The sequence below is a fragment of the Clostridium pacaense genome (genome assembly GCF_020709765.2).
GTDB classification, from domain to species: Bacteria; Bacillota; Clostridia; order Lachnospirales; family Lachnospiraceae; genus Enterocloster; species Enterocloster hominis.
In genome coordinates this window covers 56,328-100,403 of sequence record NZ_JAJFEB020000019.1, presented here as the reverse complement: position 1 = coordinate 100,403, position 44,076 = coordinate 56,328, and the positions used below count along the sequence as shown (strand labels likewise).

Sequence of the window (44,076 nt, the reverse complement as noted above, 5' to 3'; positions counted from 1 at the left end):
CTAAACATAAAAAGGGCCCTTTTCATAGAATTGGGGCGGGATTTTACAAATCCCACCCCAACTATTGACAAAGAGCCCAAAAAAAGACAATGCCGGAAACCCTTATACTAAGGATTACCCGGCATTGTCCAGCGTGTAGCAGATAAAGCAAAATCCGAACCCCTGTTAAAGAGTTCGGATTTAAGCTTATCGAGTGGAGCTGAGGGGAATCGAACCCCTGTCCGAAAACCAATTCCCTGTTCTTCTACTATCATAGTCCCTTATTTGACATTCCCTCTGCCATCAGAGAAAGGACACCCGGATGGTTTCAGTAGCTTCATCATACGCCCATATGCTCAAAGCTTTGCATAAGTCGTTTCCCACATAGTCGATGCCAGGGTCTTAAAGTGCGGGTGCTCTAAGTCTGACAGCTGCCATTAGGCAGCGATTGCTAATTCGTCGTTAGCGTTTATATTTATTTTTGCCATTTAACCCATCGCATGGGGATAGCTTCACCAGCTGCATGACCCCCGTCGAAACCAGTACAACCCCTGAATGATCAGTGTTCCATGTGTCTGGTATGCTAACGAATCCTGCGCTTTCTACATAATAGCAGTTTCCCCGTCCGTTGTCAAGGGTGGAGTTTGGAAGAAGGACGCATGGGCTGGAACCGGACAGGAACCTCATTCCCTGATTTAAATGCCTGCGCTTAGTCATACACCCCGGATTCAGCAAAAAAATAATGGCGTTCCGTTTCCCCAAAGAACTTATCATAAAACGCGCCCGCAAATAGTGAACAGACCCACTTTGTGCCCGCCAATTCCTGTTCCAGCCGTTTTGTCCCGGACTCAGGGGCATTTCCCGGCATCCACCATAACAGCTCCTTCTGAAATGCTTCCACGTCCTTATCCTTAATATGGAACCAGCGGTTTTTAAGCCCAAAATAGTCATCAATCCAATAACCGCGCAGCGCGGCAATCCACTCAGCATCCGGCATCCGCCTCACCACCTGCTGGTCCGGCGAGGTCCGCTCCTGCTCACTGCATATCCAGTCATTCTGGTAGTACAGGTCCAGAATGAAAAGCACGGAAAATGCTTCCTGCCAGCCTTCCACCAGCGGCTTTTCCACGCCAATAAAGGAAACTCCCAGCGGATATTGGAAAAAGTCATGGATTTCCGCATCATATTTCCTGATATCAATGGCTGCCGCATTTATAGCCAGCCTTTCTTTGTCCTGTGTTAACCGATCCAGCTGTTCAACCAGATTCCCCATTTTCCCACCTTATATTCCCTTAATATTTAAAAAACCCCCAGGCCCAGCAACTGCAGGACCAGCAGCCCCAGAAGAAAGGAAACGGCATTGGCCGCCGCCGTATACTTCAGTATGGACTGCCTTGGAAACCTTCCCCCCATGAAGCGCAGATAAATCCGGTATTCTGCCGCCAGCACAAGGATTTCAAACACACACATCACGGGAAAATAATATCCCCTGAGATACAGACGGAAGGTGAAATCCAGATACCCTAATAAAACATTCATAATCAGGTTGGTGCCAATATTCGTAAGGAATATCACCCGTTTTGGCCCAACACCCATGATGGCCCCGGCTGCTGTTTCAATCCCCGCATTAAAAAGCACGGTCAGAACCAGCATGATGGCTGTTCCTGCAAAATATTCCCTGTAATGAACAGGGGCCGGGGAATTGGCATACACCTGAATCATTCCAGCTTCCATGAAAAACATTGCCATAAGACAGGATTTTCCCGCACAGTCCTTCTTCAAATTCATTCCTCCCTGTACCTAGTATAATACTCCAACCCATTCTATTAATCATTACATGCCATACAGCCCCGGACATCTGCTCCAAATCACGGATCCGGCTGAAAATAATATCTTCATTGGGTCCATAATCCAACGTATCCCAGCCAATCTTCTCCCTCACGCCCTTCAGGACCTGTCATATCCCTCCCGGTATCCGGGGTATTAAATATCCTATTGGTAAAATGCACAAAACAAAATTTCATAATCGATAAAGTTTGTGCAGACTTTTTTCATACCATATGCTATTATAATTAATGTAAACTCCCCCAATACATTATATAGTTTTTGCTACACCCCATAAGAAACGAAATACCTTCTCCTAAAATGACCGGTTCCCCGACCGGTCATTTTTCATTGTGTTTAATCTGGTTTTAATGCTGCCCCTCCTGACTATAAAGAACATTTTATCACATCCGCTTTGATTTTCCTACCATATTCCATAATACAGGCTGGAATCCGGCGCCGGATATCCGGCTTATATTAATATGCTTCCGGCGGTTCCGTTACCACATCCTCCCCATATTCAAACTCTGCCTTATAAAACTCCCTGCCCTGGTCCATATCATATTCATTATGGTAGCACCATATGACCAGACGGTCCGGCGTGCCGTTCATTTGATTGTACTGGATTACAATCTTTTCAACGGTTTCCCCCACTCCCCATGGCCTGTTGATGATTACATACAGCTCTGTTTCCCTGTAATCCATACCTGAATAGGAAAATGACCGGCAGATCCTGTATTCCGGGCTCCAGGTTTTATATGCCAGGAAAATCAGGGCAGCCATTATTAATAACGCAGCGAGATATATTGTACACTTTTTCATTCCTAATTCCTCCAGTATTTATAGAACGGATGAACAGCGCAATAATCCCCCTCCTGTTTTTTTCTTCCATTGTTTTCACCGCGCGGATGTCGAAAATTGTCAATTGAGGTCTGATTCTTTACCTTCAAAATTAAAAATGGCCCGGCCGATATGGATATACCGGCCAGGTGCCTGATTTTAAATAATATATAAATGATTTGAGATAAAGAGAAATGACGGCTTTTTTCTTTTGCAGCCATGCGGCGGTATACGGGATTATTTCATCTTAGCCCTTCTTTTCCTCTATATATTTTAGGGCGGCATAATAGAGAATAATTAAGGCTGATGAGAGTAAAATGCCTGCCACGATGTCAGTAAACCAATGAACTCCCGATATAAGTCTTCCTACTACCGTTACTGCAACAATCAAAACAGAAGCTATATCCATTATCCATAGACAAACTTTCCTGTCACGTAAATAATAATGAAACTGCAACATTGCTGTGATCATAATACAGATTACAATCATTGCATGAGAGGACGGATAAGATGCTTCTAAACTTTGGGAGAGAATGACCGGTCTATAATTGATGATTACAACTTCAAAGAAAACATAAAATACAATGACAATAAAATATAATGCACCAAGCAATAGAATGCGTGGATCAACTTTCCAAATGCTTTTACGACGTATGAGTTGGATCAGTCCTAGGATTGCAAACCCCAAAGCAATTACTATGGCAACAACACCCAGCCAGTCAGTAATGCTATACCAAAGCAGGTTCACCCCAAAAAGGTTAAATACAAACTGATTAAGAGTAGCAAGTCCTATCATAGACTGCTCCGGTCCGACAGGCTGTACATCAAGTGTCTTAATCATAACAGTAAAAAGCATAAAAATCAGAAACAGAATTCCTGTCATGATGATACATTTTTTTGATTTCTTTTGCATAGTATACATTCCTTTCTTTTTGCCGTGATAAATTACGTGTAAGCTCTCTTTGATTATCCATCCATGCGGCCCAAAGTACAAGAAACCTGCCGTCACAACAGAAAAAAGCTCCGTCACTTATCGTGTCAGAGCCTGTTTTTAAGGAATTTATGACTATTTTTATTTTGTCCTGTTTTGCTGTAGCAATAAAAATATCTTTACTGCAAAAAACAAAAATAGCAGTATGGTTACATACGGTTCTCTTGCGGCAGCAAATAAACAGATTGCTGCCGCCCCTGTTGCCACAGAAACTTTTGAGATAATGCCACACAAATGCTCTTTATCAAAAGAAATAAAAGCAAGTCTGGCAATCCCAAGCCCAATTATAAGTAAATAGATAGCCCAATGTATTCCAATATCTATATTTGATAAATGAGTAATTGACAGAAGATTTACATGATAAAAATGGCTGCCTTGAAGTTCCCCATAGATTGGTAATACAATAAGCGCAACTGCCAATACATCTACTATTCCGCTGATAATGTCATAAATCCTTTTAACATTCGCGTTGTTTTCGGTTTCTGCAAGGGTAATTAGTTCTTCACCCGATAGCAGCTCATCTATGGTTATGGAAAAAAATTTGGAAATACACTTGAGTGACTCAATGTTAGGGTAGCCTTTGCCGCCTTCCCATTTTGAAATTGCTGTCCGTGATACATATAATTGCTCTGCAAGCTGTTCCTGCGTTAGATTTTTCCCAATCCTAAGCTGGCGCAGCTTTTCGTTAAACTCCATGATTGTCCTCCTTGCGTCCTGCCTTTTTCATTCCTCAATCCGCCTTCATCGGAATATTAAGGGTCATATCCCCGCTGTTCATCCTGCCGTATCCATCCGTCAGCAGCCGGACAATCCTTTTTGTGCTAATGGAATAGTCAGGATTCTTTATTCTGAATCCATTTCCATCCGTCAATATCTCTCCGCCAATGCTCAGGCTTTGAATTGTCTCCTCCACCGCAGTCCTGTAACGCGATAGGATGACCGTTTTATATTTACTGTCATATTGGCCCATATACCATCTGAAATCTACCAGGCATACTGCATATCCGCCCTGGGCAGCGCTTCCGGATATACGCTGCAATACGTTCAGGGCATCATCGAGGCGGCGGCCCTCTGCTTCCAGCGCTTCAAAGATGGGGTATACACGGTCACGGTCCTCCTCCGTCCCGCTGTCTTCGACATAGTATTCAAGGCTGTTTAAAAGGACGGATACATTTAACAGGTTCAAATAGGCGGAGTCCAGGTATTCCCTCTTTATTTCATTACGGCGCATATAACAGGTAATATTCATGAAAATGGATATCAGCAGGACAATAACCACTGCCAGCTGCAGTCTGTTCCTCTTCATAAGAACCCCCATTTGCTTATTCAATGCCACATATCATCACCGCTCATTCCCCTTACCTTCCATTTCCATTTTATCATGCCTCCCACGGTCCCGCCACCAGTTTCCCTCCTTAAATATATAAAGTCCGTTCAATAAACGCTTGACAGGAAAAAACTCCCATGCTATTATCAACTAAACCTATAGAAACAGTAGGAATGGAATGGAGGATAAATCATGGGAGAAAAACTTAGAAGAGAGAACAGACAGTTCAGGTTTGAGACAACACAGCTTCATGCAGGACAGGAACATCCGGATACGGCTACCGGTTCCAGGGCGGTTCCGATTTACCAGACATCTTCCTATGTGTTTGATGACTGCGACCATGCCCAGGCCCGCTTTAACCTCAGCGATGCAGGCAATATCTACAGCAGGCTGACCAATCCTACCCTGGATGTGTTTGAGGCCAGGATGGCTGCCCTGGAAGGCGGAGTGGCGGCCCTGGCAACCGCCTCGGGCGCAGCGGCCCTGGCCTATACCTTCCAGAACCTGACCCGCTCCGGCGACCATATTGTGGCATCCAGCCATATCTATGGCGGCACCTATAATTATCTGGCACATACATTTCCCGAATACGGGGTGGAAACCACATTTGTGGATCCGGCCGATCTGAAGGCATTGGAGGAGGCTGTCAAAGACAATACAAAAGCCATCTTCATAGAAACCCTTGGCAATCCCAACTCGGACATTGCGGATATAGAATCCATTGCGGACATTGCACACCGCCACCAGATCCCGCTGGTGATTGACAACACCTTCGCAACCCCTTATCTGGTCCGCCCCATTGAGTATGGCGCTGATATCGTGGTCCATTCTGCCACCAAATTCATCGGCGGACATGGAACCACGGTAGGCGGGGTGATTGTGGACGGAGGAAACTTTGACTGGGTTGCTTCCGGGAAATTCCCCGGGCTTACGCAGCCCAATGCAAGCTACCACGGCATCCGCTTTGCGCAGGATGTGGGCGCCGCTGCATTTGTCACCCGCATCAGGGCCATCCTTTTAAGGGACACAGGCGCAACCCTCTCCCCCTTCCACGGATTCATGTTCCTCCAGGGGCTGGAAACCCTGTCCCTCAGGGTTGAACGCCATGTGGAAAATGCACTGGAAGTGGTTGATTACCTGAAAAACCATCCCCTGGTGGAAGCAGTCCATCATCCGGCCGTGAGCCAGGATCCCGGACAGCAGGCGCTGTACCGGAAGTATTTCCCCAATGGAGGCGGCTCCATCTTCACCTTTGAAATCAAGGGCGGCGCTGGGCAGGCCAGGAAATTCATCGACAGCCTGGAGCTGTTTTCCCTGCTGGCCAATGTGGCTGACGTGAAGTCCCTGGTCATCCATCCTGCTTCCACCACACACTCCCAGTTAAATGAGGCCGAGCTTCTGGAACAGGGTATCCGGCCGGGAACCATCCGTCTGTCCATCGGTACCGAACACATTGACGATATCCTGGAGGACCTGGAGGAAGCGTTCAACTCCATCGTATGAATACTGCATGACGTACAACTGAATCCGCCGGACGGGCCGCAAAACCGGAAACAGTTTTGCGGCCCATATGCCGGATTTATCCGTATTTACAAATTAAATCAAAGGATCCTCTACCAATCATCACCGGCACCTTCCCACAACAATGACCTCATACTCACTCAATGCCTTTGTAATCCATCCTGCAAATCCAATGTAGAAATCAAACGCCGTGTCATCAAACCGTATATTACCCATGTCGCGTTCCATCTCCTGAATCAGGCTGTTCCACTGGTCCCTGTCCATCCGGTTATCCTGACAGGCATCAAACCCTGGACGCACATGCTCCAGATAGGGAAGCAGCAGCTTCACATAATCTGTCCGGAACACGGTCAGTGTATCTGCGCACGTATCATACCAGCCTTCCGGCCCGGTATCTGCATTACATGGATAAAATGTCAGTGTGGTGGTTTCGTCCGGCAATGAGAAACATTTTAGTACCATGCTGTATCCCCCTTTTCTTCCATCCCGATGATAATCAGGTCAATGGAAGGCATCTTCTCCTTCTATTATACTCCATCCCTTAACGCCGGACAATAAAAATCCCCTCCTCTACCCTTCTATTTTCCCACATTCTGTGATGGTTCCCATATCCGGGAACTTAAGTGCCCCCTTTTCATCTGTCTCAAGGCATACGCAGCCCTCAAACATGCTTCCGTCCTCTTTCAGGCGGTAAAGTTCATCTTTCCAGATAACCCACTGGTCCTTTGCCATGGCTCCATTTTCCTGAAGGTAATACCATTTTCCATCCGAGCCTGTCTTCCAGTCATTGTGCACCATCATGCCTGCAGCGTCAAACCAATACCAGTAATCCCCATCCTTATACCAGTCATTGGCCACATAGTCCCCGGTATTACCCAGATAGAACCTCCAGCCTCCGTTTTCTTCCACCCAGCCTGATTTCTTAACCGGTTCTGTTATGCCGTAATACAGGGCAATGGTATCGGCCTGGGCGCTGGCCAGACGTTCAAGGTTGGCATCATTTAACAGCCACTTCACAACCTCACCATTGGTATGGAAGGAATTCTCCAGGATCAGCCCCGGCGTCCCCACGGCCGTTGCCCCGCGCAGTACGCCATAGTAATCGCCATTGCTTCCCCTGCGGTGTTCAATGCGCGCAGGCTGGCCTGTTCCGATGACCGTCTCCACACACTGTGCCAGGGCCATCCCGATTCCATCCGCACTCCCGTTAATGGCACAGTATGCCGCAGGGTAATCCACTGCATTGTTAACAGAGTCCCCCACTGCATTGGTATGGTCCGATATAAACAGGTCGCATCCCCTGGAGGCGGCTCCCCTGTCATATAAACCTCTATCCGTGTCCTTGTCTTCCCTGGTAGTGATTACCTCGATTCCATAGGCTTCCAGGTATTTTTTCTGAAGCAGATGCAGCTTCCATACGATTTCCGACTCATAATAACGCTTGTCTGCCGGGCTTTGATTATATCTTCCATAATGGCCTGCGTCTAAACATATCTTCATACTATGATCACATCTCCTTTCTGCTATGGTATATAATACGCGGGAATTCCAGGATTGTCCCAAAGGGGAGGAGGAGTGCATGGGAATGACCGGGATACTGTATCCACAGGTCAGGGCAAAGGACGGACAGAACGCCGGGTTCTCTGTGCCGGGAACACACAAAGCGGAAGGCCGGGACGGAAACCTCTGCTCCGTCCCGGCCTTCACTGCCCGCTTACGCCTGCGGGTAAAAGAACCTGGTCTTCTGTACCGTGCCTATCGGCCTATGCTTTCCAAAGGCCGTGAAGATTACAGTATGCATAAACTGCCTCAACCCCGTCGCCCTGACAGACCATGAATTCTGCCTGGGGCTTCTGGCCCGGCTTCAGTTCCTTTCTCTGGTTGCCCTGTGTGGTGGCAAGGGCAATCCACTGGATATAGTGCTCAGGTGTCATGGGATGCTCTGCCGCCCCAACGGTAACCGTAACCTTCTGTCCGTCCACCGTAACCACCGGAACATGCTTTTCAACGGCTGCATCCGTTGTGTTGGCAACCAGCTCCTGCATCTTTTCACCGCAGCACATGACCGGTACCCCGCTGCTCTTTACGTACGCAATAATATTGCCGCAATGACTGCAAATATAAAATTTCATGTTTCTGCTCCTTCCTTTATGTATTTTATTATATATTCTAAGTCTATCACATTGATTACAATTTACAATGCCATATGTACATATTTATGATAAATGTCATGTTTTTTACTGCTTCATGTCCATTTCCAGGCACTGGAACGGCAGACGGTTTCCCTCATGTCCACCCATTTTGCAGATCTGGCGGTTTGCCTCCAGACAGTGTATGGGCTGGAAGAGCCGGTCTTTACTGATGAGGGCCGGAAGGCTCCACAGATAATCATCCATCCGGTTCAGACTGGCCACTGACCGGCGCCCATGGGTCCTTGTCAGGGTGACTGGCCCGGCCTTGTCCAGATATTCCTGTATCTGAAGCCCGGAATACCCCTCTGCTTCCAACATCATCCTCACGCCTTCCACAAACAGCGCTGTAAAATCCCTCCACCCGGCAGCATCCATGCCGCACAGGACCACGGCTGCACGGTTACTGGCATTGACCGCAACCAGGGTATCTTCTGCCTGCAGACGGATACGGTGGATCTCCCAGCAGTAAAACAGCTTCTGTTCCGTCCCGTATTCCAGGTTCCTTATATTCAAATGCTTCTGTAAAGGTATGGTAATCCCCAGCTTCATGGCCCTATCCTCCTGTTCCTGCGATGAATTTCCCTTATTCACAAACTCCTTACACTCTGTTCATAATTTTGTTACAGAATGATAAAATTCTCCTCATATTTTACCGATATACTAAATATTGTAAAGAGTTAATGCTAATAAAACTTTTTTTCATAATACTCGGCCGGTAAAGATGATTTACCGGCCTCCTCCTTTATCTACGGCTTTTCCGATTCTTTTCCCGGATGCACCAGTGCCCCTTTCCCCCGTATCAGCATATGATAAACAAAAAAGGATTTTTCCTTATGAATTATGAACATCTTACCCCTGTCATGGGGACCATCACCGACATTACCGCTTACAATGATGACTGCTGCAGCCAGTTCGTCACCCTCAGCGTGGACGGACAGCAGATTAATATCATCATGACCCATGATACCTTTGTTGTGGATACCATGCGCCTGTTCCCGGGAATGCGCATCGCTGCTTTCTATGACAGCACCCAGCCTGTTCCCCTCATCTATCCGCCCCAGTACCGCGCTGACCTGATTGCAGTGCTGCGGCCTGAAGAGGATGTGGCCATCGGTTACTTTGATGACAGCCTTACTGCCATTGATAATTCCTTAAGGCTGAACCTGTACCAGTCCACCATTATTTCCACCATGAACGGCCAGGCCTACCTGTGTTCGCCTGCCAACCATTACCTTCTGGTTTATTACACGGCCACCACAAGAAGCATTCCCCCGCAGACAGCCCCTGGACGCATCATCGTGCTGTGCCAGGCCACTTGAGGCATATCCCGATGTTACTTTGCAGGTCCTGATGCCCAGTATATATAGATTATGGAAATGAACAGCGGGATACACCACGTTGAAAATGATGAGGCTTACCAGACACTTCCGGTAAGTCTCACATATAAATGTCGGAAAATGAGTATACGGCTGGCACATTTCCCATGTCACTGTAATAATGCATATAAACTTTTTTTGAAATAGTAAATCTTTGTGCACACTTTTTTTATCACCTATGCTATTATAATTAACGTAAACCCCCCCAATACATTATATAGTTTTTGCTACACCCCATAAGAAACGAAATACCTTCTCCTGAAAAGACCAGTTCCCCGACTGGTCTTTTCACTTTCCAGGATTGGCAAATTCCATCGGATAATTCCGTTGGAAAACTCCATCAGATAATTTTTTAATTTTTTTCAAAAAATACTGGACAAATTAAAAACTCTATGGTATTATAAACAAGCTGTCGCTGATGAGTACAGCAGACAACCTAAGGCCTGATGGTCAAGCGGCTAAGACGACGCCCTCTCACGGCGTAAACCCGGGTTCGATTCCCGGTCAGGTCATAAGAAAAGCAAGCAGATGATGCTTGCTTTTTTCTTATCCAAAACCGTCCGGAAAACGGATCCATAACATCCTTAGGGTTCCTTCATCCGTTCCCTTGTCTCCTTGTCAACCAGCTCCCGAAGCTTTGTCAGCCTGCCGTCCTGCCCGTAATATTCCTTTCCGTAAGAAAGGTTAAAGCCATAGTCAAAATCCGGCGGATTCTCTCCCTGGCTGTGCTGCAGGATGGTTTCCGCCTTGTCCATGGCCTTTACGAACCTGGCTTCCGGCGTCCTTGCCTGGTTATACTCCTCACACAGGCTAATGATTTCCTCTGCGCAGGCCCCTGGAAGGCCGGCAACCGCTTTTGCCACATCCCTCTGTTCCTGGTCATGCTTTTTCCCTGCATCCGGCCGGAGCGCCGCGGAAACATCCCCGCTGTACAGTTCCCCAAGGTCATGGACCAGACACATGAGCATCACCTTTTCCCTGTCAAGTTCAGGAAATTCATGGCAGAGCACCGCCGCGCCAAGGGCCAGGCGCCAGGAGTGCTCTGCCGTGCTCTCCTGGCGTCCTGAAACAGTCCATGCTGTCCTCAGCGTGGATTTAAGCCCTTCCACTTCTTTTATGAAATCCAGATATTCCTTCATGTTTTGCCGTCCCTGTCCTAATAAAGGTTTTTCACCTTAAAATCCTTTTCCAGTTCCCTTCTCTGGTCCTTCTTGGCAATATCCGCCCTCTTGTCATAAAGCTTTTTACCGCGGGCCAGCCCGATCTGGACCTTAACCAGGCTTCCCTTAAAATACACCTGAAGGGGAACCAGGGTATAACCCTTCTGTGCAATCTTGCCGCCCAGCTTCATGATCTCATACTTGTGAAGCAGGAGCCTGCGGGTACGCAGCGGGTCCTTATTGAATATATTGCCCTTCTCATAGGGGCTGATGTGCATGCCGCAGACATACACCTCTCCCTTGTCAATCTTGACAAATGCTTCCTTGACGCTGCATTTGCCCATACGGATGGACTTTACCTCGGTGCCGAAAAGTTCGATTCCGGCCTCGTATTTCTCATCAATGAAATAATCATAGTATGCCTTCTTATTATTGGCTACCAGCTTAATACTTTCCTTCCCCATGCGTCTATTCCCCTTTCTCGTCCGCCGGATGCTTCTCCCAGTCCTTTGCCAGGATAAAGTCAACGGTTCTTAAAAGCCTGTCCGTGGAGGACACGGTCACCCTTATGGGCTGTCCCAGCTTATAGGTCTTTTTCGTCATCTCCCCTATGAGTTCATAGTGCTGTTCATCAAATATATAATAATCGTCATCCAGGTCGCTCATGCGCACCAGGCCCTCCACGGTGTTGGGAAGCTCCACATACAGCCCCCAGTTGGTAACGCCGGATATGGCTCCGTCAAAATCCTGTCCGATGAACCGTGACATGTATTCGCATTTCTTCAGTTTATCCGTCTCCCGCTCCGCTTCATCCGCCCTGCGTTCCAGGGCAGAGGTCTGCACCGCCACTTCCGGCAGGATTTTCTCATAATGTCCTGCCCTCTTATCGCTTAATCCTCCCTTCAGCGTCTCCTTGATGATCCTGTGGATCTGAAGGTCAGGATAGCGCCTGATAGGAGAGGTGAAATGTGTATAGTACCTGGTAGCCAGGCCAAAATGCCCGGAACACTGGGTGGTGTACTTTGCCTGTTTCATGGAACGCAGGGTCAGTCTGGAGAGCAGCGCCTCCTCCGGCGTGCCTTCTATCTTATCCAGCAGCTTCTGAAGCTCCTTGGGGTGGATTTCCCCGTGCTGCATCTTAATGAAGTAGCCGAAATTGTTGATGAATGTCCCCAGCTGTTTCATCTTTTCCGGATCCGGGTTGTCATGGCTCCTGTAAAGGAACGGGATGGACTGCCAGTAATAATCCTCGGCCACGGTTTCATTGGCTAACAGCATGAAGTCCTCGATGATCCTGGTGGCCGCGTTGCGCTCATAGGGTTTAATCTCCAGGGGCTTTCCCTGTCCATCCAGAACAATCTTGCTCTCCGGGAAATCAAAGTCAATGGCTCCCCGCTTCCTGCGGCTCTCCCTGAGTATATCCGCCAGCTCCTTCATGCAGTCAAACATGGGGACGAAATCCTCATATTCCGCCATCACAGCCTCATCCCGGTCCGTCACAATGGCATTGACCGCGGTATAGGTCATGCGCCGGTCCACATGGATCACTGTCTCGGCAATCCGGTGGTCCAGCACGGTCCCCTGGCCATCCACCTCCATGATGCAGCTTAAGGCCAGCCGGTCCGTGCCTGCGTTCAGGGAGCATATGCCGTTGGACAGCTTGTGCGGCAGCATGGGTATGACCCGGTCCACCAGATAGACGCTGGTGCTGCGCTTGAACGCTTCCCGGTCAAGAGGGCTTCCTTCCTTCACATAATGGCTCACATCTGCAATATGGACCCCCAGGATATAATGTCCCTGATTGTCCCTGCATATGGTCACCGCGTCATCCAGATCCTTGGCATCCTCGCCGTCAATGGTCACGGTCTGAAGCCCCCGCAGGTCAAGGCGGCCCGAAAGCTCCCCGCCCCATCCATCGTGGGACGAAAGGTCACTGATGCCATAAGGGCTGCCCGGCTTTGCCGGCTGGCCTGGAACATCTGGCTGGCCCGGAACATCCGGCTGGCCTGGAACATCCGGCTGGCCTGGAACATCCGGCTGGCCCGGAACCGTCACGTCCTCCGGGATATCCTCTATCTCCTCCATCACCTCCTGGGGAAATGTCTCAGGCAGCCCATAGGCCCTGACAATGGACAGGATATCCGTGCCCGGGTCGTTGACATGTCCTATGATTTCCGTGACACGTCCCTCCGGCTTATGTTTCTCACTGCCAAAGTCCGTAATCTTCACAACCACCTTGTGTCCGGTCACTGCTCCCATATCGCAGCCCTGGGGGATGAAGATATCCTTTGCCAGCTTCTGGTTGTCCGGTATGACAAAACCAAAGTTCTTATTCTTCTGGTAATAGCCCACTATCTCCTGGTTGGCATGTTCCAAGACCCGGATGACAGCGCCCTCTGCCCTGCGTCCGCCCGAACCCATGCCGGAACGGCTGCCGGACATCCTGCTGTCATGTTCCACCACAATCTGCACCCGGTCCCCATGAAGGGCTGCCCCTGTCTTATCCTCCGGTATGAACACATCCTGTTCCATCCCCTCCACTGTCACAAACCCAAAGCCCTTGGGATGCCCGGAAAATATACCATTTACGGAAAATGTCTCAGCCTTTCCATATTTCCCTTTCTTGGAAACACCAATCCTGCCTTCCGCCACCAGGGCATTAAGGACCTCCATCAGATCCTCCCTCTGTGATTTGGGAATGTTCAAAAGGATGGCCAGTTCCTTGGCCTTCATGGGCACATAGGCCTTGTCATCCATTAATTCCGTCAATATCTGCTTGCGCTGTTCCAATAATTCTTTTTCCATATACCCTCTTTTCCGCCTAAAGAAATAAAACACCCTTATATGAATACAAGGGTGTTTTGGTCACGTTCACTTCTTTTCTCTTATTATCCCGCAATCTTCAGTAGAATATTCAGGATAATGGTAATAATCATAAATACAATCGCACCGTATCTGGTAAAATGCTCCAGGGCGCCTTCCATGGAACGTCCTCTGTTCTTGCTCCAGTAACTGTCTGTGGAGATACCGCCGATTGCACTTCCAAGTCCGTTGGACTTACCTTCCTGCATCAGGATAACGATTGATATGGCAACACCAAGGATTACATATATGATTGATAATATAACCTGTATAACTGACATCCGCCTGCACCTCTTCATTTTCTTATAGTCAAACACAGATATCTTATCACACTTTGTCCGAAAAAACAACCTGTTTTCCCATTTTTACACAGCTTTTATGCCCTTTCATGCCGTGTCACTGATATATGGAAATAGTGTGTGACAGCCGACCGGCCGTCTTCCCCAAGGCTACATGGCCTGGGATGTGATAAAGGACAGATTCCCCTGGAACCTGACGGTCCCGTATCCGGCAGGTACAATGAAATGGCATCCCTTTTTCACTGCGGTGCCGTCCACCGTGCCTTCGCCTTCCAGGATGCTCACATTGGCAAACCTGTCCCCGAAGTCCTCCTCCCACTCACCTGCCATATCCACCTTGTCAGCGGTATAATAGCAGCAGGTAATCAGGTGGTACTTCTTACCGTTGTCCGTTTCCTTCACAAGCACTGGCTGCTCATCCTCACGCTGCACAAAGGGCGCTTCTATCACGTCAATGCTCTGCTGCACATGCAGCTGCCTTGGCCTGCCCTCAGAAAGCCTGTCATAGTCATAGACCCGGTATGTAATGTCACTGCTCTGCTGTGTCTCCAGGATTAAAGTCCCTCCCTTGATTGCATGGACGCACCCGGGGTTAATCTGGAAGAAATCACCTTTCTTAATGGGTACCTCCCGGATGAACTCCGTCCACCTGCCCTGTTCAATCATGGACCTCAGTTCTTCCTTATCCTTTGCATGGTGGCCGATGACAATGGTCCCGTCCTCATCACAGTCCAGGATATACCAGCATTCCATCTTCCCAAGGGAACCGTTCTCATGTTCCGCCGCATATGCATTGTCCGGGTGGACCTGGATGCTTAAATCATCCCTTGCATCGATGATCTTCACCAGCAGCGGGAATTCCCCGCAGGAATCAGCCACGGTCCCAAACAGTTCCTTATGCTCCCTCCATAACGAACTTAAGGTATGTCCAGCATATGTACCGGATGACACCCTGCAGTCACCGCTTCTGTGTGCGCTGATAGCCCAGCACTCCCCTGTGTGCCCGCTTGGGATATCATAGCCATACACTTCCTTCAGGCGGCTTCCGCCCCAGATTGCTTCCTTAAATACCGGTTCCATCATTAACAGTTCTTTCATTCCCTTATCTCCCATCCTTACTGCATTATTTATATTTCAATATTGCCTTATTTCATCATACATAAAAATGGGGGGTTGTCAAGATTTACCGTTGAAGTAGCTGAAAATAAACAGCATATACCCGGCTGTCCCTGGAAAGGACAGCCGGATGCTGCATATCCGTATTTATTCAGCAGACAGGCTGAGGTTCTCCTCAATGCGGAGCAGCTGGTTGTATTTAGCCACACGGTCTGAGCGGCAGGGCGCCCCTGTCTTAATCTGTCCCGCGTTCACAGCTACCGCGATATCGGCAATGATGGAATCCTCTGTTTCACCGGAGCGGTGGGAAATAATGGTCCCGAATCCGGCCCGCTTTGCCATCTCAATGGCTTCAAAGCTTTCCGTCAGCGTGCCGATCTGGTTGACCTTTACAAGGATTGCATTGCCCGCCTCCAGGTCAATGCCCTTTTTCAGCCGTTTCGTGTTGGTCACGAACAGATCGTCCCCCACCAGCTGGATGCGGTTTCCCAGCTGTTCTGTGAGCATTTTCCAACCATCCCAGTCTTCTTCCTCAAGTCCGTCCTCAATGGAGCAGATGGGGAAACGGTCCACCAGCCCCCTGTAATATTCCACCATCTCCCCGGCGCTGCGCTGCACCTGTCTGCCCGCCATCCGGCTCTCGCCCGGGAACAGGTACAGGCCGGTGGCTTCATCGTAAAGCTCACTGGACGCCGCATCAATGGCAATCTTCATATCTGAACCAGGCTTCAGGCCATTCTTCTCCATGGCCTTAACAAGATACTCCAGTACCTCCTCTGAGTTCTTAAGGTCAGGGGCAAAACCGCCTTCATCGCCCACCCCCGTGCTGTATCCGTCTTCCTTTAAAAGCTTTTTCAGGGTATGGTATACCTCCGCGCACATCCTTAATCCTTCTGAAAAACAGCATGCTCCGTATGGCATGATCATGAATTCCTGAAGGTCCACCGTATTGTCCGCGTGCTTTCCTCCGTTTAGGATGTTCATCATGGGGATGGGAAGCTTTGAGGCGTGAATCCCGCCCAGGTACCGGTATAAAGGCATATGAAGCCCATTGGCCGCTGCCCTGGCCACTGCCATGGACACCCCAAGGATTGCGTTGGCTCCCAGCTTTGCCTTATTCTCAGTCCCGTCCGCCTCTATCAGCAGATGGTCAATATACCTCTGGTCCAGGGCGCTTTCAAAAAGCACTGCCTCGCTGAGCACTGAATTCACATGCTCCACTGCCTTTTTCACACCCTGCCCATTATAGCGCTCCCCGCCGTCCCTTAATTCCACGGCCTCAAACTTACCAGTGGACGCGCCTGACGGAACGGCAGCGCGTCCGCTTGCCCCGCCCGTAAGGCAGACCTCCACCTCCACGGTCGGATTCCCTCTGGAATCCAGTATCTCACGGCCCGTGACCGCCTCTATCTCCAACTCATTCAACATAAAAAATGACCTCCTCATATCAATCTCTCAATGATATAAGGATAGCCATTTTTTAGCATTTTATGTATGAAAATCTTAATTGAGCCGCGCCCCGTCCGCACCTACCATATATCCGTCCGGCGTGACCGTGCCCGCCAGCATGGCCCCGCTGTCATCGCAGTAATAAAACTTATCATTCCACTGGATCCAGCCGGTCTCCATATAGCCTTCCCCGTCAAAAAAGTACCACTTCCCGCGGATAGACTGCCAGCCATCCTTCGTATAGCTTCCGTCCGGATTCACATACCACCATCCCCTGTCATCCCGCATCCACTGTCCGTTCAGCCTGGCAAGGTCTTCCTCCGTCACATCCATATAGGTGGATTCCTGCCAGTCCCCTGCATTGCTGCGGCTGTCAACGGCCCTTACCTTAAAGTAATAGGTTCCGGTCCTGGGGAACCTGCCTGAAAAGTCAAAGCTGTTCTCCTTCACCGTATACACGTTTCCAATCCCGTCATCCGAGGTTGTGGAATTATTGCCATAGCGGCACAGACGCACCTTGTAGTTCTTAGCCAGGCTGTTATGGTCCCAGTGTGCAATGCCGTTGTACTCATCCCAGGTAAGCCCGCTGACATCCAGGTCCTCATCATCCTCGTCCAGCTTTTCCAGGGTAACGGTAAGCACCATCTCAGACTTGTCAGACTTGGTGGAGCTTGTCACATACTTCACCTTGTCCCCGCTGAAGGAAAATGCACTCTTGCCTGACTTTGCAAAGTAATAATCGGAATCAGCAGACAGCCACACCTCCACCTTCGGCTTGTCCCCGCCCACCCAGAAATCCTTTTCATTAACAATATCCACACTCTCAACGGAGCAGTTGCCGCTGCCCAGAGTAACATCCACATCGCCTCCGGACTCTCCTGCCTGGATATCATAAGAAAACGACAGTTCAATGGTGCCGACCTTCTCACGCTCCTCTTTTGCCAGGCTTACCATGGATATGGATGCAGCAACGGCCAGGGACAGCCCCAGCGTGATGACCCATTCCCGCTTTCTTCCCATAAGAAACTCCTCCTTTGAATTATTCTCACTTCATCATATCACAAAACCATGATAATTTGAATCTCATTTCCAGACCTTGGGTCTTATTTTTCCTGGGTCTTATTTTGCCCTGCACCTTATTTTGTCCGGATTCCTGCCATAAGACAGAGGACGGAAATGAATTTAAATACTGCCCCTGTACAGCGCTGGTGCCGCATACACCAAACTTGTTCTATTTTCATATAGTACTAATAAGCCGGCAAGCCCCATGGCCCCGGCCACTAAAACAGTTTGACGCAGGGGGATTACCGCTTGATTACATTAAGTCTATGCATGATTGTGAAAAATGAAGAGGCAGTGCTAGAACGTATCCTGAAACCCATGTCCCTGGCCGCAGACCAGATCATCATCATGGACACCGGCTCCACGGACAGGACCAGGGAGATTGCCAGACGTTATACACAAGAGGTCTATGATTATCCCTGGAAGGATGATTTTTCCGCTGCCAGGAATGCTGCCTGCGAAAAGGCTGTCATGGATTACTGGATGTGGCTGGATGCAGATGATACCGTCAGCCCTGAAACAGTAAGGGAGCTTATAAAACTGAAGGAAGAACTGGATCCATCCACGGATGTGGTAATGATGAAGTATGCCACTGGCTTTGATTCCAAGGGCAGGACAACATTTTCCTACTACAGGGAAAGGCTTTTAAAAAATCATCATGGTTTCACCTGGCGGGGACGTGTCCATGAGGCCGTTACCCCAACGGGGCAGATTATATACACGGATATTGAAATCCGGCATAAAAAGGAGGGAGAAGGGGACAAAGACCGCAACCTCAGGATTTATGAGGCCATGCTTAAGGACGGGGAAGCGCTGGAACCCAGGCATCAGTTCTACTATGCCAGGGAACTCTACTACCATGGGCGCTATGAGGATGCCATCCAGGCGCTGGAGGGCTTTTTGAAAGAGCCGGAAGCATGGATTGAGAATAAGATTGATGCCTGTCTGCATCTGGCCTACTGTCATGAAAAACTGGGCAGGCAAGAAGACGCCATGAAGGCCCTGACTGAAAGTTTTGCCTATGACAAGCCCCGCGGGGAAGCCTGCTGTGAGCTTGGAAAACTAAAAATGGACACCGGGAAACTATCAGAAGCAGTTTACTGGTACGAACAGGCCCTCTCTTTGGATCCGGATGAACAATCCGGGGCCTTTGTCCAGAAAGACTGCTATGGGTACCTTCCTTCCATCCAGCTGTGCGTATGCCATGACAGGCTGGGGGACCATAGACGGGCATACTATTATCACCAGAAATCACAGAAATTCAAGCCGGACAGCGAGGCAGTAAAGCTGAACCAGGCATATTTTGAACGGATATTGAAACAAAAAGTGGAGGCAGTGCCTCCCAAACAGTAAACAAGGAGATGTTGCTATGTATTTTAATTTTCCAAATGGAATGAATCAATATAATGACGGCGATATGGACGGCCGCGGAGAATCCATGAACATGGGCCAGCGCCGGCCAGGCTGCGGAGGCGGGTTTCCCTCTGTTTCCTGTCCTCCCCCGGGGTCAGGGTGCGGATGCTGCGGAAGAGGACCCACCGGGCCAATGGGACCAGCAGGACCGGCAGGACCAATGGGGCCGCGGGGATGCCCCGGAGTACAGGGACCAACCGGTGCAACAGGCGCCATGGGGCCACAGGGATATGTAGGACCTACCGGAGCCACCGGAGCCAGGGGACCACAGGGATATACGGGTGCGACAGGGCCAGCAGGTCCTCAAGGACTTCAAGGTATCCAGGGCCCCGCCGGACCACGCGGTGCTACGGGAGCCACTGGACTTCAGGGACTTCAAGGTATCCAGGGACCAACCGGTGTGACCGGTATACAGGGAATCCAAGGACCACAGGGTATCCAGGGGCCTGCCGGAGCCAGAGGAGCGACTGGTGCTACGGGAGCAACCGGTGTACAAGGTCTTCGCGGCCCCACCGGAATTACTGGCGCCACCGGTACAACTGGCGCCAGCCCTGTCATCACTGTAGCAGGAACCGTCACAGGCAATCCCGGCTCACAGGCGGCTGTGGATGAAACCTTTACCCCCAACGGGGCACAGCTCCTGTTCACCATACCGGCAGGAGCTACCGGCCCCCAGGGGCCTACCGGCCCTACCGGCCCTGCAGGAACACAAGGCCCCACCGGAGTCGCAGAAACCATCACAATTCGCAATACTGCCACAAGTACGCCTGGATCAGCTGCCGCAGTCGTGGATGTGACCGGAAGCCCTGACCATGTACTGGATTTTACCATTCCCGCTGGGCCTACCGGCGCTACGGGCGCGGCTGGCGTTACCGGGCCAACTGGGCCTGCTGGGGCCGATGGTGTGACCGGACCCACTGGCCCTGCCGGCACTGATGGTGTGACTGGTCCTACTGGCCCTACTGGGTCCGATGGTGTGACTGGTCCTACCGGCCCTACTGGCGCTGACGGTGTGACTGGTCCTACTGGCCCTACTGGGGCCGATGGTGTGACCGGGCCAACTGGCCCTGCCGGTGCTGATGGTGTGACTGGTCCTACCGGCCCTGCCGGCGCTGACGGTGTGACTGGTCCTACTGGCCCTACTGGGGCCGATGGTGTGACTGGTCCTACTGGCCCTACTGGCGCTGATGGTGTGACTGGTCCTACTGGCCCTACTGGTGCTGATGGTGTGACTGGCCCTACTGGCCCTGCTGGCGCTAATGGTGTGACTGGTCCTACTGGCCCTACTGGCGCCGACGGTGTCACCGGACCCACTGGCCCTGCTGGTGCCAACGGTATGACTGGACCCACTGGACCTACTGGCGCCGACGGTGTCACCGGACCCACTGGACCTACCGGCGCCGACGGTGTGACCGGACCCACTGGACCTACCGGCGCTGACGGTGCGACTGGACCCACTGGGCCTACCGGACCCACTGGCCCTGCTGGTGCCGACGGTATGACAGGACCCACTGGACCTACCGGCGTCGACGGTGCGACAGGACCTACCGGCGCCGACGGTGTCACCGGATCCACTGGACCTACCGGCCCTACTGGCGCCGATGGTGTCACCGGACCCACTGGCCCTGCTGGTGCCGACGGTACGACTGGACCCACTGGACCTACTGGTGCCGACGGTGTGACCGGACCCACCGGACCTACCGGCGCCGATGGTGCAACCGGACCCACTGGCCCTACTGGCGCCGATGGTGCGACAGGCCCTACTGGACCTACTGGCGCCGACGGTGTCACCGGACCCACTGGCCCCACCGGGGTAGGTGTCATATCACTTGCTCTTACCGTAGATGCAGGAACCGATACAATCACAGGCGGAATCGTCACGTTAGACAACGGGACTAACGTTCCTATTACCGTAACAACAGCATAAACAGTCCCCTTAAAACCACTGTAACCGCCAAAATCCATGGGATGTCTTGTAATATAAGCAGGAATCAAAGTCATTTCCGCCCAAGGAACCGCTGTATGTGTTTGTAAAGCTTTCTCTTTAGCGATAATACCACTCCATGCCCATCCAATGGAAGGATAAGTTACAGAATAAGGCAATATGACATGCGGCCCAATAATGCCGCAGTCCAGCCGCAGTTTATAAAAACCCCTGTTCCAGCTTCGTGCCAGAACAGGGGTTTTTAATTTCTTACACGCGAAATCAATAAAAAATCACAAGCCTTTTAGCAGGATTCAGATTGATTTTATAACTAACCAGCCACTTACAGAGCGAACTTTGACAGGCTGTCCACGCTGGATTCATCCACAATAACCAATATAAAACCGTATCCAGGAAAAACATATCCTATCCCAAAACCGCCGCTTTACACATTTTAAATATATAAAGCCAGTTGTCAATATGGAGGGGTTATAATACATCCATCTGATAAAACCCCATCTTTGAGTCAGCCGCTTTAGGTCATAAAGGCCTGGCGGGCTTTATTGAACGCTGGACACATGTACTATTATAGGGACTTTATCCCATCTGTGACAGGAGGAGGATTACCATGGCGGAACAGGAGGACATGTTCGTTCACAGAGTATGCCAGTCCGTGCCGTGTCCAGTCCTGTAGATTGCCCGCTCCACCATGCAGGCATTATTGCCCCTCGTTCTACGGATGTGACCTCTGCTGCTGTCCATGCAGGCCACAGCAAAATCCCTGCTACAGATAAGTGACATGCCTGATTCTGTATCTCCATTCCCCCTCAGGACAACGTGGACTGAAAAGGGCCGCAGACAGGTATCCGAACCCAGTCTGCGGCCCCTTATATCATCCTGACCCGGCCCTCTGCATTCTCTAACGGACCGTAAAATAATTGTGGTACATCTGGAAAAAGTTATCCGTGGTACATCCTTCCCCTTTGGAGAAATCCACGATTTCATCCAGATTATCCTTAAGTTTTACGGTGTGTTCCTTCACAAACGGTTCATAGATGGCCAGGAATGCCCTGGTCTTTTTCTCCTGGGCCAGCATGCTCTTTCTCGCCGCGGTGGCTTCCTCATCATAAGCATTGGTACATTTAAGGATGTAATATTTCCCATCCAGTTCCAGGATATCGCTGATTTCATTCTGCTCCAGGGAAAATGCAACCTCCTCCCTGGTATCCATTTGGCTGCTCCATTCCAGGGTATGGTTAATCTGCACATCCCTGGAACTCCTGGATGCAATATTGGCAAAGTCGGCATTGGCCTGCTGTACCTGGGACAGTATATCTTCAGCCCGTTCCCTGGAGTCCAGCACAATCTGCTGTACCTGGATTACTTTTGCCTCTGCATCGCTCACCTCCAGATTCTCATCCTTTGTAAGTTCTGCCACCAGCTTATCCGCCCTGTAATATTCACAGTACAGGTCATAGACCTCATGCTCAGTCACATCCATATAATCCCGGTCCTGCTCCGACAGCCCACGGTAATATTCTTTTGCCAGTGACTTCAGACTGTCCTTTTCCTGCCCGGTCAGTTCTATCTCCTGTTCATCCGCCATAAGATTGGTGGTCCCCAGTTCAATGAGGAACTGCTCAATCTGGCCCAGCAGCTTTTCCTCAAATGTGGCGCCGCTGTCATCCGCCTTTACAGACCACAGCTGGCTGGTATATATGTTCTGATACCGGTTGCGTTCCGTGGCTGCGACCACCATGATCTGTCCCTTTGTGTAATCCTTTTCAACTGTCCTCACACCTTCAGATGATACCGTCTTTTTGGAACAGCCGGTAACCGACAGCCCAAATACCAGGCACATGGCCAGCCCCATATAAACAGCCCGCTTTTTCATCCCCCGTACTCTTATTATTTTACTTATGTCCAATACGGAACTCCTTTCAAAGCAGGTGTTTCAGGATTTTAAGCACACCGTCATTCTCATTACTGTCTGCCTGGAACCTGGCCGCCTTCCTCACCTCATCCCTTGCATTGGCCACCGCGAAACTATAGTAAGCCTGTTCCAGCATTTCCAGGTCATTTAACTGGTCCCCGAATGCCATGGTCTCTTCAGGCTTTATGTCCAGGCTTTCCTGAATCGTGCGGATTGCCCTGCCTTTATTCACACCTTTGGCCATACAGTCCATCCACATATCACCTGCACAGGACATCTTCAGTTCGTCCTTAAACTCCTCATAAATGTCCCTGCTGGCAGCCTCAATGCCTTCCGGCTTATAAATCGATACCTTCACACACGGCTCATCCAATTCAAGGAGGTCATTTACCCGTGTCAGATTGAACTTATAACTCTCTATGAGCCAGTTCATCAGTTCCTCATTGGAGGATTCCAGATAATCCCCATTGGCTCCTGCATAAACAATCTCCAGGTCCGGATATTGGCGGACCTTTCTTATCATGCGGTGGACCAGTTCCTTCTCTATCGAATACACATAAAGGCTCCTGCCGCAGCAGCCCACATATGCCCCATTGTTGGCGACATAGAATATCTTCCTCTTAACCGGTTCAAATGCATGTTCCACGCTGGCCCAGGGCCTTCCGCTGGCAATGGCAAACTGAATCCCTTTTTCGCGCAGCTTTAAAATGGTCTCAAATACTTCCGGATTAATCTTTGACGAACCGTCCGGCACAAGGGTCCCATCCACATCCGATACAATCAGCTTAATCATCTTCCCTGTCCTCCAAAAGTACTTTTATCTCCTGGTTCAGCCGCCCCAGAGGCAGGCCCACCACATTGGCATAATCCCCGTCAATCCCCTTTATATAGGCTGCAAACCGGCCCTGTATCCCGTATGCGCCGGCCTTATCAAGAGGTTCGCCGCATCCTGCGTAGTCACTCATTTCCTCAGGCGTCATGGGATATACATGTACATCGGTCTTCTCAGCAAAGGTAACTCCATGGGTCCTTCCCTCTCCCAGGCAGAGAAGCACGGTCACCCCGGTATATACCTGATGGGTTCTGCCCTGAATTTTCCCAATCATCTCATATGCCCTCATAGGTGTTCCCGGCTTTCCAAGGATCTCACTTCCCACAGCCACCACCGTATCTGCCCCGATTACCATGGTACCTGCCCCGCATCCGGCTGCTATGTCCTCCGCCTTCTGCCTGGACAGTTCCATGACCACCTGCTCCGGCCTTCTTTCGCCGGTCTCTTCCTCCAACTGACTGGGCCTGATTTCCGGTTCAATGCCAATCTGGCCCAGAAGTTCCTTTCTCCTGGGAGAGGCGGACGCCAGCACAACATGGTATCCGCCCCATTGTTCACCTCTATTCATGTCTTACTCCTATCATAATCTTCAGCCGCGCACAGCCTGAAGGATGTGCGGCCAGCATACCTGCCATACCACAGCGGTACGCCATGTCAATAAACCTTCAGCCGTCCTATAACCGGCTCCTCTTCCTCCATACCGCCCATGCGCAGCCTCAGGCAGTGTATGAAATCCACCAGGTAGAATACCGTCAGCCCCACTGCCAGCATATTGCCAACATTGCCGGGGATGCGGATTACCAGGGTACGGACCCTGCTGTCCAGCACGTAGAAGAAAAACAGGCCCAAAAGCCCCCAGGCCAGGCTGCTCTCCAGGCATACCATTCCTCTATAATTAAATGCCTTGTGGCTGTAATCCCACCAAAATGCGCCAAACAGGCGCACCATGATATTGGCAGTCACCAGTTCCAGGGTGGTGGCCATTGCCATGGATGCAGTATAAAGCTCAATCGGCCTTCCTGAAACCGGGCTTAGAAGCATACATGCCCCCAATGCCCCAAATCCATATATGATGCAAAAGGGGCCATGGCCAAAGCCACGGTCCACCACCGGCCGCTTATATTCAACACTGAGAACGACACATTCCAGTAAATATCCAAGGAAACTATACATAAAAAACCAGTTGATGAAGCTATAAATATCCATTCTATCTTCTGTCCTTCCTGTCTAATGTGACGCTATCCCCCAACACACTAAAAGTAAGGATTCATTCCCAGGGCCAGCAGGATTCCAAGAATCGCACCAGCCATGACCTGAAGCGGCGTATGTCCCACATATTCCTTAAGCTTCTCCTGAAGCACCTCCGCGTTCAGCTTCAGTTTCAGCGGATTCTCACTAAGGATGGAATTGAGAAGCTTGGCCTGCTTACCGGTCTCGCGTCTCACCCCGATGGCGTCATACATAACAACCATGGACACCACGAATGACACCGCAAATTCAAAGGAGCCAACCCCGTATTTAAGCATGGCGGCCGTGGTCATGCCGCAAACAGTGGCTGAGTGGGAACTGGGCATGCCGCCTGAACCCACCAAACGCTCCGCATTAAAGCTTTTATTGAGAGCAAAGTCAATCAGTGTCTTAAGGAACTGGGCAACCACCCATCCCATGACCGCACTGACAAGAACCTGATTGCCAAGCATTTCTGTCCAAACATTCATATTGTTTTTCTCTTTCCCCTTTCGCTAACGTCTGGCCGGCTGTGCAAAAAAGCACATCATCAGCCAGCGCTTAAACCGGGCCGTTGTTTCCAATGTACTGCATAGCTTATCCGCACAGGTCACGGCATATCCAGCCTTGGTCACAGGCGGTATGGGCGTCAGGGGCCACATATGGCGGAGGATGATAACCTCCTCTTCCCCTGTCAGTTCAAAATACTTCCCTGCGTTGCGGAGCGCTTCCTTGGGATGGGTAAACCCATGAAAATGCTTCCCTGTTTCCCTGGCATGTGTATGCCAGTCGTATAAAAACAAATCATGGAGAAGCCCTGCTCTCGCAGCGCTTCTCCAATTTCCTCCAAACCTTTTACATAACTTATATCCTAAATATGAAACCTGTATACAGTGGGCTTTACATGTGGTAGTCCCGTGCTGTATATACTGATCCATAGACTGGAATACAGGATGCTCTAAAATGTCCCTGACACAATCCATATATTCCTGATTCCCCGTGTAGTCATATAATCCGGACGGCTCCATGGGCATCACACCTTTCTTCTTTTATCAGATTCATTATCTGACATTTCAGGTCCGCTGTCAATATCCAATCAGCCAATCATAAAGTTCCTGATACTTGGCGGCAGAGGTTGACCAGGAATAATCCTTTGCCATGGCCCTGTCTATGATCTTGTTCCATTCACGGCGCTTATTGTAGTAAATATACATTGCATACCGCACGCTGCCCAACATCTCATGGGCATTGTAGTTGGCAAATGAAAATCCGGTGCCGGCACCCTCATATTCATTATATGGTTCAACCGTATCCTTTAATCCGCCTGTCTCCCTTACAATGGGAACCGTTCCATAACGGAGGGACATGAGCTGGCTCAAACCGCACGGCTCAAACAGGGACGGCATAAGGAATGCATCACACGCCGCGTAAATCTTATGTGACATTGGCTCAGAATAATAAATCTGAGCGGACACCTTATCATGGTACTTCCAGTCATAATGACGGAACATGTTCTCATATCTCTCGTCGCCGGTTCCCAGGACTACCAGCTGCATGTTATCATTACACAGTTCATCCATGACGCCCTGAATCAGATCCAGGCCCTTCTGGTCCGTGAGACGTGAGACAATTCCCACCATGAACTTCTTCTCATCCACAGGCAGTCCCAGTTCCTCCTGGAGCGCCTTCTTATTCTTTGCTTTTTCCTTGCGGAAATTCCTGGCATTGTACTTCTGGACAATATATGGGTCTGTCTCAGGATTGAATTCATCGTAGTCAATACCATTGACAATACCTCTCAGGCTGTTTGCCCGGGATCTCATAAGTCCATCCAGGCCTTCGCCATAGAACGGCATCTTAATCTCTTCCGCATAGGTATCGCTTACCGTGGTAATGGCATCTGCAAATACAATTCCGCCCTTTAACAGATTACCGTCCTTATAAGCTTCCAGCTTATCCGGAGTAAAGTAATAGCTGGGCAGTTCTGTAAAGCGCTGGATTGTCTTAACGTCCCATACGCCCTGGAACTTAAGGTTATGGATAGTGATGACAGACTTCATATCACGGAAGAAATCACCCTCATGGAACTTATCCTTAAGAAGCACGGGTATCAGTCCTGTCTGCCAGTCATGGCAGTGTACCACATCAGGCTGGAATCCGATAACAGGCAGTGCGGACAAGGCCGCCCTGCAGAAGAAACAGAACTTCTCCAGATCCCAGTACCAGTCTCCATATGGCTTGGGACCGTTAAAATAGCTTTCATTATCAATGAAATAAAAAGTAATGCCTTCATGTACATACTTGAGGATGCCTACGTAGCGGCTCTGTCCCAGGAAGTCCATATAAAAATGGTCCACATATTCCATCTTGGAACGCCACTGTTCCTTGATGCACAGGTACTTCGGTATCATGACCCTTACATCGAAATACTCCTTGTCAAAGCATTTGGGCAGAGAGCCAACCACGTCTGCCAGTCCTCCTGTTTTGATAAACGGCACTGCTTCTGAAGCTGCAAATAATATTTTCTTCATCCAAACCTCCCTCTCCTGACGAACAGGTTCCTTATGCCTTTCCATATAGTATACCGTATTTTACCGAAATTAGGAAGTTTTTTCTGACGAAATTGTTTTAAATTTTTTTGTATTCTAACAATATTTTATCTGAAATCAGCGCAATAAACTCGGAGTTGGTAGGTTTACCTTTGCCTGTGCTGATTGTATACCCGAACACCTCGTCAATGGTCTCCATTTTCCCTCTTCCCCATGCAACCTCAATCGCATGACGGATGGCTCTTTCCACACGGCTTGCAGTTGTCTGGTTCCGTTTGGCGATGGCGGGATAGAGGATTTTTGTGACGGAACTCATCATCTCCTGGTCCTCCACGGACATTGCGATTGCATCCCTTAAGTACTGGTAACCCTTGATATGGGCTGGTATCCCAAGTTCATGAAGCATTTTCGTAATATCCGTCTCCAGATGTTCCTTCATGTACTCTTCCCTGGTGATGTGTGACTCCTCTCCAGGTTCAAATGGAGCAGATACCACCTTCCCAGTCATCTGTTTCTCAGGCAGTTTTCCAATATGACGAATTTTATTCACCAGGATTTCTTTGTCAAAAGGCTTCATCAAATAGTAGTTGGCGCCTGCTTTAAACGCATCTTCTGTCATCTGTTCCCCGCCTACTGCACTTAAAATGATAAACGCAGGGTTTTTCATAAATGTATGTTCGCTCTTGACCTTTTCCACAACAGATATACCGTCAATTTTCGGCATAACTAAATCCAACAGCACAATATCCGGCGTTGTATCTACAATCATATCAATGGCATCTGCGCCATTGTCAGCCTTTCCAATCACGGATAATCCATCTTCAGCGTTAATCAGCTCATCCAGAGTATTCAGAATCAGCGGATTGTCATCAACAATCGCAACATTCAGCTTTTCCACTTCCTTTTACCTCCTAAAATTGTTTGCCTATGCTAAACTGCCTGCTAAAATATGTGTTAGTTGATTTTCGACCTTATGGTTTACAAAAATCCATATCATTCGTCCTGAGCTCCTGGCGAATCTTATTATATATGCTCCCCATAGCATATATCAACGATTCGTGGTCGCAATTTTAGACACGTGTCGAATTATCATTGTATCATTGAGGGTGACATTTTGCAATATATTGTTTTATCTATTAACAAATTTGTAATTAATATCCAGTACATTTTTGGAAATATTACACAATTCGACACATTTTTTATCATTTCCCTCTTTTTTCGACCATTATGTCCATATTTCTACAGGCAATATATAGAACGCACAGTCCCTTCATTTCTCCCTGTCTTTTGATTCAGAAAATTTTAAAATCCTGTCGGAACAGGATACCTGTAAACCGCAGATTCTTTGTGGAATGCGTATAGAATAGCCCCCCTGCCGCCGTCTATATGAGACACCGTTCCCCGGCAGATACCATACCGTTCCTGGATGTCCTTGGTATATTATCAAAATAATCCCGGGCTTTGCAGCATTAAATTGTTATTTAATCCACTGGATTGCAGGTAAAAAGAAGGAAAAGCCATTTCATGTGCCATAAAATAGAGTTATATGGCCGTGATTAAACAAGCTGGTTATATGACACAGAATTATGTCTGTCTCCTGTTTTGGTATCTATAACAATAATTCATACAATCCAGCAGCTGGCGCCTTTTCTCTTTCAGGAACATCTAATTCCGTTACTCAACAGGAATACGGTTTACTGTGCATTATCCGACATCAGGTGCATCCAGTCCTGGTTCTCATAACAGATAACAGATGAAAAAGACGGCCCGCTCATAAGAACCGGCCGTCCATTGACATGTCTGCATCAGACAGACATTATCTCGTCATCTGTGTTTTTTCTTTTCATTCTCATAGATTTCCAGAAACTCCACTGGATTTTTAGTAAAGATTTTTTCCAATTCATAAGACAGGGAAAATGGATCATACTCACTAAAAACATTGGGTATGTACTGATAAAGCTTATCCGCTATGCCCTGGACATGCTCTATATCAGTCCCGGTCAGGCTGTAAATTTTATTTTCAGTGAAAATGAGAAGCTTCACAATAAACGGGCCTCCCTTAATCCCAACTTGGGCGCATATCCAATATACCTTATGGCGTGGGATAGCCGTTACCTTTGAAGTACCTTTGGGGCCGCCCTTTACCCCGCATAGAAGCAAATAAGAAGGCATCAAAACAATCTTCTCTCCAGATGCCTTCGCAGGATCTGAAAATTTATCTATGTATTCCTCTACCAGGATTTTACCCTCAAGCGCTTCCCCGTCAATAATCCTTCCAGCCGCTTCCTGTGTATTATCCTTATAAGGGAGAAATAAATTATCGCCGTTCCTGGCGGTCCGTCCCGTTGCAATCAATTTAATCACTGTGCAAACCAGCACAAGACCTATTATGATGATTAAGTAAAAAGATATACTGCCATAGGAAATATTGTTGAAATTGATGGAATCCTTTCCAAGAAAATAAATGACTGCGAGGGCACAGGCAAACACAATCAATAATTTGTAAAACATTTTCCTCGTTGCCCTATTAACACGTTCTGATTCCTGTGCCAAGTATCCATGATCCATATTGGCTTTCTCCTTATAAGTTTATTCCGTACTGTTTACTTACGTATAACTGCATGGTTTATTTTTCAATTCATTATACTGTTTTTTCTTTCTGAGCACAAATCAATTCAGATGGGAAGATGCTGGATTGTAGGTTACCAGGATTGAGGTAACCAAGGCCTTGAAGCAGCCACTCCTGGGGATACAATCCTTTAACCTCCTCTGAAGCAGTTACCTGGAATGTTATTGATATTGATAGGAGGTTACGTTTCTGCCGTTATCATAAAAAAGGCCCCTGTATATTCAGCTATGGCGGAGCCGTTTAATTATGATTAATTTTTTAAGCTGTTAGTGTGGAATTGCTGGGATTGTAATTGGATGTACCATCACGCAGGTGGTGACTATAAAGCGGACGAATGAAGATCTACTTTATAAAATTTCAATCCACACCACCACGCAGGTGGTGACATCTAACTGCTTTTTCCTTATAGCATCTTCTAAGATTTCAATCCACACCACCACGCAGGTGGTGACAACAGAAACGTATCACGGATGCAATTAATGGATTATTTCAATCCACACCACCACGCAGGTGGTGACATGTTTCCTATAAATAGGAACAAAGTTTCTATAATTTCAATCCACACCACCACGCAGGTGGTGACATTTCCGCCAGCTCCGATGCAGATGCCACCTTGATATTTCAATCCACACCACCACGCAGGTGGTGACGCAGAGCAACCGGCAGACAGCGGATAAGCTGATAATTTCAATCCACACCACCACGCAGGTGGTGACCCCGAAACGAGTACCAGGATTTAAAAGCGAAATATATTTCAATCCACACCACCACGCAGGTGGTGACCTGCTGCAAGGCTGCTATTTTTTCGCTGTCCCGTTATTTCAATCCACACCACCACGCAGGTGGTGACCGTTGACTACAGCGCGGACAAGACACTGTACAGATTTCAATCCATACCACCACGCAGGTGGTGACAATTCAAAGGTACCCAAAACAGAAGCGGATAAAAATTTCAATCCACACCACCACGCAGGTGGTGACTTTTCAGTCGATACGGCAAAGAGCCTGGTTAAAATATTTCAATCCACACCACCACGCAGGTGGTGACGAAGGAGTGGAAGAGACAGGTAAATGATTTGTTATTTCAATCCACACCACCACGCAGGTGGTGACTGATGATTGCGATGGGGTATGGGTTGATTATCTATTTCAATCCACACCACCACGCAGGTGGTGACCATAACCTTCGGGGACAGCACGGATTACGTCCTGATTTCAATCCACACCACCACGCAGGTGGTGACGTAAATTTTTAGAGGACATGGGCCTGACCAAGATTTCAATCCACACCACCACGCAGGTGGTGACTGACTTAAAGGACAAAACCTCCCTGGACGAACTATTTCAATCCACACCACCACGCAGGTGGTGACTCTGCGGGATATCCTCATCCTTTCCTTTTCTGAGATTTCAATCCACACCACCACGCAGGTGGTGACAGCAACATAATATGTCCGGTATGAGACATCAAGGATTTCAATCCACACCACCACGCAGGTGGTGACTCGTCTGCCAGAAGGAACCAAGCCAGATACAGGCAATTTCAATCCACACCACCACGCAGGTGGTGACTATCTGCAAATGTTGGACGTTCCCTCCTTACATCATTTCAATCCACACCACCACGCAGGTGGTGACGTATGTTCGCCTTAAGTTCCGATATGTCAACCTTATTTCAATCCACACCACCACGCAGGTGGTGACGAGGATTGATATATATTCATACTATATTGCTAGATTTCAATCCACACCACCACGCAGGTGGTGACCAGAATGGAAGTGAAAATATATACCTTGCCAGACGATTTCAATCCACACCACCACGCAGGTGGTGACTGACAAGTCCGGGGAAGTAATAGCGTATCACATAGCATTTCAATCCACACCACCACGCAGGTGGTGACAAGCGAACGCAATCGGAATTTCTGCGGCAGCAGCAGATTTCAATCCACACCACCACGCAGGTGGTGACAGCAATTCTACACAACCAATCATACCTACCCCCATCAATCTCCACAAAAATTTCCTACATCAACCGCGTATCGCCTCCCCAACCACTCGTACCATCCAAAATAACGCCCTCTATTCCCAATTTTCCAGGTGCGAACCTCCCAGGATTTTCATGTACGCTTCCCATTCGCACCAGGGCCTGCTTGAAAATTCATTCCCGCCATCTGCCATCTGGGCGCCCCGCTTCGCGGTATATTTTCCCCAAAGGGGGACACCCTGCTGACGTGAAAGCAATTTTCAAACATACCCTAAAAAATCAAAGGCTCATCAACCTTAATTCCTTTACCGACGCCTATCTGCTCCACCTTTGCCTTATTTTGATTCCCAAGATAATAAAACCTCAGGCTGTCCACGCTTTCATCTATGATATCCGTCAGTATCGACTTCAGCATCAGGCACTGGCCAGGATCCAATATACATTCAAATACGGAATTCTGGACCCGGGTTCCGTAGTTAACACATTGTTTTGCCACTTTCCGCAGTCTGGTCTTTCCTGCTGCTGTTTCCGTATTTACGTCATAGGTAATCAGGACCAGCATATGCCCTCCTACTTCCAGAAAAATGGCGGATATTCATCGATGTCACCTCTCAAGAACCTGGCCAGCAGCATGGCCTGGACAAATGGTATCATCCCCCACTCCACCTTTTCCCCCAGATAAGGATGGGTGATGACGTCTTTTTTCCTATTCTGCCACTCTGTCAGAAGATTCTTTCTTGCCTTATCGCTCATCAACACCGCGCCATCTTCTTTTTTGGTAAAATCCTTCCCAGTAACCATCTTCCGGTTAATCAATGCCAGCACGAAACGGTCAGCCAAAACCGGTCTTAATTCCTCAATCAGGTCCAATGCCAGCGAGACACGCCCTGGTCTGTCCGTATGCATGAATCCCACATACGGATCCAGGCCAACGGTCTCCAGCGCAGAGGCAACCATACCGGTCAGCAACGTGTAAACAAATGATAACATTGCATTCACATTATCCAACGGCGGCCGTTTATTCCTGCCTGAAAATATAAAATCCTTTTTCTGTTGCAGAATCAGCTGATTGAACACGCCAAAATAGACGCTGGCCGCCTCTCCCTCATACCCTCTCAATTGCGCCATGTCCGTACATGCTTCAATGTATCCCAACGAATCCTTTAAAAATCCGGAGGCCCGTTTCATCTGTTCAACGTCCACCTGAAAGCCATGATCCCTGGTTGCCCGTTCCAGTACCCAACGTGAGTTATATACCTTGCCCAGTATGTAGTTCCTGGCTATCCCAAGGGCTATATCAGAATCATTGGACGCTTCATACTGGCGTTTCCTAAGGATTACATTCCCCTTAACGCTTCCCGTAACCCTTGCCAGGAATTTCCCCTGTGGCGTTAAAAAGCACAGGGAAATATTCCGGCTGGCACATCCGCCCATAAGCGCCGGGCTGGCTCCCCGATATCCAAAAGACACGATTGCTTCCAGATTATGCAGCGGTATCCGCCCCATTTCCTGGGACTGGTTGAAAATTACCACGTTTTCTCCATCCAGTGAAAGATAACTGTCCTCGGACGTCACATACAAGGTGTTCAGCAATTTCTTCATCCGCAATCCTCCGTTATGGTCTTATGGATATATCCTTTAACAGAAGGTGTCTTTCCCAGTTTAGGCAGGCAGATATCCTTCAAGGAGCAGGCATTGCAGCTTTTGGACCATCTTACCTTGGGCGTATACCGCCTGTCATACATCTCATGCATTTCGGCGAAACTTGAACTTACCTGCTCTTTAAGTTCCTCTGAAAAGACAACAATCTGTCTGCGCCGTGTTTCTCCGTAAAAAACAGCACCTACCTGAATATGGGTTGAAAGCATCTCCTCCAGGCACATGGCCTGTGCGGTCAGCTGCAATATGTCAATCTCCGTATCTTTAGGACTGCCCTTCTTATACTCAATTGGATAGACATCATAAAGTCCCCTATGCCCATGGATGGAAATCCCGTCATCCGACTTCCTGAATTCCACAATATCACACTCACCGCTTACCCCCATGGTTCTGGAAAATACAGGCATTGACCTGCTGACTATGACATCCTTTCTCTTTTCATTGAAATATGGGTCGTGGGCATTTTTATGAAGCAGTTCCCCTGCCACGGTATATTCATTTTCCTGCCATTGCTGCTCAATATGGATTAATGCCCACTGTCTTCTACAGAATGCAAAATGCTGGATTCCAGAAAGCATCAGAAAATCTTCTTCCCTATACTCCATCATATTTTCCTTGATATCTCCACGGATTCCGGAATCTGCCCTTCATGAATGGTTACGGAATAATCCCTGTACTGTCTTGGATAGAGGACGTCAGCCTGTTTTTTCACCTCAACCGCGTCAAACAGTTTATAAGCCGGGCAGTCTCCCAGTTCCTTGCTGTGCTTGAACACAATCAGTTCCCTTACTGCCATCTTGCCCCTTGCCGCCGAATGGTCAATTTCGAACATATTAATGATGGCCTCCCAAAGCAGATCCAGATCTTCCTCAGAAAAACCAGTAACTTTTCTTGCCAGATTGGCGGAAATATAACCTTCCGCACGGTAAAGGGCATAGGGGACAATGTTCTTCCTTCCCATCTCCGTGCTTTTATTCTCCGCATCCTTCTCTGTCGTGATTGCCACACGGGTGATGGTCACTTCCTGGCTCACGATTGGGTCAATACTTCTGGCAAATCCCAACTGTACCGGTCCCCGAACCTGGCCGCAGTTCAGCGCCGCCTTTACAAACGTGGTCATGACGGCCCCAAAAGTCCTGATGTCAAAGAAATTCCGGCACATGAAGTCCCTGATTTTCCGGTCCACATCAGGGTCTTTTTTCTTTAATTCCTTGATATCCTTATCATTGGTATGCAAGTCTTCATACGCCAGGTTGTCGCTCCGGTTTAATGGCACATCTTCTTTTATGTAAATTTTGTATCCAGTTTCATCTTCTTTCACAGTCTCCACATAATTGCGGATTTTGCGTTTTAAGCATACATCGGTCACAATTCCATATCCGCTTTCCGGGTCAATCCTTGGCAGGTTTCCTGCGTCCGGATCCCCGTTGGGATTTCCGTTTTCCACATCGAACAATATAACAAATTCATACCTGTTTTTAATTGCTTCTCCCATCTTATTCTTCCTCCTTCGCTTTCTTCTCATACCGCTTCTGTGTCTGGAAATAATAACCCAGGTTGAAAATCCCCTGGTCCTCTAAAGATAACCGCTTAGGATAACTTGGAACGCCTTCACATGACTCTACGATTATATTCTGAAGTTCAACAAGGATTTTTTCATAGTAAATCTCCTTACCCTTGTTATTCATTTTCCTGATATGGCTGTTCTTCAATTTAAACAGAATAGGAAAAATCGATGCCGGCGTGGCACAGGCGGCATTAAAATAACGGTCCTTAATTGTTGCATTAATTCCTGGATTAGCCTCCTGTTGAACCGCTTCCAGCACGGCAAATTCCCGCCCCAGAGTATAAGCTACATTCTTACTGTTTTCGTTCAGTTCCACTGTCAATACCTCCTTATCGCAAGTTCCGTTCCTCAATAAAAATGCCTTGATAATCGCCGCCCTGCCTCTTGTTATCTTATATATCCCATTGTCGCTGTCATCCTGTTCCGCCCTTATCCGCCCCATGACCGCCATGTACAGGGAGTTAGGATACCTGTCACCGGATATGATGGAACGGTACACAGCCCCTGCCATATTGGATGCCGGCTTCTTGTCCCTGGACTTCTTATTCACCGTCTCCATCAGCATACGCCATACCCCCAGATACTGGATGCTATCTTTGGCAGGCCGGACTATTTCCATCCGGTCGTAATGCTCTTTTAAATGTCTTAGGATATTTCCAAAACTATCCTGATAAAAGAAACGGACCGCAATCCTGGCCGCATTTGGCGCCAGGCCTAAGATATAAAACCGTTGTTCCAGGGAAATGCTTTCCTCAACCCCCTGTATATGGATTGCTTTCCCGGCTTCCAGATTCTTAAAGACCCCGTCCACAATCTCAAAGTTCTCAATGGTTGGCTCCGCTACCCCTGAAAAAACATTCTGGCATACTTCATTTCCATCCTCAGACCAATAGACAACCGTAACATCCCCAATGGTTGTCACATGCTTCTTATCTGCCAGCAGATGGTTCAAGGCAGTGGTATAGGCATAAGCCGCATACTCTCCCACAGGAGCATTGTAACTCTGTTCCTTTCCATAAGACTCAAATGCCGGTGCGTTAAATGATACCAGGGCTGCTCCGCTTGACTGCGCCCCCTGCACGCCTTTAATGGTTCCATGGATCCGGGAAATCCCGGTTCTTTTGCCCGTGACCAGGCAAATGCCTTCTGGTCCAGCCGATGCTCCGGCCCGGTAAGCCTCCCACGCCGATATTATGGAACCGTCCAACTGCGCATACTCATCATCCACATAAAATACAAGGTTAGCCCCTGCCATTATCTCTTCCAATGCATCTGACAACACAGGATCATCCTGCGCTTTTTCAGGATCCCAGGTATCAAAGTACCGGAGAATAGCTTTTCCTGCGCGGGATTCTACGTCCTGAAGTATTTTGATGTGCTTTTCTTTTGCACATTGGAAACATTCCTTTGAACGTTCCGGTTTTCCTTTATTATCCATGCCCAAAAGATAGCTGGAATTATCACATAAAAAATTGGAGGCAATACCGGAGGAACGGGTAACCATCTGAGGAACCTTCATGGATTGAGGCTCTAAGACCATTTTCTTTCCTCTCTCTTTTTCCACTTTCAGAGGAATGACCCGCTTCAGTTTTCCATCACCGGACAATTCAAGCGCAAATGACACTTTTGCCGTGCACCAACCCGGGCTGCTGATTTTCCCCTTCTGTTCCAGAGTCTCATAATATTGAACCAGTGACTGCAAAATCATCGAATCACCTCGCAATCCCGCACATCCAATATACCATTTGTCAACACAGCCCTGAAAAACATGGGCTGGATGTCTTCCGGATCTGAATAATCAAAGTCATACAGCATATATCCCAAGTCCCTTTCTTCCCCTTCATATGCCGTATCTACATTTTCCTGCTCAAACAATTCAAAGTTTGCCGGGAATTCCCGGCACCCAAAATACGGCATATGATAACACTCCCCACGCCGTAACCGCCGCATGACTATGTCCTTAAATTTTCCCGGATTATCACATGGGCTGGCCTTTTCCGTCATCTCAAAATGTGCCTCAATCACATAGTCCACGTCCCGCAGCAAAATAGCGGCACGCTGGACAATATCCTCCTTGCTGCTGATAAATAATGGCTTGTCCCCTCCATTCATGACCGACAGCACATTGTTTGCCGATATCTTGCTCTTTACTTCGTTCCTTCGGATGCTGGTAAACTGAACTGGTTTTCTTACATAAATCCGATCCACAACCCACCGCATTCCTGGATGCCAGTAAACAGCTTCCAAAATCCCTCTGGCCGCCGATGGCGTCATCATGTCATAGCTGCATCGTTCTACCTTCATCTCCGGTCTGGAAAAAAGGGCCAAATCACCCCAAACCCGGACCTTTACGCCTTTTCCCATGAATCAGGATCCCTCCTTCCTGCTACAATATATTTATGGTTAATATCTCTTACAGATAATCAGAAAAATACTGCTTCGCCTCTTTCCACCTGAATCTCCAGGCCAGTTTCCTCTGTATACTGCTCCCTGTTTCTTAAAATATAAAGTTCCATTGGGATTGCCTCCAGCCTCCCGGCTCCATTTAACGTTTCAAAATCCGCCTCATAAATATTGACACAATATTGTCCTGCATCCCGCATCAACTGACGGGAATGCTCTCCTCTGCGGATTCTCTCCACTATTTCTTTTGCTTCCGGCTCTTTGTCAATCAGAACCGTCCTTGTATCATTTTCAATCAATCTAAACTGTTTTGCAACAGTTGCAAAAGGAAAAAGATAGGTACGCCGCCCGTCTTCCAGCTGTCCGACAATATTCTTAGCATCAAGGCCTTCCCCTTTGAAATGATAAAGCCTTGAAAAATAAGAATCGATTGCTTCCAAGGAGGTGATATCTTCATATTCCTCAACAACCTGCTCCGCTACCTTTATAGGCAATTTTAACGTTGAAGGATTATGAATCCCATCATTCTTTTCCAGTGTGAAAATAATTGTACTGCAATCCTCCCGCGGCCGCTTCCCCTCCCTGTTACAACGCCCGGCAGCCTGGATGACAGAATCCACCCCCGCCAGTTCCCGGTATACTGTCTGAAAATCAAAGTCTACCCCCGCCTCGACCAAACTTGTAGATACAAGCCTGCAGGGCATTCCATTCTTCAGCAATTCCCTTACGGTTTTTAGCAAACGTTTCCGATGCTTTGGATACATAAAAGTAGAGAGATGGATTGCTGCCCCCTCGTCCTTTAATGCCTGATACACTTGTTGAACCCGCCTTCTGCTGTTCAGGATACAAAGCACCTGTTTCTCTTTCTTTAATCTTTGTACTAATTGCCCTTCTGATAACTCCCCTGCATTTTTCAGAACCGTGCGTTTGAAAAATTCATATTGCCCTTTCACATCGGGACATACTTCTTTTATCATAATATGCTTGGGAAATAATGGTTTCAGGGAAGGCTGGGTTGCTGTACAGAGGACAGCCGTACTCTGGTAGTTATAAACTAATTCACTAATTGCTTTTATACATGGTTTAAGATAATTGACCGGAAGCATCTGCGCTTCGTCAAATATGATAACGCTATTGGCAATGTTATGCAGCTTCCGGCATTTTGAGGTTTTACTGGCAAACAGGGACTCAAAAAACTGGACATTGGTAGTCACAACAATAGGGCAATCCCAGTTTTCAGATGCTAATTGTACCGGTTTCAATTCCTCCGAATCGTTAAAAACCACATTACAATGGTCTTCCAAAACATTTGCCTCTCCCAAAATATCTTTAAATACCTGAGCGTTCTGTTCGATGATGGATGTGTATGGAATCACATAGATAATACGGTCCATGTTATGGGTTTTTGCATGTAGAAGTCCAAATGCAAGTGAAGATATGGTCTTTCCGCCGCCAGTAGGAACCGTCAGTTGATAGAGTCCGCGACTCCACGTTCCGGCCTCAAGGCATGCCCTTAAGATTGCAGTTCTTCTTCCGTTCACTGTATCGGTATCTTCATTTTCCAACCACGGTTCCACGTGACAGAACAGACGTTCATACAACGTATGGATAGAATCGAAACCACCTCTCTTTTTGGAACTTCCAAGCATGAATTGTTCCGTGTTAAGATAATCTGCATCTACCAGACACGAAAAAAGCATCCGGATAAAAAATGACAGGCTAAATCCCCCATCGCCTAATGGTCTCAAAGGAATTGCCGGAAACTCAGGAATCCCGATTTCTGACCGAAAGGCCTGATAGTCTTCAAGCCTTTTCTTCATGCGCCCTTTAAGGGTAGGCTCTCCTCCAGTATCAGCGGTACTTCCCCCATCCAAAAGCCCGGAGTGATGTCCCGATATGCAATATGCGCCAATATAATTCTTCCTGTCATATAATTCCCGTGCCCCCGCCGTGGCATGGTCCGTAATGGCCCCGCCCCGAAGACGCTGCTGGAACTTATCCGAATACTTGCCAATGTCATGAAGATATCCGCATCCATATCCCCATTCCCTGCACCCAAAGGCCTGTGCAAAATCCCCTGCTAATCCGGCGGTTTCGATGAGATGGGACGCGATACTCTGCTCCGTTGTTTTATCTTCTGATATGTGCGCTAGATAGATAATATAGGCCTCCTCCTTTCTGCATTTTATTGTGGGTATTTATTACGTATGATAATGATGGTATTTAAGAGAACTGAATTAAGGCTATTTGTATGCAGATTTTACGCTGGGGGCAATCGTGGTAGTGGTCTATAGCGCTTTCTGTTTGATTATGGTGGTAATTAGTTCTCTTATGGATAATTATATTTTGGGGGGTATAGCCTTTGCAGAGACTGACGCGGTTAAAATCTGTAAAACATATAGTCCTATGATTTCAATCCACAGCCTCATCACAGAGGCCGACTTAACCGGTTCAATGTGGCAGGACAGGCAATGGCTATTTCAATCCACAGCCTCATCACAGAGGCCGACAAAATATGGGCATGTATCAAACATATCCGAGCAATTTCAATCCACAGCCTCATCACAGAGGCCGACGCAGGACTTAAGATAATCCCTTGCGCCCGTGGTGATTTCAATCCACAGCCTCATCACAGAGGCCGACATATACCATATCGCCATCCCATTGCAGATGAAGGATTTCAATCCACAGCCTCATCACAGAGGCCGACGGTATGGTGGAAAGGAATCCGATGTCATCATTAATATTTCAATCCACAGCCTCATCACAGAGGCCGACGACTAGACCATCCTTGCGCCGAAACATGTATTTTATTTCAATCCACAGCCTCATCACAGAGGCCGACATTGAAAGCAAAATAAAAATTCCTATTATAATAATTTCAATCCACAGCCTCATCACAGAGGCCGACTCTTTAATCCTGACAAAGTATGGGTAGTCAAAAATTTCAATCCACAGCCTCATCACAGAGGCCGACCTACTTTTGTAAAGTTCATAGAATCTTTCTATGATGATTTCAATCCACAGCCTCATCACAGAGGCCGACGGGTATCTTAACAGCTATTATTGCCCGGTATGCGATTTCAATCCACAGCCTCATCACAGAGGCCGACGATAACGCACTTGCTACGCTGTCACAGAGGTTTGAAAAATTTCAATCCACAGCCTCATCACAGAGGCCGACAGCAAATATGCCTATTTTTATAACGCAATCATCATCTTTTTTGTTAAATTATACCATTTTCTCTTACCATATACAAGCCATCATCCTATTTTTTCAATATTCCTCAAAACGCTGCTAAAATTATCTGGTGCGAATCTCCTGACTTTTTATGTGCACTTGACATTCGCACCAAAGCAAAATTGGTTCAAAAAGACAATACTTCCTTTAATCACCATCGCCCTCACACTGTAAGATATATCTAATACTAAAAAGACTCGATAAAGTAATACAGACCAAAACCACAGCAATCTCTCAAGATTGTGATTATGAACCATACATATGTATGGCGATTTATCCATAACTTATTTTTTAAAAATTTCCTATATATGCTGTTAGATATCTCTCCAAATATTGTTTCAGGGTTTTCTTTTACCCGTTCCCTGGAGGCAATTGGCTGCCATCCCATTCCCGTTCGTATTCAACCGTTTCATCTGAATCTTTTCCGGCCCATATTCTTCAACAGCCTTTGGAAGGACTTGGAGAAATTCTGTCTGACTGCCAAACCCAATCCGGTTCTTCCCAAACCATCGAAACGATTGTTTTCCTTGGCCATTATCAACTTCCGGATAGCCCACATCTAACGGCCGATTTTGATAATCAGCCATAAGTTTGAGTGTCTTTATCGGATTCCCTGCCTCATCTATATGGACCCCCAACTTATCATAATCCCCAGAAACCAGTTTTAATTCTCCAGTTTCCTTATCCAAAGTCTGAATCTTAAGGTTATCAATGCGAATCTTTACACTACCAAATCCCAACGATTTTCCCCTTCCGATTTTATGGGCGCAACTGCTGTCGGCAAAATCCAACGCCCACCTCAATTGTTCCAGTTCCGTTTGATTCAGTCTGTCAAAGTACACCCGGAAGCAGAATAAACGCTCCTCAGTCTCAAGATTACTCTCCTTTAAAGGACGAATCCGTTGTTTCATTAAATGATCCAACTTATTATCATTTGCATAGTTCTGCCAATTACTGCTATGCCAGTAAAATTTACGTCCCCTGATTTTAGGCAGATTCTCCTCCAAATCCTTACGTCTGGCTTTTCCTTTTTCTATTACACACATATAATCATAGGTCCAATACCCGTTTGCCGTCCACCCCGCTGTTTTCGCATCCTCATCCTTATAAGGTGGAATAGTATAGAATTCCACAGCCCCTGGCCGTGGTTCTCCTGATTCAGGTAGCACTAATTCATCCATATAGTTAGAGCGCACATCCTTTTGAAATGGAGTCTTAAGAACTGCATCGGCAAAGCGCACCCTTGAACCAACTGCATCATGGCAACCTTCCTTCCCAGATACCATACCAAATATACTGCAAGCAGGGCACAATTCATCCCTCTTGTTGCAAGGTTGGAATCCTCCATTTTTTTCCAGTATATCCCGCAAAGTCTTTGTATATACCTCTTTTCCTATACAAGCCGGTGACATATAAGAAGGTACGCCTTCATCATCACAATAGTAGACCAAAATCTGATTGCGATGCAAATCAAACTCCTGATAGCAGGATTTACTATTGTCATGTCTTCGCTTTGGATTCCAGTACTCTTCCATTACAGTCTGCAGCATATTTATTTCTTCTTCACTTACCGCCTTTACCTTAGATTTACCGCCTTTTCTATTTCCGTCAATATAAAATACGGATTCATGATGTTTCTTTTTACCAAATGGTTCCCCCTTATGCAGATACCCAACCAGGTAATCCTTAGGACGTTCTTTGCCCGCCAAAGGAATTTTATAATCCCGGACCACCTTGGCTCCTATATTCCTACCTCCCTTTTTAAACCCTTCATCTGCCAGCTTAATCCATATTTCCTGACCTTCTTTCAGGGTATTATATTCATTTTTCGGCATCAGCTGTCCCATTTTTTCAGAAGAAAATGTGCCTATACTAATATTAGGCCTTTCCACAAACAGCATGGCCCGCTCACACGGAATAATCTCATATTCATTGCCACCATTTCCCTTCTTCCTCAGTATTCCGGGTTTCTTAACTGATGGTGTCCTTCTTCCTAATGTGGCATCGGCCGCTATTGTAGACATACAGCCGCCAAAGGCCGCTTCAAACACGCTCCTTACGCTTCCGCGTATCTCTGAACCGCTGATTATCGGTTCCTTTGGAGGTGTCTGTCCCCGCCTATCCTGCCTTACGGTTCCTGAAAGATTTTCATAGGAATTAAATTCATAGCCGGAATATCCCGCCTCAGCTTCTTTCAAATCACATAATGCCTGGGAACATGAGGTGTTTGGTATGAATAATGGGGTCAACAATTCAATGGTACAATCAAAATATCCTGTCAGGCACTCATCTTTTCCCAGAGCATGACTGCTCCTATGACATCGGCCTTCCAGCGGTACAAAATTATATGGATTGGTAAAGTATTTCATCCGTTTCTCCATCTCCTTTCCAGGGCCATGGGCATATTCCAAGGAACCTTTCATCTTTTTTCAGGAACAAGCCCTTTCGTTCTGAAGCCAAAGGAAAATCCATGTATGTCCTAACCTTAATCCCCATCTGTTTCTGGATCCGGCCCGGGCCGTCAGATATTACCGGTACCCATAACCGGCTTCCCCTGAAGGAAGTTAAAAGACAATATCCGTCTTCTTCCAGTTCTACATTACCCCACAATTTCTGAACCTCATCCATGAAATAAGTCTCTGATTCCCCATCATCCTCATCTGCACAATACCTTCCGCAGAATCGATTCTGAACATACCTAAGCCTAAGTTCCT

At 47.9% G+C, this 44,076-nt stretch carries 39 protein-coding genes, 1 tRNA gene, 1 other RNA gene and 2 CRISPR repeat arrays (1 of these 43 cut by a window edge); of the genes, 5 read left to right on the top strand and 36 right to left on the bottom strand.

What is annotated here, in order from left to right:
• Positions 1–191 precede the first annotated feature (191 nt).
• The 7 genes from ssrA to LK536_RS52650 all read right to left on the bottom strand — a co-directional run bounded on the left by ssrA (position 192) and on the right by LK536_RS52650 (position 4,940).
• Positions 192–531: a transfer-messenger RNA gene (gene ssrA, locus LK536_RS52680) on the bottom strand.
• A 157-nt stretch (positions 532–688) separates the two neighbouring features.
• Positions 689–1,252: a hypothetical protein gene (locus LK536_RS52675; RefSeq protein WP_227796853.1), complete on the bottom strand. Its 564-nt coding sequence runs from the start codon at positions 1,250–1,252 to the stop codon at positions 689–691.
• Between the two features lie 26 nt (positions 1,253–1,278).
• On the bottom strand, positions 1,279–1,761 hold the full coding sequence (locus LK536_RS52670) for a hypothetical protein (protein ID WP_227796854.1): 483 nt from the start codon (positions 1,759–1,761) through the stop codon (positions 1,279–1,281).
• 519 nt (positions 1,762–2,280) lie between these two features.
• Positions 2,281–2,625 (bottom strand): hypothetical protein, encoded by a 345-nt coding sequence (locus tag LK536_RS52665; protein ID WP_227796855.1) that lies wholly within the window; start codon positions 2,623–2,625, stop codon positions 2,281–2,283.
• A gap of 265 nt (positions 2,626–2,890) precedes the next feature.
• Complete coding sequence (locus LK536_RS52660; RefSeq protein WP_506092227.1) at positions 2,891–3,484, bottom strand: phosphatase PAP2 family protein; 594 nt, start codon at positions 3,482–3,484, stop codon at positions 2,891–2,893.
• Positions 3,485–3,715: 231 nt separating this feature from the next.
• Positions 3,716–4,330 carry a helix-turn-helix domain-containing protein gene (locus LK536_RS52655; RefSeq protein WP_227796857.1) on the bottom strand — a complete coding sequence of 205 codons (615 nt, stop codon included), beginning with the start codon at positions 4,328–4,330 and terminating at the stop codon, positions 3,716–3,718.
• Positions 4,331–4,364: 34 nt separating this feature from the next.
• Complete coding sequence (locus LK536_RS52650) at positions 4,365–4,940, bottom strand: hypothetical protein (RefSeq protein ID WP_227796858.1); 576 nt, start codon at positions 4,938–4,940, stop codon at positions 4,365–4,367.
• A gap of 213 nt (positions 4,941–5,153) precedes the next feature.
• Here LK536_RS52650 and LK536_RS52645 point away from each other — a divergent pair, with 213 nt between their 5' ends.
• Positions 5,154–6,464 carry an O-acetylhomoserine aminocarboxypropyltransferase/cysteine synthase family protein gene (locus LK536_RS52645; RefSeq protein WP_227796859.1) on the top strand — a complete coding sequence of 437 codons (1,311 nt, stop codon included), beginning with the start codon at positions 5,154–5,156 and terminating at the stop codon, positions 6,462–6,464.
• A 120-nt stretch (positions 6,465–6,584) separates the two neighbouring features.
• On the opposite strand, the gene LK536_RS52640 is transcribed toward LK536_RS52645, so the two are convergent.
• The 4 genes from LK536_RS52640 to LK536_RS52625 form a co-directional block, all read right to left on the bottom strand.
• Positions 6,585–6,944 (bottom strand): hypothetical protein, encoded by a 360-nt coding sequence (locus LK536_RS52640; protein WP_227796860.1) that lies wholly within the window; start codon positions 6,942–6,944, stop codon positions 6,585–6,587.
• 108 nt (positions 6,945–7,052) lie between these two features.
• On the bottom strand, positions 7,053–7,982 hold the full coding sequence (locus LK536_RS52635; RefSeq protein WP_227796861.1) for an N-acetylmuramoyl-L-alanine amidase: 930 nt from the start codon (positions 7,980–7,982) through the stop codon (positions 7,053–7,055).
• Positions 7,983–8,245: 263 nt separating this feature from the next.
• Entirely contained in the window at positions 8,246–8,614 is a 369-nt protein-coding gene (locus LK536_RS52630; protein ID WP_008717952.1) for a desulfoferrodoxin family protein, read from the bottom strand.
• 105 nt (positions 8,615–8,719) lie between these two features.
• Positions 8,720–9,223 carry a DUF6933 domain-containing protein gene (locus tag LK536_RS52625; RefSeq protein WP_227796862.1) on the bottom strand — a complete coding sequence of 168 codons (504 nt, stop codon included), beginning with the start codon at positions 9,221–9,223 and terminating at the stop codon, positions 8,720–8,722.
• Positions 9,224–9,507: 284 nt separating this feature from the next.
• On the opposite strand from LK536_RS52625, the gene LK536_RS52620 reads away from it, so the two are divergent.
• Both LK536_RS52620 and LK536_RS52615 read left to right on the top strand, forming a co-directional pair.
• Complete coding sequence (locus LK536_RS52620) at positions 9,508–9,993, top strand: hypothetical protein (protein ID WP_008717956.1); 486 nt, start codon at positions 9,508–9,510, stop codon at positions 9,991–9,993.
• A 497-nt stretch (positions 9,994–10,490) separates the two neighbouring features.
• Positions 10,491–10,562: transfer RNA gene (locus LK536_RS52615), tRNA-Glu, on the top strand.
• Positions 10,563–10,634: 72 nt separating this feature from the next.
• Here LK536_RS52615 and LK536_RS52610 read toward each other — a convergent pair.
• The 7 genes from LK536_RS52610 to LK536_RS52580 all read right to left on the bottom strand — a co-directional run bounded on the left by LK536_RS52610 (position 10,635) and on the right by LK536_RS52580 (position 17,956).
• Complete coding sequence (locus tag LK536_RS52610; RefSeq protein WP_008717957.1) at positions 10,635–11,189, bottom strand: HD domain-containing protein; 555 nt, start codon at positions 11,187–11,189, stop codon at positions 10,635–10,637.
• Positions 11,190–11,206: 17 nt separating this feature from the next.
• Positions 11,207–11,674 (bottom strand): SsrA-binding protein SmpB, encoded by a 468-nt coding sequence (gene smpB, locus LK536_RS52605; RefSeq protein ID WP_008717959.1) that lies wholly within the window; start codon positions 11,672–11,674, stop codon positions 11,207–11,209.
• Between the two features lie 4 nt (positions 11,675–11,678).
• Entirely contained in the window at positions 11,679–14,015 is a 2,337-nt protein-coding gene (rnr, locus tag LK536_RS52600; protein WP_235712254.1) for a ribonuclease R, read from the bottom strand.
• Positions 14,016–14,098: 83 nt separating this feature from the next.
• A complete protein-coding gene (gene secG, locus LK536_RS52595; protein WP_008717963.1) occupies positions 14,099–14,353 on the bottom strand; it encodes a preprotein translocase subunit SecG in 255 nt (84 codons plus the stop codon).
• Positions 14,354–14,521: 168 nt separating this feature from the next.
• A complete protein-coding gene (locus LK536_RS52590) occupies positions 14,522–15,469 on the bottom strand; it encodes a type I phosphomannose isomerase catalytic subunit (RefSeq protein WP_008717964.1) in 948 nt (315 codons plus the stop codon).
• Positions 15,470–15,634: 165 nt separating this feature from the next.
• Complete coding sequence (gene eno, locus LK536_RS52585; RefSeq protein WP_040379790.1) at positions 15,635–16,915, bottom strand: phosphopyruvate hydratase; 1,281 nt, start codon at positions 16,913–16,915, stop codon at positions 15,635–15,637.
• Positions 16,916–16,990: 75 nt separating this feature from the next.
• Positions 16,991–17,956: a hypothetical protein gene (locus LK536_RS52580; RefSeq protein ID WP_227796863.1), complete on the bottom strand. Its 966-nt coding sequence runs from the start codon at positions 17,954–17,956 to the stop codon at positions 16,991–16,993.
• 291 nt (positions 17,957–18,247) lie between these two features.
• Between LK536_RS52580 and LK536_RS52575 the strand changes: the two genes are divergently transcribed.
• Complete coding sequence (locus LK536_RS52575) at positions 18,248–19,351, top strand: glycosyltransferase (protein ID WP_227796864.1); 1,104 nt, start codon at positions 18,248–18,250, stop codon at positions 19,349–19,351.
• A 16-nt stretch (positions 19,352–19,367) separates the two neighbouring features.
• Positions 19,368–21,338, top strand: coding sequence for a collagen-like domain-containing protein (locus LK536_RS52570; protein WP_329602272.1), 1,971 nt, complete (start codon positions 19,368–19,370; stop codon positions 21,336–21,338).
• 916 nt (positions 21,339–22,254) lie between these two features.
• Here LK536_RS52570 and LK536_RS52565 read toward each other — a convergent pair.
• The 18 genes from LK536_RS52565 to csx19 form a co-directional block, all read right to left on the bottom strand.
• On the bottom strand, positions 22,255–23,229 hold the full coding sequence (locus tag LK536_RS52565) for a peptidylprolyl isomerase (protein WP_227796865.1): 975 nt from the start codon (positions 23,227–23,229) through the stop codon (positions 22,255–22,257).
• A gap of 46 nt (positions 23,230–23,275) precedes the next feature.
• Positions 23,276–24,061, bottom strand: a complete 786-nt coding sequence (locus LK536_RS52560) for an HAD family hydrolase (RefSeq protein ID WP_025486480.1) — start codon at positions 24,059–24,061, stop codon at positions 23,276–23,278.
• A complete protein-coding gene (locus LK536_RS52555; protein ID WP_008717994.1) occupies positions 24,054–24,668 on the bottom strand; it encodes a Maf family protein in 615 nt (204 codons plus the stop codon). Before LK536_RS52555 ends, LK536_RS52560 begins: the two co-directional genes overlap by 8 nt.
• A gap of 86 nt (positions 24,669–24,754) precedes the next feature.
• The gene (locus LK536_RS52550; RefSeq protein ID WP_008717996.1) at positions 24,755–25,306 is read right to left on the bottom strand and encodes a putative ABC transporter permease; all 552 of its coding nucleotides are present in this window, start codon (positions 25,304–25,306) and stop codon (positions 24,755–24,757) included.
• A 47-nt stretch (positions 25,307–25,353) separates the two neighbouring features.
• On the bottom strand, positions 25,354–25,818 hold the full coding sequence (locus LK536_RS52545) for a divergent PAP2 family protein (protein WP_008717998.1): 465 nt from the start codon (positions 25,816–25,818) through the stop codon (positions 25,354–25,356).
• A gap of 24 nt (positions 25,819–25,842) precedes the next feature.
• Positions 25,843–26,130, bottom strand: coding sequence for a hypothetical protein (locus LK536_RS52540; protein WP_330507688.1), 288 nt, complete (start codon positions 26,128–26,130; stop codon positions 25,843–25,845).
• Positions 26,131–26,412: 282 nt separating this feature from the next.
• Positions 26,413–27,858: a glycogen synthase GlgA gene (glgA, locus tag LK536_RS52535; RefSeq protein ID WP_008718001.1), complete on the bottom strand. Its 1,446-nt coding sequence runs from the start codon at positions 27,856–27,858 to the stop codon at positions 26,413–26,415.
• A gap of 97 nt (positions 27,859–27,955) precedes the next feature.
• Positions 27,956–28,774, bottom strand: a complete 819-nt coding sequence (spo0A, locus tag LK536_RS52530; RefSeq protein ID WP_008718004.1) for a sporulation transcription factor Spo0A — start codon at positions 28,772–28,774, stop codon at positions 27,956–27,958.
• 926 nt (positions 28,775–29,700) lie between these two features.
• Positions 29,701–30,444, bottom strand: a complete 744-nt coding sequence (locus tag LK536_RS52525) for a hypothetical protein (protein ID WP_227796866.1) — start codon at positions 30,442–30,444, stop codon at positions 29,701–29,703.
• A gap of 415 nt (positions 30,445–30,859) precedes the next feature.
• Positions 30,860–32,477: a CRISPR direct-repeat array (repeat unit 32 nt; unit sequence ATTTCAATCCACACCACCACGCAGGTGGTGAC).
• Between the two features lie 286 nt (positions 32,478–32,763).
• Positions 32,764–33,054, bottom strand: coding sequence for a CRISPR-associated endonuclease Cas2 (gene cas2, locus LK536_RS52520; RefSeq protein WP_227796867.1), 291 nt, complete (start codon positions 33,052–33,054; stop codon positions 32,764–32,766).
• An 8-nt stretch (positions 33,055–33,062) separates the two neighbouring features.
• Positions 33,063–34,094: a type I-C CRISPR-associated endonuclease Cas1c gene (cas1c, locus tag LK536_RS52515; RefSeq protein WP_227796868.1), complete on the bottom strand. Its 1,032-nt coding sequence runs from the start codon at positions 34,092–34,094 to the stop codon at positions 33,063–33,065.
• A complete protein-coding gene (gene cas4, locus LK536_RS52510) occupies positions 34,091–34,756 on the bottom strand; it encodes a CRISPR-associated protein Cas4 (RefSeq protein WP_227796901.1) in 666 nt (221 codons plus the stop codon). Before cas4 ends, cas1c begins: the two co-directional genes overlap by 4 nt.
• Positions 34,756–35,646 (bottom strand): type I-C CRISPR-associated protein Cas7/Csd2, encoded by an 891-nt coding sequence (gene cas7c, locus LK536_RS52505; RefSeq protein ID WP_227796869.1) that lies wholly within the window; start codon positions 35,644–35,646, stop codon positions 34,756–34,758. Before cas7c ends, cas4 begins: the two co-directional genes overlap by 1 nt.
• 1 nt (position 35,647) lies before the next feature.
• Complete coding sequence (gene cas8c / locus LK536_RS52500) at positions 35,648–37,426, bottom strand: type I-C CRISPR-associated protein Cas8c/Csd1 (RefSeq protein ID WP_227796870.1); 1,779 nt, start codon at positions 37,424–37,426, stop codon at positions 35,648–35,650.
• Entirely contained in the window at positions 37,423–38,082 is a 660-nt protein-coding gene (cas5c, locus tag LK536_RS52495) for a type I-C CRISPR-associated protein Cas5c (protein WP_227796871.1), read from the bottom strand. Before cas5c ends, cas8c begins: the two co-directional genes overlap by 4 nt.
• 59 nt (positions 38,083–38,141) lie before the next feature.
• Complete coding sequence (gene cas3 / locus LK536_RS52490; RefSeq protein WP_506092228.1) at positions 38,142–40,235, bottom strand: CRISPR-associated helicase Cas3'; 2,094 nt, start codon at positions 40,233–40,235, stop codon at positions 38,142–38,144.
• A 295-nt stretch (positions 40,236–40,530) separates the two neighbouring features.
• Positions 40,531–41,305: direct repeats of the CRISPR family, unit length 33 nt; unit sequence ATTTCAATCCACAGCCTCATCACAGAGGCCGAC.
• A gap of 395 nt (positions 41,306–41,700) precedes the next feature.
• On the bottom strand, positions 41,701–43,731 hold the full coding sequence (locus LK536_RS52485) for a TIGR03986 family type III CRISPR-associated RAMP protein (protein WP_227796872.1): 2,031 nt from the start codon (positions 43,729–43,731) through the stop codon (positions 41,701–41,703).
• Positions 43,706–44,076, bottom strand: partial view of a type III-D CRISPR-associated protein Csx19 gene (csx19, locus tag LK536_RS52480; RefSeq protein WP_227796903.1) — the 3' portion only. 148 nt of this gene lie beyond the right edge of the window; 371 of the gene's 519 nt are visible here — the last part of the coding sequence; its start codon lies off the right edge, out of view; the stop codon is at positions 43,706–43,708. The genes LK536_RS52485 and csx19 overlap by 26 nt, the downstream gene beginning before the upstream one ends.

Bases quoted from the DNA above. Each gene is read 5' to 3' on its own strand.
- cas5c (WP_227796871.1), bottom strand. From the start codon at position 38,082: ATGGGAAAAGGCGTAAAGGTCCGGGTTTGGGGTGATTTGGCCCTTTTT.
- LK536_RS52675 (WP_227796853.1), bottom strand. From the start codon at position 1,252: ATGGGGAATCTGGTTGAACAGCTGGATCGGTTAACACAGGACAAAGAA.
- smpB (WP_008717959.1), bottom strand. From the start codon at position 11,674: ATGGGGAAGGAAAGTATTAAGCTGGTAGCCAATAATAAGAAGGCATAC.
- cas8c (WP_227796870.1), bottom strand. From the start codon at position 37,426: ATGATTTTGCAGTCACTGGTTCAATATTATGAGACTCTGGAACAGAAG.
- LK536_RS52655 (WP_227796857.1), bottom strand. From the start codon at position 4,330: ATGGAGTTTAACGAAAAGCTGCGCCAGCTTAGGATTGGGAAAAATCTA.
- LK536_RS52580 (WP_227796863.1), bottom strand. From the start codon at position 17,956: ATGGGAAGAAAGCGGGAATGGGTCATCACGCTGGGGCTGTCCCTGGCC.
- LK536_RS52590 (WP_008717964.1), bottom strand. From the start codon at position 15,469: ATGAAAGAACTGTTAATGATGGAACCGGTATTTAAGGAAGCAATCTGG.
- LK536_RS52620 (WP_008717956.1), top strand. From the start codon at position 9,508: ATGAATTATGAACATCTTACCCCTGTCATGGGGACCATCACCGACATT.
- LK536_RS52555 (WP_008717994.1), bottom strand. From the start codon at position 24,668: ATGAATAGAGGTGAACAATGGGGCGGATACCATGTTGTGCTGGCGTCC.
- eno (WP_040379790.1), bottom strand. From the start codon at position 16,915: ATGTTGAATGAGTTGGAGATAGAGGCGGTCACGGGCCGTGAGATACTG.
- LK536_RS52565 (WP_227796865.1), bottom strand. From the start codon at position 23,229: ATGAAAAAGCGGGCTGTTTATATGGGGCTGGCCATGTGCCTGGTATTT.
- LK536_RS52560 (WP_025486480.1), bottom strand. From the start codon at position 24,061: ATGATTAAGCTGATTGTATCGGATGTGGATGGGACCCTTGTGCCGGAC.
- cas2 (WP_227796867.1), bottom strand. From the start codon at position 33,054: ATGCTGGTCCTGATTACCTATGACGTAAATACGGAAACAGCAGCAGGA.
- LK536_RS52550 (WP_008717996.1), bottom strand. From the start codon at position 25,306: ATGGATATTTATAGCTTCATCAACTGGTTTTTTATGTATAGTTTCCTT.
- LK536_RS52570 (WP_329602272.1), top strand. From the start codon at position 19,368: ATGTATTTTAATTTTCCAAATGGAATGAATCAATATAATGACGGCGAT.
- LK536_RS52610 (WP_008717957.1), bottom strand. From the start codon at position 11,189: ATGAAGGAATATCTGGATTTCATAAAAGAAGTGGAAGGGCTTAAATCC.
- cas1c (WP_227796868.1), bottom strand. From the start codon at position 34,094: ATGAAGAAATTGCTGAACACCTTGTATGTGACGTCCGAGGACAGTTAT.
- LK536_RS52640 (WP_227796860.1), bottom strand. From the start codon at position 6,944: ATGGTACTAAAATGTTTCTCATTGCCGGACGAAACCACCACACTGACA.
- LK536_RS52630 (WP_008717952.1), bottom strand. From the start codon at position 8,614: ATGAAATTTTATATTTGCAGTCATTGCGGCAATATTATTGCGTACGTA.
- LK536_RS52545 (WP_008717998.1), bottom strand. From the start codon at position 25,818: ATGAATGTTTGGACAGAAATGCTTGGCAATCAGGTTCTTGTCAGTGCG.
- cas7c (WP_227796869.1), bottom strand. From the start codon at position 35,646: ATGGGAGAAGCAATTAAAAACAGGTATGAATTTGTTATATTGTTCGAT.
- LK536_RS52650 (WP_227796858.1), bottom strand. From the start codon at position 4,940: ATGAAGAGGAACAGACTGCAGCTGGCAGTGGTTATTGTCCTGCTGATA.
- glgA (WP_008718001.1), bottom strand. From the start codon at position 27,858: ATGAAGAAAATATTATTTGCAGCTTCAGAAGCAGTGCCGTTTATCAAA.
- LK536_RS52645 (WP_227796859.1), top strand. From the start codon at position 5,154: ATGGGAGAAAAACTTAGAAGAGAGAACAGACAGTTCAGGTTTGAGACA.
- secG (WP_008717963.1), bottom strand. From the start codon at position 14,353: ATGTCAGTTATACAGGTTATATTATCAATCATATATGTAATCCTTGGT.
- LK536_RS52665 (WP_227796855.1), bottom strand. From the start codon at position 2,625: ATGAAAAAGTGTACAATATATCTCGCTGCGTTATTAATAATGGCTGCC.
- LK536_RS52660 (WP_506092227.1), bottom strand. From the start codon at position 3,484: ATGATTAAGACACTTGATGTACAGCCTGTCGGACCGGAGCAGTCTATG.
- cas4 (WP_227796901.1), bottom strand. From the start codon at position 34,756: ATGGAGTATAGGGAAGAAGATTTTCTGATGCTTTCTGGAATCCAGCAT.
- rnr (WP_235712254.1), bottom strand. From the start codon at position 14,015: ATGGAAAAAGAATTATTGGAACAGCGCAAGCAGATATTGACGGAATTA.
- LK536_RS52485 (WP_227796872.1), bottom strand. From the start codon at position 43,731: ATGAAATACTTTACCAATCCATATAATTTTGTACCGCTGGAAGGCCGA.
- LK536_RS52625 (WP_227796862.1), bottom strand. From the start codon at position 9,223: ATGAAGCTGGGGATTACCATACCTTTACAGAAGCATTTGAATATAAGG.
- LK536_RS52525 (WP_227796866.1), bottom strand. From the start codon at position 30,444: ATGGATCATGGATACTTGGCACAGGAATCAGAACGTGTTAATAGGGCA.
- LK536_RS52635 (WP_227796861.1), bottom strand. From the start codon at position 7,982: ATGAAGATATGTTTAGACGCAGGCCATTATGGAAGATATAATCAAAGC.